The organism is Pseudomonas sp. Irchel 3E19, from assembly GCF_900187585.1.
GTDB lineage: Bacteria > Pseudomonadota > Gammaproteobacteria > Pseudomonadales > Pseudomonadaceae > Aquipseudomonas > Aquipseudomonas baetica.
Map to the genome: position 1 here is coordinate 1 of NZ_FYDT01000037.1, position 57119 is coordinate 57119.

The 57119-nt window shown below is 58.5% G+C and carries 51 protein-coding genes and 1 pseudogene (1 of these 52 running past the window's edge); 21 read left to right on the forward strand and 31 right to left on the reverse strand.

From position 1 onward, the window contains the following. The 5 genes from CKW18_RS30650 to CKW18_RS20925 form a co-directional block, all read left to right on the forward strand. A partial coding sequence (locus CKW18_RS30650) for a hypothetical protein (protein ID WP_218274340.1) occupies nt 1-222 on the forward strand: 222 nt, incomplete at its 5' end. Next, nucleotides 219-851 carry an amino acid ABC transporter permease gene (locus tag CKW18_RS20910; RefSeq protein WP_095190538.1) on the forward strand — a complete coding sequence of 211 codons (633 nt, stop codon included), beginning with the start codon at nt 219-221 and terminating at the stop codon, nt 849-851. The genes CKW18_RS30650 and CKW18_RS20910, both read left to right, overlap by 4 nt. Beyond that, nucleotides 832-1491: an amino acid ABC transporter permease gene (locus CKW18_RS20915; RefSeq protein ID WP_095190539.1), complete on the forward strand. Its 660-nt coding sequence runs from the start codon at nt 832-834 to the stop codon at nt 1489-1491. Before CKW18_RS20910 ends, CKW18_RS20915 begins: the two co-directional genes overlap by 20 nt. Next, nucleotides 1488-2270, forward strand: a complete 783-nt coding sequence (locus tag CKW18_RS20920; protein WP_095190540.1) for an amino acid ABC transporter ATP-binding protein — start codon at nt 1488-1490, stop codon at nt 2268-2270. The genes CKW18_RS20915 and CKW18_RS20920 overlap by 4 nt, the downstream gene beginning before the upstream one ends. Beyond that, entirely contained in the window at nt 2267-3139 is an 873-nt protein-coding gene (locus tag CKW18_RS20925; protein ID WP_095190541.1) for a transporter substrate-binding domain-containing protein, read from the forward strand. Before CKW18_RS20920 ends, CKW18_RS20925 begins: the two co-directional genes overlap by 4 nt. 116 nt (nt 3140-3255) lie before the next feature. Here CKW18_RS20925 and CKW18_RS20930 read toward each other — a convergent pair whose 3' ends face one another. Then, nucleotides 3256-4416 carry an AAA family ATPase gene (locus CKW18_RS20930; protein WP_095190542.1) on the reverse strand — a complete coding sequence of 387 codons (1161 nt, stop codon included), beginning with the start codon at nt 4414-4416 and terminating at the stop codon, nt 3256-3258. 225 nt (nt 4417-4641) lie between these two features. Here CKW18_RS20930 and CKW18_RS20935 point away from each other — a divergent pair, with 225 nt between their 5' ends. From CKW18_RS20935 to CKW18_RS20945, 3 genes are read left to right on the forward strand one after another with little or no spacing between them, the layout of a single operon-like run. Then, a complete protein-coding gene (locus CKW18_RS20935; protein ID WP_095190543.1) occupies nt 4642-5745 on the forward strand; it encodes an efflux RND transporter periplasmic adaptor subunit in 1104 nt (367 codons plus the stop codon). Beyond that, nucleotides 5742-6806 (forward strand): efflux RND transporter periplasmic adaptor subunit, encoded by a 1065-nt coding sequence (locus CKW18_RS20940; RefSeq protein ID WP_095190544.1) that lies wholly within the window; start codon nt 5742-5744, stop codon nt 6804-6806. The genes CKW18_RS20935 and CKW18_RS20940 overlap by 4 nt, the downstream gene beginning before the upstream one ends. After that, nucleotides 6803-9856, forward strand: a complete 3054-nt coding sequence (locus tag CKW18_RS20945) for an efflux RND transporter permease subunit (protein WP_095190545.1) — start codon at nt 6803-6805, stop codon at nt 9854-9856. The genes CKW18_RS20940 and CKW18_RS20945 overlap by 4 nt, the downstream gene beginning before the upstream one ends. Before the next feature lie 123 nt (nt 9857-9979). Here the strand turns inward: CKW18_RS20945 and CKW18_RS20950 are convergent, their stop codons facing one another. The 12 genes from CKW18_RS20950 to CKW18_RS21005 all read right to left on the reverse strand — a co-directional run bounded on the left by CKW18_RS20950 (nt 9980) and on the right by CKW18_RS21005 (nt 22266). Then, nucleotides 9980-10609 (reverse strand): bifunctional 2-polyprenyl-6-hydroxyphenol methylase/3-demethylubiquinol 3-O-methyltransferase UbiG, encoded by a 630-nt coding sequence (locus tag CKW18_RS20950; protein ID WP_095190546.1) that lies wholly within the window; start codon nt 10607-10609, stop codon nt 9980-9982. 172 nt (nt 10610-10781) lie between these two features. Beyond that, nucleotides 10782-11426, reverse strand: a complete 645-nt coding sequence (locus tag CKW18_RS20955; RefSeq protein ID WP_095190547.1) for a methionine ABC transporter permease — start codon at nt 11424-11426, stop codon at nt 10782-10784. Next, the gene (locus tag CKW18_RS20960; protein WP_095190548.1) at nt 11416-12537 is read right to left on the reverse strand and encodes a methionine ABC transporter ATP-binding protein; all 1122 of its coding nucleotides are present in this window, start codon (nt 12535-12537) and stop codon (nt 11416-11418) included. The genes CKW18_RS20955 and CKW18_RS20960 overlap by 11 nt, the downstream gene beginning before the upstream one ends. Next, the gene (locus tag CKW18_RS20965) at nt 12538-13347 is read right to left on the reverse strand and encodes a MetQ/NlpA family ABC transporter substrate-binding protein (RefSeq protein WP_095190549.1); all 810 of its coding nucleotides are present in this window, start codon (nt 13345-13347) and stop codon (nt 12538-12540) included. It lies immediately after the preceding gene. Between the two features lie 118 nt (nt 13348-13465). Then, nucleotides 13466-14818, reverse strand: coding sequence for an LLM class flavin-dependent oxidoreductase (locus CKW18_RS20970; RefSeq protein WP_095190550.1), 1353 nt, complete (start codon nt 14816-14818; stop codon nt 13466-13468). After that, nucleotides 14818-16011 (reverse strand): SfnB family sulfur acquisition oxidoreductase, encoded by a 1194-nt coding sequence (locus tag CKW18_RS20975; RefSeq protein WP_095190551.1) that lies wholly within the window; start codon nt 16009-16011, stop codon nt 14818-14820. The genes CKW18_RS20970 and CKW18_RS20975 overlap by 1 nt, the downstream gene beginning before the upstream one ends. Before the next feature lie 25 nt (nt 16012-16036). Next, nucleotides 16037-17278 (reverse strand): SfnB family sulfur acquisition oxidoreductase, encoded by a 1242-nt coding sequence (locus CKW18_RS20980; RefSeq protein ID WP_095190552.1) that lies wholly within the window; start codon nt 17276-17278, stop codon nt 16037-16039. A gap of 265 nt (nt 17279-17543) precedes the next feature. Continuing rightward, entirely contained in the window at nt 17544-18308 is a 765-nt protein-coding gene (locus CKW18_RS20985; protein WP_095190553.1) for a hypothetical protein, read from the reverse strand. A 462-nt stretch (nt 18309-18770) separates the two neighbouring features. Continuing rightward, nucleotides 18771-19520, reverse strand: a complete 750-nt coding sequence (gene tcyN, locus CKW18_RS20990; RefSeq protein ID WP_095190554.1) for an L-cystine ABC transporter ATP-binding protein TcyN — start codon at nt 19518-19520, stop codon at nt 18771-18773. A gap of 4 nt (nt 19521-19524) precedes the next feature. After that, on the reverse strand, nt 19525-20190 hold the full coding sequence (gene tcyL, locus CKW18_RS20995; protein ID WP_095190555.1) for a cystine ABC transporter permease: 666 nt from the start codon (nt 20188-20190) through the stop codon (nt 19525-19527). Beyond that, nucleotides 20190-20990: a cystine ABC transporter substrate-binding protein gene (tcyJ, locus tag CKW18_RS21000; protein ID WP_095190556.1), complete on the reverse strand. Its 801-nt coding sequence runs from the start codon at nt 20988-20990 to the stop codon at nt 20190-20192. Before tcyJ ends, tcyL begins: the two co-directional genes overlap by 1 nt. 283 nt (nt 20991-21273) lie before the next feature. Then, nucleotides 21274-22266 (reverse strand): D-cysteine desulfhydrase, encoded by a 993-nt coding sequence (locus CKW18_RS21005; RefSeq protein WP_095190557.1) that lies wholly within the window; start codon nt 22264-22266, stop codon nt 21274-21276. 190 nt (nt 22267-22456) lie between these two features. Here CKW18_RS21005 and epsC point away from each other — a divergent pair, with 190 nt between their 5' ends. Both epsC and betT read left to right on the forward strand, forming a co-directional pair. Next, nucleotides 22457-23383, forward strand: coding sequence for a serine O-acetyltransferase EpsC (gene epsC, locus CKW18_RS21010; protein ID WP_016983653.1), 927 nt, complete (start codon nt 22457-22459; stop codon nt 23381-23383). 399 nt (nt 23384-23782) lie between these two features. Then, the gene (gene betT, locus CKW18_RS21015; protein WP_167394911.1) at nt 23783-25744 is read left to right on the forward strand and encodes a choline transporter BetT; all 1962 of its coding nucleotides are present in this window, start codon (nt 23783-23785) and stop codon (nt 25742-25744) included. Between the two features lie 24 nt (nt 25745-25768). Here betT and CKW18_RS21020 read toward each other — a convergent pair whose 3' ends face one another. Beyond that, nucleotides 25769-26029: a hypothetical protein gene (locus CKW18_RS21020; RefSeq protein WP_095190559.1), complete on the reverse strand. Its 261-nt coding sequence runs from the start codon at nt 26027-26029 to the stop codon at nt 25769-25771. A gap of 244 nt (nt 26030-26273) precedes the next feature. Here CKW18_RS21020 and CKW18_RS21025 point away from each other — a divergent pair. Together CKW18_RS21025 and mgrA are read left to right on the forward strand one after the other, a co-directional pair. Further along, a pseudogene (locus tag CKW18_RS21025) lies at nt 26274-26861 on the forward strand (LLM class flavin-dependent oxidoreductase); the annotation flags it as partial. Between the two features lie 53 nt (nt 26862-26914). Further along, nucleotides 26915-27952: an L-glyceraldehyde 3-phosphate reductase gene (gene mgrA / locus CKW18_RS21030; RefSeq protein WP_095190560.1), complete on the forward strand. Its 1038-nt coding sequence runs from the start codon at nt 26915-26917 to the stop codon at nt 27950-27952. A 115-nt stretch (nt 27953-28067) separates the two neighbouring features. Here the strand turns inward: mgrA and tauD are convergent, their stop codons facing one another. The 7 genes from tauD to CKW18_RS21065 form a co-directional block, all read right to left on the reverse strand. Continuing rightward, on the reverse strand, nt 28068-28910 hold the full coding sequence (tauD, locus tag CKW18_RS21035) for a taurine dioxygenase (RefSeq protein WP_095190561.1): 843 nt from the start codon (nt 28908-28910) through the stop codon (nt 28068-28070). Between the two features lie 143 nt (nt 28911-29053). Beyond that, entirely contained in the window at nt 29054-29887 is an 834-nt protein-coding gene (tauC, locus tag CKW18_RS21040; RefSeq protein ID WP_095190562.1) for a taurine ABC transporter permease TauC, read from the reverse strand. Beyond that, on the reverse strand, nt 29884-30678 hold the full coding sequence (gene tauB, locus CKW18_RS21045; protein ID WP_095190563.1) for a taurine ABC transporter ATP-binding subunit: 795 nt from the start codon (nt 30676-30678) through the stop codon (nt 29884-29886). Before tauB ends, tauC begins: the two co-directional genes overlap by 4 nt. A 16-nt stretch (nt 30679-30694) precedes the next feature. Next, the gene (gene tauA / locus CKW18_RS21050) at nt 30695-31672 is read right to left on the reverse strand and encodes a taurine ABC transporter substrate-binding protein (protein ID WP_095190564.1); all 978 of its coding nucleotides are present in this window, start codon (nt 31670-31672) and stop codon (nt 30695-30697) included. 201 nt (nt 31673-31873) lie between these two features. After that, the gene (gshA, locus tag CKW18_RS21055) at nt 31874-33457 is read right to left on the reverse strand and encodes a glutamate--cysteine ligase (protein ID WP_095190565.1); all 1584 of its coding nucleotides are present in this window, start codon (nt 33455-33457) and stop codon (nt 31874-31876) included. A 317-nt stretch (nt 33458-33774) separates the two neighbouring features. Beyond that, nucleotides 33775-34158, reverse strand: a complete 384-nt coding sequence (locus CKW18_RS21060) for a PaaI family thioesterase (protein ID WP_095190566.1) — start codon at nt 34156-34158, stop codon at nt 33775-33777. Further along, complete coding sequence (locus CKW18_RS21065) at nt 34158-36482, reverse strand: Tex family protein (protein ID WP_095190567.1); 2325 nt, start codon at nt 36480-36482, stop codon at nt 34158-34160. The genes CKW18_RS21060 and CKW18_RS21065 overlap by 1 nt, the downstream gene beginning before the upstream one ends. 358 nt (nt 36483-36840) lie before the next feature. Here CKW18_RS21065 and ompR point away from each other — a divergent pair, with 358 nt between their 5' ends. Further along, nucleotides 36841-37581 (forward strand): two-component system response regulator OmpR, encoded by a 741-nt coding sequence (gene ompR / locus CKW18_RS21070; RefSeq protein WP_095190568.1) that lies wholly within the window; start codon nt 36841-36843, stop codon nt 37579-37581. Between the two features lie 114 nt (nt 37582-37695). Next, nucleotides 37696-39009, forward strand: a complete 1314-nt coding sequence (locus CKW18_RS21075; protein WP_095190569.1) for an ATP-binding protein — start codon at nt 37696-37698, stop codon at nt 39007-39009. A gap of 153 nt (nt 39010-39162) precedes the next feature. Here CKW18_RS21075 and rimK read toward each other — a convergent pair whose 3' ends face one another. Beyond that, nucleotides 39163-40068 (reverse strand): 30S ribosomal protein S6--L-glutamate ligase, encoded by a 906-nt coding sequence (rimK, locus tag CKW18_RS21080; RefSeq protein WP_007952690.1) that lies wholly within the window; start codon nt 40066-40068, stop codon nt 39163-39165. Next, nucleotides 40065-40511: an ATP-dependent zinc protease gene (locus tag CKW18_RS21085; RefSeq protein ID WP_170947297.1), complete on the reverse strand. Its 447-nt coding sequence runs from the start codon at nt 40509-40511 to the stop codon at nt 40065-40067. Before CKW18_RS21085 ends, rimK begins: the two co-directional genes overlap by 4 nt. Before the next feature lie 249 nt (nt 40512-40760). Between CKW18_RS21085 and CKW18_RS21090 the strand changes: the two genes are divergently transcribed. After that, nucleotides 40761-41168 (forward strand): RNA-binding S4 domain-containing protein, encoded by a 408-nt coding sequence (locus CKW18_RS21090; RefSeq protein ID WP_095190571.1) that lies wholly within the window; start codon nt 40761-40763, stop codon nt 41166-41168. 147 nt (nt 41169-41315) lie between these two features. On the opposite strand, the gene CKW18_RS21095 is transcribed toward CKW18_RS21090, so the two are convergent. Beyond that, on the reverse strand, nt 41316-42116 hold the full coding sequence (locus CKW18_RS21095) for a phosphatase PAP2 family protein (RefSeq protein WP_095190572.1): 801 nt from the start codon (nt 42114-42116) through the stop codon (nt 41316-41318). 105 nt (nt 42117-42221) lie between these two features. Here CKW18_RS21095 and hslO point away from each other — a divergent pair, with 105 nt between their 5' ends. Continuing rightward, nucleotides 42222-43124 (forward strand): Hsp33 family molecular chaperone HslO, encoded by a 903-nt coding sequence (gene hslO / locus CKW18_RS21100; RefSeq protein WP_095190573.1) that lies wholly within the window; start codon nt 42222-42224, stop codon nt 43122-43124. A gap of 181 nt (nt 43125-43305) precedes the next feature. Then, nucleotides 43306-44847, forward strand: coding sequence for a phosphoenolpyruvate carboxykinase (locus CKW18_RS21105; RefSeq protein ID WP_007917942.1), 1542 nt, complete (start codon nt 43306-43308; stop codon nt 44845-44847). A 58-nt stretch (nt 44848-44905) separates the two neighbouring features. Here CKW18_RS21105 and CKW18_RS21110 read toward each other — a convergent pair whose 3' ends face one another. From CKW18_RS21110 to CKW18_RS21140, 7 genes are all read right to left on the reverse strand, one after another. Then, nucleotides 44906-47650 (reverse strand): NACHT domain-containing NTPase, encoded by a 2745-nt coding sequence (locus CKW18_RS21110; RefSeq protein ID WP_095190574.1) that lies wholly within the window; start codon nt 47648-47650, stop codon nt 44906-44908. Nucleotides 47651-47874: 224 nt separating this feature from the next. Continuing rightward, complete coding sequence (locus CKW18_RS21115) at nt 47875-49146, reverse strand: type II toxin-antitoxin system HipA family toxin (RefSeq protein ID WP_095190575.1); 1272 nt, start codon at nt 49144-49146, stop codon at nt 47875-47877. Then, complete coding sequence (locus tag CKW18_RS21120; RefSeq protein WP_095190576.1) at nt 49143-49637, reverse strand: helix-turn-helix domain-containing protein; 495 nt, start codon at nt 49635-49637, stop codon at nt 49143-49145. The genes CKW18_RS21115 and CKW18_RS21120 overlap by 4 nt, the downstream gene beginning before the upstream one ends. Before the next feature lie 171 nt (nt 49638-49808). Next, a complete protein-coding gene (locus tag CKW18_RS21125) occupies nt 49809-49970 on the reverse strand; it encodes a YhfG family protein (protein WP_256587048.1) in 162 nt (53 codons plus the stop codon). Nucleotides 49971-50147: 177 nt separating this feature from the next. Continuing rightward, nucleotides 50148-50447, reverse strand: a complete 300-nt coding sequence (locus CKW18_RS21130; RefSeq protein WP_095190577.1) for a hypothetical protein — start codon at nt 50445-50447, stop codon at nt 50148-50150. A 362-nt stretch (nt 50448-50809) separates the two neighbouring features. After that, nucleotides 50810-51952, reverse strand: a complete 1143-nt coding sequence (locus tag CKW18_RS21135) for a hypothetical protein (RefSeq protein WP_095190578.1) — start codon at nt 51950-51952, stop codon at nt 50810-50812. Between the two features lie 97 nt (nt 51953-52049). Next, nucleotides 52050-52337, reverse strand: coding sequence for a hypothetical protein (locus CKW18_RS21140; protein ID WP_095190579.1), 288 nt, complete (start codon nt 52335-52337; stop codon nt 52050-52052). A gap of 291 nt (nt 52338-52628) precedes the next feature. Between CKW18_RS21140 and CKW18_RS21145 the strand changes: the two genes are divergently transcribed. From CKW18_RS21145 to CKW18_RS21160, 4 genes are all read left to right on the forward strand, one after another. Next, nucleotides 52629-53132: a polysaccharide deacetylase gene (locus CKW18_RS21145; RefSeq protein WP_095190580.1), complete on the forward strand. Its 504-nt coding sequence runs from the start codon at nt 52629-52631 to the stop codon at nt 53130-53132. 181 nt (nt 53133-53313) lie between these two features. Beyond that, nucleotides 53314-55242 carry an ATP-dependent DNA helicase RecQ gene (locus tag CKW18_RS21150; protein WP_095190581.1) on the forward strand — a complete coding sequence of 643 codons (1929 nt, stop codon included), beginning with the start codon at nt 53314-53316 and terminating at the stop codon, nt 55240-55242. A 141-nt stretch (nt 55243-55383) separates the two neighbouring features. Next, nucleotides 55384-56607, forward strand: a complete 1224-nt coding sequence (locus CKW18_RS21155; protein ID WP_095190582.1) for a 3-hydroxyacyl-CoA dehydrogenase — start codon at nt 55384-55386, stop codon at nt 56605-56607. Nucleotides 56608-56752: 145 nt separating this feature from the next. Then, on the forward strand, nt 56753-57119 hold the 5' portion of the coding sequence (locus tag CKW18_RS21160) for a thioesterase family protein (protein WP_095190583.1). It continues 65 nt past the right edge of the window; only the first 367 of its 432 coding nucleotides appear in the window; its start codon is at nt 56753-56755; its stop codon lies beyond the right edge, outside the window.

Genomic DNA, 57119 nt, shown 5'->3' on the forward strand with positions numbered 1-57119 from the left:
TTGGCACCCACCACAGGAAGGGAATCGGGTGGCGTGGGGCGTCAGATCGATCTGGAGGGCATCACCATCAGGCTTGATCGTGACGACAGAAAAGCCCTCCCAAAAAGGAAGGAAAGTATTAATATCGCGCATAAGAACGCCGGTTTGTTAGATGTGTTTGCTCGCACGAACATCATCAAGCAAATCGGCGTTCTTGTTTCTGTGTTTCCCGGGATTCCGTGAAGAACCTTTTAAAAGCCGTGGGCGTGACGCTGCAGGTCGGTTTGATTGCCATCGGCACCTCACTGCTGGTGGCGCTGCTCAATGCGACGATTCTGGTGTTTCGCACACCTTACTTGCAGCGCGCCGTCGGCCTCTACGTCGAGCTGGCGCGCAACACGCCGCTGTTGATCCAGTTGTTTTTCGTTTATTTCGCCTTGCCGGCGCTGGGGATCAAAGTCTCCGGCTTCAGCGCCGCGATCATCACCATGACCTTCCTCGGCGGCGCTTACCTCACCGAAGTGCTGCGTGCCGGCGTCGATGCGGTGCCGCAGGCGCAGCTGGAATCGGGGCGCTCCATCGGTCTGTCCCACGGTCAGTTGCTGCGCTACGTGATCCTGCCGCAAGCGGGCATCCTCAGCCTGCCGTCGCTGTTCGCCAATTTCATTTTCCTGCTCAAGGAAACCACCGTGGTCTCGGCGGTGGCGGTGCCGGAAATCCTCTACACGACCAAAAGCTACATCGCGCTCTACTACAAAACCTACGAAATGCTCGCCGTGCTGACGCTGATTTGCGTGCTGTTGTTCCTGCCGCTGTCGCTGCTGCTCAGCCGTCTGGAAAGGAGGCTCCAGCATGGCCAGTTCGGGTCTTGAACTGCTTTGGGTGTCGTTGCCGCAACTGGCCAAAGGCGCCGGGCAAACCCTGTCGATCTCCTTCCTGAGCATCGCCATCAGCACCATCGGCGGCGTGCTCTACGGCGTGTTGCGCACGCTCAACGTGACCTGGCTGAACGCGATTTTGCGTGTCTATCTGGAGCTGTTCCGGGCGATCCCGGTGCTGGTCTGGCTGTACCTGCTGTTTTTCGGCTTGCCGATTTTCTTTGGCGTGAGCCTGCCGAGCTTCTGGTGTGCGGTGCTGGTGCTGTCGTTGTGGGGCGCCAGTGAAGTGGGTGAAGTGGCGCGCGGCGCGTTGCATTCGTTGCCACGCGGGCAGCGTGAGGCGGGGCTGTCGATTGGCTTGAACGCTCCGCAGCTGTTCGGTTACGTGCTGCTGCCGCAAGCGCTGAAACGCATGACGCCGCCGACCATCAACGTCTACACGCGAATCATCAAAACCAGTTCGCTGGCAGTGCTGATCGGCGTGGTCGACGTGATCAAGGTCGGCCAACAGATCATCGAGCGCACCTACGAATCAGTGTTGATTTACGGCGCGCTGTTCCTGTTTTTCTTTTTCATCTGCTACCCGCTGTCGGCCGCCTCGCGAGTGCTGGAGCGCCGCTGGACGCAAGCATGAGAGCATTGATCGAGTTTCACGGTTTCAACAAATTCTACGGCGAGCAGCAGGTGCTCAACGGCATCGATCTGCAGGTGCAGAGCGGCGAAGTGATCGTCATCCTCGGCCCCAGCGGCTGCGGCAAAAGCACCCTGCTGCGTTGCCTCAATGGTCTGGAAGAGGACCACAGCGGCAGCCTGAAATTTGTCGGCCGCGAGCTGCTGGACAAGGCCACCGACTGGCGCGAAGTGCGTCAGCAGATCGGCATGGTGTTCCAGAGTTATCACCTGTTCCCGCACATGAGCGTGCTCGACAACCTGTTGCTGGGCCCGCTCAAAGTACAGAAACGCCAACGCCGCGAAGCGCAGCAGCAAGCCGAAGCCTTGCTCGAACGCGTCGGTCTGGCGGACAAGCGCGATGCGTATCCAAGGCAGCTTTCCGGCGGCCAGCAGCAACGCATCGCCATCGTCCGTTCGTTGTGCATGAACCCACGAGTGATGCTCTTTGACGAGGTCACCGCCGCCCTCGACCCGGAGATGGTCAAGGAAGTGCTGCAAGTGATTCAGGGGCTGGCCCGCGAAGGCATGACCCTGTTGATCGTTACCCATGAAATGGCCTTCGCCCGCGCGGTGGCCGACCGCATCGTGTTCATGGATGCCGGACGCATCCTCGAACAGACCCCGCCCGAGATTTTCTTTACGAACCCGCAAACCGCACGCGCGCAGCAGTTCCTGGAGAAGTTCTCCTTCGTGGCAACACTGCCAAAAACGAATCCGACAAAGGAACTGGAACTGCTATGAAAACTGCCGCTTTTCTACTGCCCCTGCTCAGCCTCGCCTTGCTCGCCGGCTGCAGCAAAACCGAAGAATCGCCAAAGCCGAAAGTCGCCAGCGAAAGTGCCGCGCCGGCCGGTTATCTGGACAAGATCAAGGCCCGCGACAAACTGATCGTTGGCGTCTTCACCGATAAGCCACCGTTCGGTTTCGTCGATGAGGCCGGACGTTACGTCGGTTTTGATACCGATATCGGCCGCCAATTCGCCAAGGATCTGCTCGGCGACGAGAACAAGGTCGAGTTCGTGGCCGTAGAGCCAGCGAGCCGCATTCCATTCCTGCAAAGCGACAAGGTCGACCTGATCCTCGCCAACATGACCGTGACCCCGGAGCGCAAGGAAGCGGTGGAATTCACCAACCCGAACCTCAAGGTAGCGGTGCAGGCACTGGTGCCGCAGAGCAGCTCGGTGAAAAGCCTTGATGACCTGGCAACTCGCACCACTATTGTCACCACGGGCACCACCGCTGATATCTGGCTGACCAAAAACCACCCGGGCTGGAAACTGCTGAAGTTCGAGAAGAACTCCGAATCGCTGCAAGCCCTGGCCAATGGCCGTGGCGACGCCTATGCGCAGGACAATCTGGTGCTGTTCAGTTGGGCCAAGCAGAACCCGGGCTATCGCGTGCTGGATGAAAAGCTCGGGGCTGAAGCGCCGATTGCGCCGGCGGTGAAGAAGGGCAACATCGAGTTGCGTGACTGGGTGAATAGCGAATTGGCCAAGCTGGGTGAAGAGAAGTATCTGCTCAAGCTATACGACCAATATGTGCGTAAAGAGCTGAGCGATGACACCAAGCCTGAGAGCGTGATTGTCGAAGGCGGCAAGTGGCAGGGGTGATCCCTTGATTCAGATGCGACTCTGATACTGCCTTCGCGAGCAGGCTCGCTCCCACATTGAAATGCGATCAACTGTGGGAGCGAGCCTGCTCGCGAAAGCGCTCGTTCAGGCGCCGCTCAATCCGGCCAGTTCCACGCCGGCTCATCCAGCACCCGCTGCCCGACAATCCCGGTCTGGCCCAGCGTCTTCTCCAGCACGATGCAATTGCACTCAGGGTCTTCCTGCAGCGCTGAAATCAACCGCCGCGCATGGGACACCACCCACACCTGACATTCTTCTGAGGCGCGAATGATCAACCGTGCCAGGGCCGGCAACAGGTCCGGGTGCAGACTGGTTTCCGGTTCGTTCAGCACCATCAGCGACGGCGGACGTGGCGTCAGCAATGCGGCAATCAGCAGCAGATAACGCAAGGTGCCGTCCGACAGCTCCGCCGCCGACAACGGCCGCAACAAGCCTTCCTGATAAAACTCGATGGCAAAGCGTCCACCGGGCAGCGGCTCGATGTTTAGTCGCGCGCCGGGAAACGCATCGCTGATTGCGGTCTGCAACGCCTCGGGATCACCGATTTCAATGATGGTCTGCAACGCCGCCGCCAGATCACGCCCATCGTGATGCAAAACCGGCGTGCGCGTGCCGAGTTGTGGCTGGCGCACGGGAGCGTCGGCGTCGCTGCGAAAGTGATCGTAGAAGCGCCAGCGGCGGATGAACTCGCGCATCTGGAACACTTCCGGCGAGCTGCGCAGGCTGCCGACCTGATCGAACAGACTGTCGAAGTTCGGCGTGTGCTGCGCCAGCACGTCCCATTGACGCTCGGCGCGAGCACGGATCATCGGCCCGTCGCGATCCACCAGCAGGCTCGCCGGACGATAGAGCGGCCCGGCCCAGATGCATTCCTTTTTGATTTGCGGATCAAGCGAGAAGTACGAGAGCGTCGGCTCCGGCAACCCGAGAGAAATCGAATAACTGAAATCTTCCCCGGCAAAGCCCAGACGCAAGCGCTTCACGCCTTGGCGCACTGTCGGTTCAATCGCCACCTCGCCATTGCGCATCCTCCGGCTGATGGTTTCCGGCCCGGCCCAGAATGTCGAGTCCAGTCCGCCCTCACGGGCCAGCGCATTGACCACACCGCCCTGCGCCGTCTCCGCCAACAGGCGCAACGCGCGGTAGAGGTTGGACTTGCCGCTGCCGTTGGGGCCGGTGATCAGGTTCAGTCGGCCCAGCGGGATCACCAATTTATTGATCGAGCGGTAATTGGCCACCGCGAGGGTCTTGAGCATGAAAATCCTTCTCCGGCTCGCTCCCACGCGGGGCATGGGAGCGGTCGCATTGTAGGCGCTGCTGCAGGCTGCGATCCTTTGATCGTGGTCTTTACCAGCAAAAAATCGCTGCCTGCGGCAGCTCCTACGGGGGTAAATGCATCATCGCGCGAGCGAACGTTGAACCCTGTTCTAAGCTCACAGTCGTATCGTCACTTGCACGTTCGTACACAGGAAGGAGTCTGCATGGCGAGTCCCGGTTTGAAAACAGCGGTCATGCTGAGTCTGTTCACATTGCTGAGCGCCTGCGGCGAGAAAAAGGCCCCTCAGGAGTACCTGCCACGGGTCTTCGTGCAAGAGGTCAAACCCGCGGACTACGCGGCTGCCGTGACCCTCACCGGTGATGTGCAGGCGCGCGTCGAGACGGAATTGTCGTTTCGCGTTGGCGGCAAGATCATCCAGCGCATGGTCGATGTCGGTGACCGCGTGACCGCCAGACAAGTGTTGGCCAAACTCGATCCCAAGGATTTGCAGACCAACGTCGACTCGGCTCAAGCCCAGGTTGTCGCCGAACAGGCGCGGGTCAAGCAGACCGCTGCGGCATTCGTGCGCCAACAAAAACTGTTACCCAAAGGTTACACCAGCCAGAGCGAATACGATTCCGCCCAGGCGGCGTTGCGCAGTAGCCAAAGCGCATTGAGCGCCGCGCAGGCGCAACTGGCCAACGCCAAGGATCAGCTCAGTTACACCTCGCTGATTGCCGATGCCCCCGGAATCATCACCGAGCGTCAGGCCGAGGTCGGCCAGGTGGTGCAGGCCACGGCGCCGATGTTCAAACTGGCCCGTGACGGCGATCGCGACGCGGTGTTCAACGTCTACGAGTCGCTGCTCGCCGAGCGGCCGTCGGATCGCTCGATTGTGGTCAGCCTGCTCGACAACCCCAACATCAAAACCACCGGCACCGTGCGCGAAATCACCCCGGCGGTGTCCGCGCAGTCCGGCACCGTGCAAGTCAAAGTCACCCTCGACAAACTGCCGCCGGGCATGCAGCTCGGTTCGGTGGTCAGCGCCACGGCCAAAGGCAGCGGCAAATCGGCGGTCGAGCTGCCGTGGTCGGCGCTGACCAAAAACGTCAGCGATCCGGCAGTCTGGATGGTCGACGACAAAGGTGAAGCGCAATTGCACACGGTCACGGTCGGTCGTTATCTGACCGGCAAGGTCATCATCAGCGAAGGCCTCAAGGGCGGTGAGAAAGTCATCGTCGCCGGCGGGCAGTTATTGCACCCGGGCATGAAAGTCGAGATCGCCGAAAACACCTATAAAGATCTGCAACCGGGAGCCCAGCCATGAAGCACTTGGGGCTGTTGTCCATGGCAATGTTGTTGGCTGCCTGCTCGAAAAGCGAGCCTCCGCCGGAGCCGGTGCGGCCGGTGCTGTCGATCAAGGTTCAGGCACTGAACGAGGAAACCCTTGGGCGTTTCGCCGGCAGCATTCAGGCGCGCTATGAGAGCAACACCGGTTTTCGTGTCGGCGGGCGCATCGCCAGCCGCAACGTCGATGTCGGTGCCGAAGTCGACAAGGGCACGCTGCTCGCCACCCTCGATCCGTCCGACCAGCAGAACCAGTTGCGCTCAGCCCAAGGCGATCTGGCCAAGGTCCGGGCGCAACTGATCAACGCTCAGGCCAATGCTCGGCGTCAGCAAGCGCTGTTTGATCGCGGGGTCGGTGCGCAAGCGCAATTGGACATCGCCACTACGGATTTGAAAACCACTCAGGCTTCGCTGGAGCAGGCGCAGGCGGCGGTCAATCAGAGCAAGGATCAACTCAGCTACACCGAACTGCGCTCCGACCACAAAGCCGTGGTCACCGCGTGGAACGCCGAAGCCGGGCAAGTGGTCACCGCCGGCCAGCAAGTGGTGACCCTGGCGCAACCGGACATCAAGGAAGCGGTGATCGATCTGCCGGACACCCTGGTTGATCAGATCCCGAGCGATGTGGTGTTCCTGGTGGCCGGGCAACTCGACCCAAGCATCAACACCACGGCAACCATCCGCGAAATCGAACCGCAGGCGCAAAGCGCTACGCGCACCCGTCGCGCTCGTTTGACGCTGGCGGATACACCGCCCGGATTTCGTCTCGGCACAGCGATCAGCGTTACCCTCAGTTCGGCGATCAAGCCACGCATCGAATTGCCCGCGACAGCGCTGCAAGAGGTCGACGGCAAAACGCGGATCTGGGTGGTCGACACCCAAAGCAAAACTGTCAACCCGCGCGATGTCAGCGTGATCAGCCGCACCGACAACAGCGTGGTGCTGGCCGGCGGTGTGAAGAATGGTGAGCAGGTGGTCAGTGCCGGCGTCAACAGCCTCAAACCCGGACAATCCGTGAAACTTGACGAGGACAGTCAATGAAAGGCTCTTTCAACCTCTCCGAATGGGCCCTCAAGCATCAGTCGTTCGTCTGGTACCTGATGTTCGTTGCACTGCTGATGGGGGTGTTTTCGTACTTCAATCTGGGTCGCGAAGAAGACCCGTCGTTCACCATCAAAACCATGGTGATCCAGACCAAATGGCCGGGTGCGACCCAAGAAGAGACGCTCAAGCAGGTTACCGACCGCATCGAGAAAAAACTCGAAGAACTGGATTCGCTCGACTACGTGAAAAGCTACACGCGCCCCGGCGAATCGACAGTGTATGTGTACCTGCGCGACACCACCAGCGCCAAGGACATCCCGCAGATCTGGTACCAGGTGCGCAAGAAGATCGACGACATCCGCGGGCAGTTTCCCCAAGGCATTCAGGGGCCGGGATTCAACGATGAGTTCGGTGATGTATTCGGTTCGGTGTATGCGTTTACGGCTGACGGACTGACCATGCGCCAGCTGCGCGACTATGTCGAACAGGCGCGCGCCGAGATCCGCAATGTGCCGGGGCTGGGCAAGATCGAGATGGTCGGCCAGCAGGACGAAGTGATTTACCTGAACTTCTCCACGCGCAAACTGGCGGCGCTGGGCATCGATCAGCGCCAGGTGGTGCAGAGCCTGCAATCGCAGAACGCGGTGACGCCGGCAGGGGTGATCGAGGCCGGGCCGGAGCGCATTTCCGTGCGCACTTCCGGACAGTTCGCCTCGGAGAAGGATCTGGCCGAGGTCAATCTCAAGCTCAATGATCGCTTCTATCGTCTGGCCGACATCGCCGACATCAGCCGTGGTTACGTCGACCCGGCGACTCCGGAGTTCCGCTTCGACGGCAAACCGGCAATCGGTCTGGCGATTGCCATGCAGAAGGGCGGCAACGTTCAGGAGTTCGGTAAGGCCCTGCACGAGCGCATCGATCAACTCACCGCCGACCTGCCGGTGGGCGTCGGTGTGCACACCGTGTCCGATCAGGCGGTGGTGGTGGAAGAGGCCGTCGGCGGCTTCACCAGCGCCTTGTTCGAAGCGGTGATCATCGTCTTGGTGGTGAGCTTTATCAGCCTCGGTGTACGCGCCGGGCTAGTGGTGGCGTGCTCGATTCCGCTGGTGCTGGCGATGGTGTTTGTGTTCATGGAATACAGCGGCATCACCATGCAGCGGATCTCCCTTGGCGCATTGATTATCGCCCTCGGCCTGTTGGTCGACGACGCGATGATCACCGTGGAGATGATGGTCACACGCCTGGAAATGGGCGAGACCCGGGAGCAGGCGGCGACCTTCGCCTACACCTCGACGGCGTTCCCGATGCTCACCGGTACGCTGGTGACGGTGGCCGGTTTTGTGCCCATCGGCCTCAACGCCAGCTCGGCGGGTGAATACACGTTCACGCTGTTTGCGGTCATCGCCGTGGCGATGCTGGTGTCGTGGGTGGTGGCGGTGTTCTTTGCGCCGGTGATCGGCGTGCACATCCTCAGCGCCAACGTGAAACCCCATGCGGCCGAGCCCGGTCGCGTCGGGCGTGCGTTCAACCACGGCTTGTTGTGGTCGATGCGCAACCGCTGGTGGGCCATCGGCATCACGGTTCTGCTCTTTGTACTGGCGGTGTTCTGCATGCGCTTCGTGCAAAACCAGTTCTTCCCGTCGTCGGATCGCCCGGAAATTCTGGTCGACCTGAACCTGCCGCAAAACGCTTCGATCAACGAAACCCGCAAAGCCGTGGACAAGCTGGAAGAAACCCTCAAGGGTGATCCGGACATCGTGCGCTGGAGTACCTACATCGGTCAGGGGGCGATCCGTTTCTACCTGCCGCTGGATCAGCAATTGCAAAACCCCTACTACGCGCAACTGGTGATTGTCAGCAAGGATTTTGAGGCGCGCGAAGCCTTGAGCGAACGCCTGCGCGAACGGCTGCGCAAAGACTTCGTCGGCATCGGCAGTTACGTGCAGGCGCTGGAAATGGGCCCACCGGTGGGCCGGCCGATCCAGTACCGAATCAGTGGCAAGGACATCGATCAGGTGCGTAAGCATGCGATCGAACTGGCCACCGAGCTGGACAAGAACTCGCACATCGGCGAGATCATTTATGACTGGAACGAACCGGGCAAAGTCCTGCGCATCGACATCGCTCAGGACAAGGCGCGTCAGCTCGGACTGTCGTCCGAAGACGTGGCAAACCTGATGAACAGCATCGTCAGCGGCTCGCCGTTGACTCAGGTCGATGACGATATCTACCTGATCAACGTCGTTGGTCGGGCGGTGGATTCTGAACGCGGTACGCCGGAAACCCTGCAAAACCTGCAAATCGTCACGCCCGGCGGCACGTCGATTCCGCTGCTGGCGTTCGCCACCGTGCGTTATGAACTGGAGCAGCCGCTGGTGTGGCGTCGCGACCGCTTGCCGACCATCACCATCAAGGCGTCGGTGCGCGACGAGATTCAGCCGACCGATCTGGTGAAACTGCTCAAACCGTCCATCGATGCCTTCGCCGACAAACTGCCGGTGGGCTACAAAGTCGCCACCGGCGGTACCGTCGAGGAAAGCGGCAAGGCTCAAGGGCCTATCGCCAAGGTCTTACCGTTGATGCTGTTTTTGATGGCGACCTTCCTGATGATCCAGTTGCACAGCGTGCAGAAGATGTTCCTGGTGGCGAGTGTCGCGCCACTGGGGCTGATCGGCGTGGTGCTGGCGCTGGTGCCGACCGGTACGCCAATGGGCTTCGTGGCGATCCTCGGGATTCTGGCGCTGATCGGCATCATCATCCGTAACTCGGTAATCCTGGTGACGCAGATCGATGAGTTCGAGAAGAAGGGCCTGGCCCCGTGGGACGCGGTGGTGGAAGCGACCGAGCATCGCCGCCGGCCGATTCTGCTGACGGCGGCGGCAGCCAGCATGGGCATGATCCCGATTGCCCGGGAAGTGTTCTGGGGGCCGATGGCTTACGCGATGATTGGCGGGATTGTCATTGCGACGTTGCTGACGCTGCTGTTTTTACCGGCGTTGTATGTCGCCTGGTACAAGATTCGCGAGCCGAAAAAAGACGCGGCTTAAAAGCGAGTGCTGCGCACTCATCGCGGGCAAGTCCGCTCTCACAGGGTTTTCAGTGGACACAGATTTTGTGAACACCCGCAACACCTGTGGGAGCGGGCTTGCCCGCGAAGGCGTCTGGTCTGACTACACCGGTTTACGCCAGACACTCGCCAACCAAGGCTGCTGCTCTCGCGGCAGCCCCGCCGGGCGGAAGTAGTGCTCCAGCTCGACAAATCCGGCAGCGGTCAGCAAATCGCGCCACGCTTGCAGGTCGTGGTATGAGCCATAACGCGGCCCGTTCCAACCCTCCTGGTTATCCCCGCGCGGATTTGAGCTGAACAGCACGCCACCGGGCTTCAGGGTGTCGCGCAGTTGCCGCAGAACCCGTGGCAACTCCTGCCGTGGTACATGAAACAACACGGCATTGGCGAAGATCCCGTCGAAGCGTTCGGCCGGTAAATCCAGCTTCAGGAAGTCCTCGCACCAGACCTCGCAGCCGCTGTCTTCGCGGGCCATCTGCGCAAATTTTTCCGAGCCGTCGAGGCCGACCGCGACATGCCCCATGCGCGTAAACGTCTGCAAATCCCGCCCGGGGCCGCAGCCGAAATCCAGAATCGTGAATGGCGCCGTGCCCTGGATATGCCGCAACAGCGCATCGATGTTCTGGCTGACATCGTGATCGCGGGTGCCTTCGCGGAAGTCTTCGGCCACTGAGTTGTAATGGCCGAGGGTGGTGGCGGTGATCTGTTCGAGGTCGGCGGAGGTTTGCTTCATGGTCGAGGGCTGCACGGGCAAAGGAGATGTGCCGAATATACGCCATCGGGTTCGGGGCTGCTGCGCAGCCATTCGCGAGCAAGCTCGCTCCCACAGGGGAACGCCTTTCAAATGTGGGAGCGAGCCTGCTCGCGAAAGCGGTTTCAGAGGCGTGGCATGAATCCAGATGAGCTCAACGCTTGTTCAACCCCCGCGCCAACCGATCACCCCCCAACTGAATCACCGCCACCAACGCCACCAGCAACACAATCACCGTCAGCATGATCTGGCTATCGAACCGCTGATAGCCGTAGCGATAAGCAATGTCGCCCAACCCGCCGGCACCAATCGCCCCGGCCATGGCCGAGGAGTTGATCATCGTCACCAGCGTAATGGTGAAACCGCCGACTATCCCCGGCAGCGCCTCCGGCAGAAGCACATGCCAGACGATGTGCCAGCGCCGGCAACCCATGGCCTGCGCGGCTTCGATCAGGCCGTGATCGACTTCACGCAGACTCACTTCGGCAATCCGCGCAAAGAACGGCGTCGCCGCGATGGTCAACGGCACCACCGCGGCCCACACGCCATAGGTGGTGCCGACGATCAACCGGGTGAACGGAATCAGCGCGACCATCAGGATCAGAAACGGGATCGAACGAAACAGGTTCACGAAGGCGCCCAGCGCCCGGTTCAGCACCGGTGCCTGGTAGATCCCGCCCCTGTCGCTGGTGACCAGAACCACTGCCATGGGAATGCCCACCAGCAACGCGATCAGCGATGAGACGCCGACCATCAAAAACGTGTCGATGAAACCTTGCAGCAAGCGATCAAACCACATAACCCAATACCTCCACCCGTTGCGCCCACTGCCCGGCGCGTTCACGCAATTGCTCGGCGGCCAACGGCGAACCGCTCACGGCCAACAGCAGTTGCCCGAGGGCATGCCCCTGAATTCGCTCGACGCCACCCTGAAGCAATTTCACCCGCCCGCCGAGGGCTGCAAACAACGCCGCCAGATCCGGCTCATCACGGGCATTGCCGGTGAACTGCAAACGCAGTACCACTGCGGCATCGGAGGAGGGCGGTTGCGCGTGCAGGCGGCTCTGCAGTTCCTCCGGCAAGGCGTGTTGCAACGGCGCGAGCAACGTCTGGCTGACCTCGTGTTGAGGGTTGCCGAACACTTCCCACACCGGGCCTTGCTCGACGATGCGCCCGTGTTCCAGCACCACCACGCGGTCGCAGATTTCGCGGATCACCGCCATCTCGTGAGTAATCAGGACGATGGTCAGACCCAAGCGTTTATTGATCTCGCGCAGCAGGCTGAGGATCGACTGGGTGGTCTCCGGGTCGAGGGCCGAAGTGGCCTCATCGCACAGCAGAATGTCCGGGTCATGCACCAGCGACCGGGCGATGCCGACACGCTGTTTCTGCCCGCCGGAAAGCTGCGCCGGATAGGCCTTGTGCTTGGCTTGCAGGCCGACCAGTTCAAGCAGTTCGCGAACCTTTTTCTCGCGTTGCTCTTTCGGCACGCCGGCTACTTTCAGTGGCAGTTCGACGTTTTGCCAGACGGTTTTTGCCGACATCAGATTGAAGTGCTGAAAGATCATGCCGATCCGTCGGCGCAGGGCGACCAAGCGATCCTCGTCGAACTCACCGATGTCCACTTGATCGATCAGCACCCGCCCCGAAGTCGGTTGCTCCAAGCGGTTGATCGTGCGGATCAGCGACGACTTGCCGGCGCCGCTACGGCCGATGATGCCGAACACTTCGCCGCGCTGGATCGCCAAATCGATACCTTGCAGGGCAGCGACCGGGCCTTGCCGGCCTTCGTAGGTTTTACCCAGACCGATGAAACGCACGTGGGCGCGGTTCAGCTCGGGATGCAGTTCTGTACGCTCAGCTTCATGTGGCTCCGGAGTTTCCGGTCGCCGCTGGATGGCAGCGCTCATTCAGCTTTCCCAACCAGCCTGGTACAGCTTGCCGTGGGCCTTGTCGAGAGCGGCGCGAACGGCTGGCGAATGCTGGTAGATGTCGACGAACTTGATCAGGCGCGGATCGGTTTTGCTCTTCGGCTGGATCACGAACTGGATTACGTATTCTTTGTGGTCGAGGCCGTCGAACAGCAACGCCGAGCCGGCATCGAAGGTCTTGGCCAGTCGAATGTAGGCCGGGTAGCCCTGCACCAGATCGGCATCATCATAGGCGCGCACCAGTTGTACGGCTTCGACCTGGAGGATCTTGATCTTCTTCGGGTTGGCGACGATATCGTCTTCGGTGGCTTTGTAGCCGACGCCCGGTTTCAGCGTGATCAGACCGGCTTTGGCCAGCAGTTGCAGACCGCGACCGCTGTTGATCGGGTCGTTGGCGATGGCCACGCTGGCGCCTTCAGGCAGCTCGCCGAAGCTTTTGTATTTCTTCGAGTAGAGGCCGACGTTGTTGATGATCCCCGGGGCGAAGGGCACCAGATCAAAACCGGCAGCGGCTTTGGCGTTTTCCAGGAACGGGATGTGCTGGAAGTAGTTCACGTCGATGTCGCCGGCAGAGAGGCTGACGTTGGGCGCGATCCAGTCGGTGAACTCGACCAGTTCGACTTTCAGGCCTTGATTGTTGGCCTCTTCGACGGCGGCTTCGAGCGGAATGGCGAAGGCCGCGGTGGTGCCGATTTTTAACGGGGCGTCGGCGGCGAAGACTGCCGAGCTGAACAAGCCGAGGGCCAGGGCCAGTGCTTTGACTGGGTGGGACAGGCGTTTCTTGGTCATGGTGGTTTTTCCAGTCAGTGCATAAATAGGTGGTGTCCGGTCGGGCCTCTTCGCGAGCAAGCCCGCTCCCACAGGGAAATGCATTCCAAATGTGGGAGCGAGCCTGCTCGCGAAGCTTTTAGCGGCGGTACGAAGATCCAGTGTGTTGCTCGGGCAACTGCGCCGCGCCGTGAAACAGCTTTTCGCGCAAGCTGCCGCTGTCATACGCGATCTTGTACGACCCCCGCCGCTGCAGCTCCGGGATCACCAGCTCAATGAAATCCACATAGCTTTCCGGGGTGATGATGCGGGTCAGGTTGAAGCCGTCCAGCCCGGTTTCGGCGATCCACGATTCCAGCTCATCCGCTACTTGCTCAGGCGAACCGACCACGGTGATGTAGCGACCACCGAGGGCGTGCTGGTCGAGCAATTTGCGTCGGGTCCAGTCGTTGTTTTGCAGGTTTTTGGTTGCGGACTGGATGGCGTTGCTCTTCACATACTGGATCGGTTCGTCGATCTCGTACTGGGAAAAGTCGATGCCGGTGGACGCGGAAAAATGCGCCACGCCAGCCTCGGCGCTGGCGTAGCTCAGGTACTCGGCATGCTTGGCCCACGCCGCTTGCTCGGTCGCGCCGACGATCACGTTAAGGCCCATGAACACCTTGATGTCCTCGGGATTGCGCCCGGCCTCGACGGCGCTGGCGCGCACCTTGTCCACTTGCACCTTGGTCGACGGTTTGTTCTGGCCGCTGATGAACACGCACTCGGCGTGGCGTCCGGCGAACAGCAAGCCGCGATCAGAGCTGCCGGCCTGAAACAGCACAGGCGTGCGCTGCGGCGACGGCTCGCAGAGGTGGTAACCCTCGACCTGATAGAACTCGCCCTTGTGCTCAACCTTGTGGACTTTTTCCGGTTGGGCATAAACCCGCTGCTCGCGGTCATTGAGCACTGCACCGTTTTCCCAACTGCCTTCCCAGAGTTTGTAGAGCACTTCCAGGTATTCATCGGCCTGATCGTAACGACGGTCATGTTCAACTTGTTCGCTGAGGCCCATGGCCTTGGCGGCGCTGTCCAGATAACCGGTAACGATGTTCCAGCCGACACGACCACGGCTCAAATGATCGAGGGTCGACATGCGCCGGGCGAACAGATACGGCGGCTCGTAAGTGAGGTTGGCGGTCAGGCCGAAACCGAGGTTTTTGGTCACCGCGGCCATCGCCGAAACCAGCAACAAAGGATCGTTTACCGGCAACTGGATCGACTCTTTCAGGGTGACGTCCACCGAGTTTTGATAGACGTCGTACACGCCGACGATGTCGGCGATGAACAATCCGTCGAACAGCCCGCGCTCCAGCAACTGTGCCAGTTCGGTCCAGTATTCAATGGAGTTGTAGCGCGTGGAGGTGTCGCGAGGATGCGTCCACAGACCATGGTTGATGTGTCCGATGCAGTTCATGTTGAACGCATTGAGCAGGATTTTTTTCTTCGCCATCAGATGGTCCCCCGCAGCGGCGGGTTTTCATCGTTGAGGTAGTAATTGCCCACCGCGTGATACTTCCAACGCACCGGGTCGTGCAGGGTATGCACGCGGGCGTTGCACCAGTGGCGGTCGAGGCCGTGCTCGATCAGGGTGGCCTGGCTGCCGGCGAGTTCGAACAAGGTGCTACCAGCAGCAAGGGAGATTTCCGTGCTGATCGCCCGTGCTTCGGCGACGGCAATCGAGGCGGCAGCGACCGTTTCGGCGTTGGTCTCGGCCTGAGCCTTGTCGAGGAACTCACCGGAGCGTTCGAGCAGCGCCTCGGTGGCGTGCAGGCGGATGCTCAGGTGGCCGAAGCTTTTCAGTGTCAGTGGATCTTCGGTGGCTTTGTCGTTGCCGGAATCGATCCATGGCCGGGTTTTGCTACGGACGAAGTGCAAGGCATCTTCGTAAGCGGCGCGAGCGATGCCGGTGTCGATGGCGGCGTGAAGGATCTGCGCGAGCGGGCCGACGGTGGTCGGGCGTTCGAAGGCGCTCTGGAACGGGATCACGTCTTCGGCGGCGACGTACACGTCTTCGAACACCACCGAACCGCTGCCGGTGGTGCGCTGGCCAAAGCCGCTCCAGTCGTCGATCACGCTCAAGCCTTTGCTGTCGCGAGGGACGAAGGCCAGTTGCTGCACGCCGTTTTCATCGACGACTGACGTTGGAATGCGCTGCGCGTAAATCGCGCCGGTCGCATAAAACTTGCGGCCATTGATGCGATAGCCATCGCCTTCACGCTTGAGGCTGGTGACACGGTCGTGGGCGGTTTTGGTGCCGAGTTCCGCCAGCGCATTGCCGAAACGCTGACCGGCCAGAACCTCGGCGTACAACCGTCGTTTCTGCTCATGGCTGCCGTTCACCCGCAGCACTTCCAGCGCATAGAAATGGTTCTGCGGAATCTGCCCGAGAGAGCCGTCGGCCTGAGCGATCAGGGCGATGACTTTGGCCAGGGTCACGTTGGACACGCCGGCGCCACCGTACTCCTTGGGTACGCTGATGCCCCACAGGCCCGAGCGGGAAAACACGTCGAGTTCTGGCAGCGGCAGGCGACGTTCACGGTCGCGCAGGGCGCTGTCGCGTTTGAAATCTTCGGCCAGGTCGCTGGCGACGATCAGGGCTTGCTCATCGCTGGTGATGACCGCGACGGGATGGGAAAACGGCATAGGGGTTTCTCCAGATGTCTGGTCGTCAGATCCAGGAATGGCGGGCCGGCAAAGTGCCGTTGAGGCGATAGGCGCCGACCGCGTGATACTTCCAGCGCACCGGGTCGTGCAGGGTATGCACCCGGGCGTTGCGCCAGTGGCGGTCGAGGTTGAATTCGGCGAGGGTCGCGCGGCTGCCGGCCAGTTCGAAAAGCTTTTCACTGGCCAGCAGCGAGATCTCGGTGGTCAGCACTTTGGCTTCGGCCACGGCAATCGAAGCGCGGGCGGCAGAGTCGGCGGTGAGCGGCGCGGCGTGCACCTGATCGAGCACTTGCCCGGCCTTGCGCAGCAGCGCTTCGGCGGCGTGCAGTTCGATTTTCAGTTTGCCGATGTCGGCGATCACGTAGAGGTCATCGCTGGCGCGTTCAACCTTGGCATCGATCCACGGCCGCGCGCGGGTTTTGACGAACTCGATGGCGTCGTCGATGGCGCCACGGGCGATACCGGCGTCGATGGCAGCCTGGATCAGTTGCGATACGGCGCCTTGGGTATTGGGCGTCTCGTTGATCTTCCAGTTATCGACCACCAGACCCGCTTCGACGCGCACGTTGTTCAACAAAATCGTGCCGCTGGCGGTAGTGCGCTGTCCAAAGCCTGACCAGTCATCAACGATGCGCAGCCCCGGCGTGCCGCGACGGACGAACGCCAGCACTTGCTTGCCGTCATCGTTGAGCGCTTTGACCGCGACCCAATGCGCGAAGAGCGCACCGGTGGAGTAGAACTTCTGGCCGTTGATCACGTAGTCATCGCCATCGGCGGTGATCCGCGCCTTCAGTTCCAGGGTGTTTTTGGTGCCGCGCTCAGGGCCGGCATTACCGATGCGCCAGCCTTCCAACACACTCTGGAACAGCTGTTTTTTCTGTTCTTGCGTGGCGCTGCCGAGCACCAGATTGATGATGCCGAACTGGTTCTGCGGGATCTGCCCCAACGCCGGATCGGCCGCGGAAATGATCGCGAACACCTCGGCCAGGGTGACGAATGAAACCTGCGGGCCACCGTACTCGCGCGGGATGGCAATGCTGCCCAGGCCGCTACGGGTGAACTGTTCGATTTCCGACCATGGCAGCTTGCGCTGGCGGTCGCGTTTGGCGGCCTGAACACGAGCAACTTGCGCCAGCTCATGGGCAGCCTTGATGGCTTGGGCGTCGTTGTGCAAGACCTGCGCGGGCAACAACAACGGGGCGATGTCCAGATCCGACTGGACGTTTGCATCGGCCAGACTGGACATCAGTGCCGCTCCTTGGCTGCACGCAATGCCCTGGCGATCTGCACTGGGGTGATTGTGTTCCGGACCATACTACCTACCTCACATCTCATGAAAAACGCCGCAAAAGTGCGGCGAACGAAAGAATGTCCGGTGGTCCGGTTCATATACCCTAAGCGTGTATAAATATTAAATAAACTAACTTTTAGGAATATGCATAGAAGGGGTGATGGTCGGGTTGGTTAAGAATCCCCTCACCACAGAAGCCCTCCTGCCACAGATGCGGTGCTCACTCTTTGCGCGGTTCTGCGGCCTTGACGTCCTGCCTCAATGGCACCTTCAGGTAAGGGTTCACACAACCGATCTTCAGCGTTCGCGGTGGCGCCCAACGCGAGTTGTTGCCGACCCGGTCAAGGATGCAATAGGTCACGTCCAGGCGTAGATCTTCACCGGCTTCGACGATGACCGCTGGCGGTACCCAGACTTGAATCGGCAGCCCGACATCCGCCGCCGTGATCGGCGCCAGATCCATGCGTACATCACCCCAACGCAAGGTGATAGCGTCGTCCTCGGCCATGTTCGGGTAGGGCTCGATGGTCAGTGGTACACCGCGTTTGATCTGATTGGGATTCACGCCCTGGCGGCGAATGGTGTCAGGAATCGTCACGGGCACCAGTTGCTGGTTCTCGTCACCGCACACGGCCGAGGGTTGCCCGCCGGGGCAGTCGAGTTTGACCTGCACGCGGGTCGATATCGACACCACCGGGCCCTGGCCGACCTGCCTCACCCGATAGTGGATGCGCGCGGTGCCGTTGGCCATGAAGCTCTCCGGCACTCGCAGGCTCACCGACGCGCCGACGTCTTCGGCGGTCAACACCTTTGAGGCGACATAGCATTTGTCCCAGAACAGCTCGATCAGGTCGCCGCAATCCATAGCGGGGTAGGGCGGCACGTCGACCATCAGGTGGGCGGCTGCGGCCAGGTTGATGCCGTTTTTTTGTGCTGGCGCCAGGGTTGGCGCTGCCAGTTCGGGGGTATGCGAAGTGCGGGTCATCGATTTCTCTCCTTGAAGCCTTGCAGCGAAGTCCGTTTCTGGAAGAACAAAAGGCGTGCATCAACTGGCAATAAAGCTTTGAACTTTTGTTCAAGTTGAATGCGCATTGATTGAACTAAGTGACGCCGGTTGGCGACTAGATAAGAGTGTGCAGGAAGGGGTGTCAATAGTCGGTGTTAGTTAATGATTGAATTACGGGTTAATCAGAAGTTTCCTACGCTGCCGAGGCCTTATGCCTAGGTGGTAAGGGGAATAAAGCCACAGGGCTCAAGGTATTTTATCGATTTCTACGCAAGCTGTTTGGGTCGGTTTTTTAAGTTGCTGCGAGTTTCAGGCTGTTTTTATCTGTTGCAGAACATATGTGTGTAGCGCATCGGTTATGTTTTATTTGTATATATTTGGGAGGGGGTGGAACAGAGTAACTTCCATCCGTGGAAGTTTCGATTGGTGCGGAGAAGTTTCTCAGGCGTGATTCAGGAACTTGTTGAGAAACTGTTTAGTGCGTTCTTCTTTCGGGTTGGCAAACAGCGCCTTGGCTTCGCCTTGCTCAACGATCACGCCCTTGTCGAAAAACACCACACGGTTGGCCACGTCGCGGGCAAAGCCCATTTCGTGGGTAACGATGACCATGGTGCGTTTCTCTTCGGCAAGACCGCGGATGGTCGCCAGCACTTCGCCCACCAGTTCCGGATCGAGGGCCGAGGTCGGCTCGTCGAACAGGATCACTTCCGGCTCCATCGCCAGCGCCCGGGCAATCGCCACGCGCTGTTGCTGACCACCGGACAGTCGACGCGGATAGGCGTCCTCTTTACCGGCGAGACCGACCTTGGCCAGCAGCTTCATGCCCAGGGCAATGGCTTGCTCGCGCGGCATCTTCTTGACCACGATGGGGCCTTCGATGACGTTTTCCAGGGCGGTGCGATGGGGGAACAGGTTGAAGTTCTGGAACACGAAACCCACGTGCTGGCGCAGGTTGCGCACCAGGCTTTGCTGCTGGTTCAGCGGGCGACGGGTATCGATTTCGATATCGCCGACCTTGATCCGGCCGCTGGTGGGCTCCTCAAGGAAGTTCAGGCAGCGCAGGAACGTCGTTTTCCCCGAGCCACTGGGGCCGATGATTGCGACAACTTCGCCTTCCTTCACCTCGAGGTCGATGCCGTTGAGCACGACCTGACCCTTGAATTGCTTGGTCAGTTTTTCCACGACGATCATGGGGTCAGGACTCCTGGTCGTGCCGATTGACCCGCTCTTCCAACTTGTTCTGGAAGTGCGAAAGCACCGTGGCCAGAATCCAGTAAAGCAGCGCGGCGGACAGATACATGGTAAAAATTTCGAAGTTGCGGGCGCTGATCAACTGCGCCTGACGTAGCAACTCGGGTACTTGGATGGTGGCGGCCTGTGCGGTGTCCTTGACCAGTGAAATGAAGCTGTTGCCCAGCGCCGGCAACGCTGTGCGCATCGCTTGCGGCAGGATGGCCCGACGCAGAGTCTGCGCGCGGGTCATGCCGATGCTCGCAGCGGCTTCCCACTGACCGCGTTCAATCGAACTGATCGAAGAGCGCAGGATTTCACAGATATAAGCAGCCATGTTCAGCGAAAGGCCGATCAGGGCTGCGGGTATCGGATCGAGCTCAAGGCCCACCTGAGGCAAGCCGTAATAGATGACGAACAGTTGTACCAGCAACGGCGTGCCGCGAAAGAACGACACGTAGATGCGGGCAATCAAGCTCAACATCTTGAAGCGCGACAGGCGCATCAACGCCAGACTGAAGCCGAGCAGGAAGCCGAAGAACATGCCACCCAGGCTGAGGATGACGGTGAAGTACATGCCCTTGAGCAAAAAGGGCATGGCCTCCCGTACAATTTGGAATGTTGCTTCCATTATTTAGTGACGTCAGCGCTGAAGTATTTTTCCGAAAGCTTGGCCAGCGTGCCGTCGGCACGCAGCTTGTCGATGGCCTTGTTTACGGCAGCCAACAGTTCAGGCTCGCCTTTGCGCAAGGTAACGCCGGCCTCTTGACGGGAGAACGCTTCGCCGGCGGCTGTGGTGTCCTTGGCTTTCCTGGCATATTCCAGCGCGGCCAGACGGTCGATCAGGATGGCGTCGATGCGGCCTACACGCAGGTCCTGGAACTTGGTCGGATCATCTTCATAGGTGCGCACGTCAGCGGTCGGCACGTTGGCTTTGACCCACTGCTCGTAGTTGGTGCCCAGGCCCACGCCGACTTTCTTGCCTCCCAGATCGGCAGCGGATTTGATGTTCAGGTCGGCGGCTTTCTTGGTCAGCACCAGCGCCTGAATCCCGGAAACGGTGTACGGCTCGGAGAAGTCATACTTCTTCTTGCGTTCTTCGGAAATGGTCACCTGGTTGATCACTGCGTCCAGACGCTTGGATTCCAGCGCCGCGAGGATGCCGTCCCATTTGGTCGTCTGCAGCTTGACCTTCACGCCCAGTTCTTTGGCCAGGGCTTCGGAGAATTCGACTTCGAAACCGGACAGCTTGCCGTCGGCATCGACGAAACTGAACGGTGGATAAGTGCCTTCCAGGCCGACGTTGATAACGCCCTTGTCCTTGATCTGTTGCAGCTGCTCACCGGCCACTGCCTGGCCAATCAGACCGGCGCTCAGCGCCAGGCCCAGCGAACCGACCAGCAGATTGCGACGTAGTGCGGAAAAATTCATGACAAGCCCCTGTGTTTTCTTATGGAAGACGCTTAAGGAAAGTTGGCGAATACGGGAGTTGGACGACAGCGCTATCCTGCCTTAAAGCAGCTTAAGCGTCTCCCGCCAAATTCGCCTGCGGCGAGACTATAAGGTGCCCGCTTTAGACTTGAAAATACTTAATATATGAAATGTTATTCTTTATTAGAATATGCATTGTCTGTGGAAAAAGATCGCAGCCCTCCGCAGCTCCTACATGGTGATCTCTTGGAGCTGCGGAAGGCTGCGATCTTTTGATCTTCTGTTACAGGAAATCCTTGTAGGCAAACAACGCTGGCGCCCCGCCGGTATGCAGGAAGATGATCGGGCCTTCATTGAAGCGCTGCCGGCCGATGCCATCGAGCAGCCCGGCCATGGCCTTGCCGGTATAAACCGGATCGAGCAACACCGCGTCCTGACTCGCCAGCAATTTCACCGCCGACAATGTCCCGGCATTTGGTTCGCCGTAACGCGGGCCGAAGTATTCGTCCCACAATTGGACCTTGAAGCTTGCCGGCAACGCCACGCCGAGCAGATCGGCCGTGCGTTCTGCGAGGCCCTGCACTTTCGGGCGCTGATCTTCTTCGCTACGCGAAACGGTCACGCCGATCACCGGCAGCTCTGGCAACACTTCGCTCAGGGCCAGCGCCAGACCGCTGTGCGTCCCGGCACTGCCTGAAGCCAACACCACGGCGGCGAAGTCGAGACCGGTGTCCTTGATCTGCTCGGCCAGTTCCAGGCCTGCGCGCACATAACCCAAAGCACCGAGGGCGTTGGAGCCACCGATCGGCACCAGATACGGCTTCTTGCCGTTGCTGCGCAAACGCGCGGCGAGTGCGGCCAGTTGTTCGTCGGCGTTGTCGAGGTTTTCGACCAACTCGACTTTGGTGTCGAACAGGTCCAGCAGTAGCCGATTGCCGTTGCCGGTGTAATTGCTGTCATCGGTGCCCAGCGGATTTTCCAGCAGCGCCACACAGCCGAGACCGAGTTTGGCGGCCAGTGCGGCGGTCTGGCGCACGTGGTTCGATTGCAGCGCGCCGGCGGTGATCAGGGTGTCGGCACCTTGCGCCAGCGCGTCGGCGGCGAGGTATTCGAGTTTGCGCAGCTTGTTGCCGCCCATGGCCAGCGGCGTCAGGTCGTCGCGTTTGATGTACACGTCGCGGCCGAGCCAGGTGGACAGGCGCTCGAGTTTTTCCAGTGGGGTAGGGTGGCCGAGCAGGTCGAGGCGGCTAAAGCGGTCAAGCTGTTGTTTGATCATGAGTCCGTACTGGCGGAGAAAGATGAAAGGACTATAGGCAGTCGATTTTGCATGGGCAACCGTGGATCGCTTATAGCCAAATGGACTGAGTCCAGCACTATCGGTTCTTAATTCGCCCTCGCGAGCATGTCGTAAAGTGGTCGCCGTTGACGCGGCCAGACAGTCCGGCCGCCCGAGAGGAGTCTTTACCGTGAGCGAGCGTTCCAGCCATTGGCAATTGCAGACCATCGTCAGCCAACTGCGCAGCGCGCGGGATCAGTGGCGGGCACAGAACGGCCGGGCGTCCGGCGAGCAGGGCGGTCGCGAGTTGCCGTCGCGGGCGGCGATGGCGGAAATTCTCGAGGCGTTGTGTGGCGCGCTGTTCCCGATGCGTTTGGGGCCGGTCGATCTGCGTGAAGAAAGTGAAGATTTTTACGTCGGCCACACCCTCGACGTGGCGTTGAATGCATTGCTGGCGCAGACACGCCTGGAATTGCGTTATGTCGCCCGACACAGTGCTCAGGCGGACACCGAAGTCGAAGCCCGGGCGATCCAGATCGTTCAGGATTTCGCCTTGGCATTGCCGGGGCTGCGCACGCTGCTCGACACCGACGTACTGGCGGCCTATCACGGCGATCCGGCGGCGCGCAGTGTCGATGAAGTGCTGCTGTGCTACCCGGGGATTTTGGCGGTGATTCACCATCGGCTGGCCCACCACTTGTATCGTGCCGGGCTGCCATTGCTGGCGCGGATCAGCGCGGAAATTGCGCACTCGGCCACTGGTATTGATATCCACCCGGGCGCGCAGATCGGCCGCAGTTTCTTTATCGATCACGGCACGGGTGTGGTGATCGGCGAGACGGCGATCATTGGTGAGCGCGTGCGGATTTATCAGGCGGTGACATTGGGCGCCAAGCGCTTCCCGGCCGATGAAGACGGGCAGTTGCAGAAGGGCCATCCACGCCATCCGATTGTCGAGGATGATGTGGTCATTTACGCCGGGGCGACGATTCTTGGGCGGATCACGATTGGCAAGGGCTCGACCATTGGTGGCAACGTGTGGCTGACCCGCAGTGTGCCGGCAGGGTGCAATTTGACTCAGGCCAATCTGCAGCATGATGACGGGACGCAGAAGTAGGTTTCTGAATCTGCGTTGCTGCATCAGGCCTCTTCGCGAGCAGGCTCGCTCCCACAGTGGAACGCATTCCAAAGTGGGAGCGAGCCTGCTCGCGAATGTTTTAAGGTTGTATCAAGATAATGGCCTTCCGCCAATTCTCCAGTGAACGAATCGCCCCAAACCCACGTCATACCCCTCCTTGAGCTAGCGTAGGAAAGCTACCGCTTAGCCGTGCGATTAGTCCTTAGCGCCCTATCCATGTTTAACTTGAACGTTCATTCAAGTTAAACCGGTGGTTCGCTGCCCGCTCACAACAGGAGGCTTGCCTTTGCTGAGTCCGATCATTTCAGCCACGTTTCAACCCCTCGAGGTGCATGCTTCATGAGTGCATCGTCTACCCCCGCCAGCGGTCTGGTGCGCATGAATCCGCCGGTGTTCTACTTCGCCGCGACGGTCATTCTGCTGTTTGGTCTCGTGGTCATCGCCATGCCCGAACAGGCCGGTGCCTGGCTGCTGGAAGCGCAAAACTGGGCGGCCAACACGGTCGGCTGGTACTACATGCTCGCGATGACGCTGTATCTGGTCTTCGTGGTGGTCACCGCGTTATCCGGCTACGGCAAGATAAAACTCGGTGCCGACCACGACGAGCCCGAATTCAGTTACCTGTCCTGGGCCGGCATGCTCTTCGCCGCCGGGATCAGCATCACGCTGTTCTTCTTCTGCGTGTCCGAACCGCTGACCCACATGCTCCAGCCGCCGCAAGGCGAGGCCGGTACAGCGGAGGCTGCGCGTCAGGCGATGCAGGTTCTGTTTCTGCACTGGGGCCTGCACGGCTGGGGCGTTTTTGCCTTTGTCGGCATGGCGCTGGCGTACTTCGCGTATCGGCATAACCTGCCACTGGCCCTGCGTTCGGCGCTGTATCCACTGATCGGCAAACGCATCAACGGCCCCATCGGTTATGCAGTGGATGGCTTCGGCATCATCGCCACGGTGTTTGGTCTTGGCGCTGACATGGGCTTCGGCGTGTTGCACCTCAACTCGGGCCTCGACTACCTGTTTGGCATCGCTCATACCCAGTGGATTCAGGTCGGCCTGATCACGCTGATGATGGGCGCGGCGATCATCGTTGCCGTCTCCGGTGTGGATAAAGGCGTGCGGGTGATGTCTGACATCAACATGCTGCTGGCCTGTGCGCTGCTGCTGTTCGTGTTGTTCGCAGGTCCCACCCAGCACCTGCTCAACACCCTGATCCAGAACGTCGGCGACTACCTCGGTGCCTTGCCGATGAAGAGTTTCGACCTCTATGCCTACGACAAACCGAGCGACTGGCTCGGTGGCTGGACCGTGTTTTACTGGGCTTGGTGGATCGCATGGTCGCCGTTCGTGGGCCTGTTCATCGCCCGGATTTCCCGTGGCCGCACAATCCGTGAGTTCGTCTTCGGTGTGCTGCTGATCCCGCTCGGTTTCACCCTGGCGTGGATGTCGATTTTCGGCAACAGCGCCCTTGATCAAGTGCTCAACCACGGCATGAGCGCACTTGGCATGTCGGCCATCGACAACCCGTCGATGAGCATTTATCTGTTGCTGGAAACCTACCCGTGGAGCAAAACCGTCATCGCCGTGACGGTGTTCATCAGCTTCGTGTTCTTCGTCACCTCTGCCGACTCCGGCACCGTGGTGCTTTCGACGCTGTCGGCCAAGGGCGGCAACCCGGATGAAGACGGGCCGAAATGGCTGCGGGTATTCTGGGGCGCGATGACCGCGCTGATCACCAGCGCGCTGTTGTTCTCCGGCAGTATCGATGCGCTGAAATCAGCGGTAGTGCTGACCTCGTTGCCGTTCTCGCTGATTCTGCTGCTGATGATGTGGGGCCTGCACAAGGCGTTCTATCTCGAATCGCAGAAGCAGATCGCGCAACTGCATTCGCTGGCGCCGGTGTCGGGTGCGCGACGTGGCACGGGGGGCTGGCGCCAGCGCTTGAGTCAGGCCGTGCACTTCCCGTCGCGTGATGAGGTGTACCGCTTCATGGACACCACCGTGCGCCCGGCGATTGAAGAAGTGACCGCGGTGTTCGTCGAGAAAGGCCTGAACGTGGTCACCCAGCCGGATCCGGCGCATGACAACGTCAGCCTGGAAATCGGCCACGGCGAGCAGCATCCGTTCATTTATCAGGTGCAGATGCGCGGCTACTTCACGCCATCATTTGCGCGTGGCGGTATGGGCTCCAAACAGCTCAACAACCGCCGCTATTACCGCGCCGAAGTGCATCTGAGCGAGGGCAGTCAGGACTACGATCTGGTCGGCTACACCAAGGAGCAGATCATCAACGACATCCTCGACCAGTACGAGCGCCACATGCAGTTCCTGCACCTGGTGCGTTGATCATGAGCTGAGCGTCGGGACGTTTTACGACTCGGCGCTCAGCACCATGAACAACACCATCGCCGCCAGCGGCACGCCATATACCGCACTGCCGATCACCAGTTCCGATCCCACGGACTGGCCGGCATGCACCACCCCCACCGCGCCATTAATCACCGTCAATGCCAGCCACAGCGCGGCGAAGCCGTAGGCCATGGTCTGACGGCTGAAGCCGATGCGCTCACCGATGTAGAGCATCAGGGCGAGCAGAACCAGGCCGAAGAAAATGATGATGGCGGTGTGCATAGACTTGCCTTCGGGATATGTGGTGCTTGATCCGCCGCCTTCGCGGGCAAGCCCGCTCCCACAGGGATTGGCGTCGTTCACAGATTTTGTGTTCAACGCAGAAACCTGTGGGAGCGGGCTTGCCCGCGAATGGGCCGCCTCGGTGTCCTTTAGAGCATAGCCAATTCAGTCCCCGCCCTATTCGTCAGGTGCTTTCGCGTTCGATAACGGGCTTTGGGACAGTTGGGAGGACAACGGGACCGGCGCCCAAGCGTTTTATGCCGCCCTCAAAGGACGTTTGCCCCAGTACGGGCGCAGTGCCGATTCGCTGAAGATCATGCCCGGGGTTTTCGTCGTGGTCGGGCAAACAGAGGCCCAGGCGCAGGAAAAATGTGAAACGTTTCAGCAATTGGTCGAACCCGAGGTTGGCGTCGCCTTGCTTGGGCGTATGCTGGGCAACTTCGACTTGTCGAAGTATCCGCTGGACGGGCCGTTGCCTGAGCTACCGCTGACGGAAAGCGGCCAGCAGAGCCGGCAGAAACTGCTGACAGAATTGGCGGGCCGGGAGAACCTGAGCCTTGCCGAACTCGGTCGCAAGATTGCCGGTGGGCGAGGGCATTACAGCCTGGTCGGTACCCCCGAGCAGATCGCTGATCGCTTGCAGGAATGGTTCGAACAGGGCGCGGCCGACGGTTTCAATGTGCTGGTGCCGCATTTGCCGGGCGGGCTCGAAGACTTCGCCACTGGCGTGGTCCCGGAACTGCAACGGCGCGGGTTGTTCAGAACTGAGTATGAAGGTCGGACGTTGCGCCAGAACGTTGGGCTTGCCCGACCCGGCAATAGATTTGTGTAACACCCTTCGCGAGCAGGTCGACACCCATTTCAAGACAGACAAGAGAGGATTCGATGACTTACACCGCTGCCGAAAACCGCTACGACTCCATCCCTTACCGCCGCGTCGGGCGCAGCGGTCTGGTGCTGCCGGCGCTGTCGCTGGGCCTGTGGCACAACTTCGGTGACAGCACGCCGATCGACACCCAGCGCGCCTTGCTGCGCACCGCGTTCGATCTGGGCATCAACCACTTCGACCTGGCCAACAACTACGGCCCGCCGTACGGCAGCGCCGAGACCAATTTCGGTCGCCTGCTGCGCGAAGACTTCCAGCAATACCGCGACGAACTGATCATCTCCAGCAAGGCTGGTTGGGACATGTGGCCCGGCCCTTACGGTCAGGGCGGCGGCTCGCGCAAATACGTGTTGGCCAGCCTCGACCAGAGCCTGCAACGCCTGGGGCTCGACTATGTGGATATCTTCTATTCGCACCGCTTCGACCCGGACACCCCACTGGAAGAAACCGCCAGCGCCCTCGCCACTGCCGTGCAGCAGGGCAAGGCGTTGTACATCGGTATCTCGTCGTACTCCGGGGTGAAAACCCGTGAGATCGCTGCACTGCTCAAAGAGTGGAAAGTGCCGCTGCTGATTCACCAACCGGCGTACAACCTGCTCAATCGCTGGGTGGAAAAGGATCTGCTCGATACCACCGATGAACTCGGCACCGGCGTCATCGCCTTCACGCCGTTGGCGCAAGGTCTGCTGACCGACAAATACCTCAACGGCGTGCCGGCGGATGCGCGGGTCAATCGTCCGGGCGGTGGGTCGTTTCAGGCTTCGCACTTGTCCGAAGCCAACATTGCCCACGTGCGTGCGTTGAACGAGATCGCCAAACGTCGCGGTCAGAGCCTGGCGCAACTGGCACTGGCCTGGACGCTGCGTGACCCACGAGTGACCTCGGCATTGATCGGCGCAAGCCGGCCGGAGCAGATTATCGAGAACGTCGGGGCGTTGAAGAATTTGAGCTTTAGCGCTGAGGAACTGGCGGAGATTGACCGGTTTGCCCAAGAGGGCGGGATCAATCTTTGGGAGAAGCCGTCGACGGCGGAATAAGTTTCAAGCTCAAAAAGCTTTCGCGAGCAGGCTCGCTCCCACAGGGAAATGCGTTCCAATGTGGGAGCGAGCCTGCTCGCGAAGGAGCCGGTTCAGGTAATGAAGATGTCGGTAATTACCGAAAAAACGGCACATCCCCCAACACCGTAGCCCGCTGCATCACCCGCCGCGCAGGGCGGTAGTCATCCACCGCGTAATGCTGGGTCACGCGGTTATCCCAGAACGCAATATCGTCCTTCTGCCAGCGCCAGCGAATGGTGAACTCTGGCCGCGTCGCATGGGCGAACAGAAACTTCAGAATCGCCTCGCTTTCGGTTTCCGACAGCTCATTGATCTTCGACGTAAAGCCTTCGTTGACGAACAACGAACGCCGTCCGCTGACCGGATGCGTGCGAATCACCGGGTGTGACAACGGCGGATTTTTGCGCCGTGCCTCTTCCCACTGCGCCAGCGCTTCGGGCGTATTGCCGTAACGCTCCAATGGGAACGAGCGAGTGAAATCGTGGGTGGCGGTCAGGCCTTCAAGCAAAGCCTTCAGCGGCGCCGACAGCGCCTCATACGCAGCAATCCCGCTGGCCCACAAGGTGTCGCCGCCAAACTCCGGCAACAACTTGGCGCTGAGCACCGCGCCCATCGCCGGCGTCGGCAGGAAGGTCACGTCGGTGTGCCAGATCGCGTTGTCGCGCACGTCGGTGACGGCGGTGTCGAGAATCAGCACTTCCGGCTGTTCCGGCACGTTCGGGTAGATCGGGTGAATGTGCAGGTCGCCAAAGTAATTAGCGAAGCGCGCCTGTTGCGAAGGCTCGATCGGCTGATTGCGGAAGAACAGCACCTGGAACTTGAGCAGCGCCTGCTCGATGGCGTCGCGGTACTCCAGGCTCAACGGCTGGCTGATGTCGACGCCGCTGATCTGTGCGCCGAGGGCCGAGCTTAACGGGGTGATATTGAGGCTGCTCATGGTGGTTCTCTAGAATTCGGGATTTAGCTTTTGTGGGAGCGAGCCTGCTCGCGAAAGCGGAGTGTCAGGCAGCAAAGATGTCGACAGAAAGTCAGCATTCGCGAGCAGGCTCGCTCCCACAGGGTTCTTTACATAGCAATTATTCAGTGCGCCTGGCCGTGCCATGGCACCAGTTTGCGTTGCAGAGCGCGCAGGCCCATTTCCATGGCGAAGGCGATCAGGGCGATGACCAGAATCCCCAGCACCACCACGTCGGTGACCAGAAATTGCGCGGCCGATTGCACCATGAAGCCCAAACCACTGGTGGCGGCAATCAGTTCAGCGGCGACCAGTGTCGACCAGCCAACCCCCAGACCAATGCGCACACCAGTGAGAATGTCCGGTAACGCGCTCGGCAGAATCACATGGCGAATCAGTTGTGCGCGGGTCGCACCCAGTGACTGTGCGGCGCGCAATTTCGCCGGGTCGACGGTGCGCACGCCGGTCGCAGTGGCAATCGCGATCGGGGCGAAAATCGCCAGGTAGATCAGCAGCACTTTCGACAACTCGCCAATGCCGCACCAGATCACAATCAGCGGCAGGTAGGCGAGCGGTGGGATAGGGCGGTAGAACTCGATCAACGGATCCAGTACGCCGCGAGCGATGCGGTTGGCGCCAATGGCGATGCCCACTGGCACAGCGGTCAGAATCGCAAAGCCAAGGCCCAGTCCGATGCGGCTCAGGCTCGCGCCCAAATGCTGCCAAAGGGTCGAGTCCATGTAACCGGTAGTCGCCAGCAACCAGCCTTTTTGCAACACGGCGGACGGCGGCGGCAGGAACAGCGGCTCGATCAATCCAGTGGCGGTCACCGCCCACCAGACCGCCAGCAAGGCGAACAAGGTCAACAGGCTGATCCAGCGTGTGCTGAGACTGCGGCGCAGCGGAACCGCCACTGATGGGGTTTTCACTGCCGGGGCGGAAACGTCGTAACTGCTCATGCGCGCTCCTGCCGTTGCACTGCGCTGCGTTGCGAGAACACTTTGCTCAGCACGTGCTCGCGGGTTTCGATAAACCGCGGGTCGGACTTGATCGCGCGGGCGGACTCACCAGCGGCGTAGCGCTGACCGAAATCCAGATGCAGACGCTCGACGATCTGCCCCGGATTCGGCGCGAGCAGAATCAGGTCAGTGGCGAGGAACACCGCTTCTTCAATGTCGTGGGTAATCAGGAACACCGGTTTGGCGGTGCGCTGCCAGACTTGCAGCAACAGCTCCTGCATTTGTTCGCGAGTGAAGGCATCAAGCGCGCCGAAGGGTTCGTCCATCAGCAACACGCGCGGGTCGGCAGCGAGTGCGCGGGCGAGGCCGACGCGTTGTTTCTGGCCGCCGGACAGTTGCCAGATACGGCGGTTTTCGAAACCGGCAAGATCGACCAGCGCGAGCATCTCGCGAGCGCGCTGTTCGCGTTTGTTCCTGGCCACACCGGCCAGTTCCAGACCGAAAGCCACGTTGGCCAACACGTCCTGCCAAGGCAGCAGAGCGTCGTCCTGGAACACCACGCCGCGCTCTGCGCTTGGGCCTTTGACCGGCACGCCATCGAGGGTGATGCGCCCGGCGCTCGGTTCGACGAAACCGGCAATCAGGTTCAACAGAGAAGTCTTGCCACTGCCGGACGGGCCGAGGGCCACCAGCAATTGCTGAGGCCCCAGGGTCAGAGAAATATCCGCCAGCACCGGTGTCGGGCTGCCCGGGTACTGTGCGCTGATGCGCTCCAGCTGTAGCAAGGCCATCGCGGTTACCTCCCGATCAGTTGGTGATGTATTTGGCGCTGACGTACGGCGCGTAGTCGGGCAGAACCGCTTCGACCTTGCCTTGCTCCTTGAGGAACGCGGCGGTGTCGGTGATGGCTTTGGTGGTCGGTGCGCCGAGGTCGCTGACCTGATCCGCTGCCAGCGGGTAGACGTTGCCCTGCAGCAGCAACGGAATGTCGCTGGCCTTGGCGCCGGAGAGCTTCACCAGTTTGTCGACGTTGGCTTGATCGGCGAGCCAGGCTTTCGGGTCTTTGCGGTAATCGGCGTAGGCGTCGAGGGTGACTTTGGCGAATGCCCGGACGATTTCCGGGTGCTTCTCGGCGAAGTCTTTGCGCACGATCCACGCATCGAAGGTCGGCGCGCCGAACTTGGCGAGTTCACCGGAAGTGATCAGCACTTTGCCGTTTTCCTTGGCCACGCCGAGGGCCGGATCCCACACGTAAGTGGCGTCGATATCACCGCGTTTCCACGCCGCGATGATCGCTGGCGGCGCGAGGTTGAGCACGGTGACTTTCGACGGATCGATGTTCCAGTGCTTCAGCGCGGCGAGCAGGCTGTAGTGACCGGTGGACACGAACGGCACGGCGATTTTCTTGCCGACCAGATCCTGTGGCGTCTTGATCCCGGAGCCGTCGCGGGCGACCAGCGCTTCAGCGGCGCCGATCTGGGTGGCGATGAGGAAGGTTTCCACCGGGACTTTGCGGGTGATCGCCGCGGTCAGCGGGCTCGAACCGAGGTAGCCGATCTGCACGTCACCGGAGGCAATGGCCGCGATGATGTCCGCGCCATTGTCGAACTTGCGCCAGCTGATGTCGGCCTTGGTGGCTTTTTCATAAGCGCCGTCGGCCTGAGCGACTTTCGCCGGGTCAACGGTGGTTTGGTAGGCGACGGTGAGGTCGGCAGCCTGCGCCAGAAAGCTCGCGGCAGCCAACGAGGCCACGGCCAGCAGGCGAAGCGGGAAATTCAGTTTCATGGGAGTGCTCCAGATCAGGCGACCGAGGATCGGCGTGAAAGGAGACTAAATGATCTAAGAATCTAAAAATAAATAACTTTTTAGAATGAGCTTATGAGCGGAAAAATTTAAGGCGCGGGGGATATTGATCGGCGTGGGAATGCAGCCGATGACGCTCCGCGTCACCTGGACGCGGAGCGTGGGAACGATGCAAGGCAACGCTTAGTTACTGATCGCCAAAATGCTCGCCTGATATGACCCGACAAACACATCGAAATCGCCCACTTCGTTCTGCTCCAGCTCAGCCTGCGCTGCCAGAGAAGTGCGCGCCAACTCCTCAAACTTCGCCTGCTCCGCAGCCGCCAATGGCTCACTACGGAAAAACTCGGCATGCGCCTGGCTCTGACGCAGCGAGAACTGCGCAAAGCTTTCCTTGTGCTCAGCCATCGCCGCCAACACCTGCGCCGAAGGCGTCAGCGACGGATCGCTGACCTTGGCCAGTTGTGCATCCAGCGCCTTGCTGTGTGCATCGCCGCCATGGCTTTGATCCAGCAGTGCTGCCAGTGGCGCGATTTGCTCCAGCAGTTCTGCTGCCCACGTTTTCATCTCGACCGATTCCCCGTCACGCTGCAATTGCAGGCCCGGACGGCGACCTTCCTTGACCACACTGAGGAAGTTCGCGGTCGCGTTGCCGCAACTGGTGTTGGTCAGCAGCGGGCTGTCGTTGAGTGCGCAATACAGCAGGAACGCATCGAGGAAGCGCGACTCGGTCAGATCGATGCCCATCGGCAGGAACGGGTTGATGTCCAGGCAACGCACTTCGACGTACTGAATGCCACGGGCCACCAGCGCCTGGATCGGCCGCTCGCCGGTGTAGGTCACACGTTTCGGGCGGATGTTGGAGTAGTACTCGTTTTCGATTTGCAGGATGTTGGTGTTCAACTGAACCCACTCGCCATCCTTGTGCGTGCCGACTTCAACGTAAGGCGCGTAAGGCGTGGCCACGGCTTTGCGCAGGCTGTCGGTGTAGCTGGCCAGATCGTTGTAGCACGGCGTCAGGCCAGCCTGGGCGTTGCTCTGGTAACCGAGGTCGCTCATGCGCAGGCTGGTCGCGTACGGCAGGTAGAGGGTGTCCGGGTCCAGTTGTTCCAGTTGATGCGAACGACCGCGCAGGAAACCTGCATCCAGTGCAGGCGAGGCACCGAACAGGTACATCAGCAGCCAGCTGTAACGACGGAAGTTGCGGATCAGCGCGATGTAGGAAAACGACTGGAAATCGCGGTCGGTGCCGACGAAACCTTCGGCTTCCTTCAGCAGCGGCCAGAGTTTTTCCGGCAGGGAGAAGTTGTAGTGAATCCCGGCGATGCACTGCATGGTCTTGCCGTAACGCAGGGCCAGGCCCTTGCGGTAGACATACTTGAGCTGACCGATGTTGGAGGTGCCGTAATAGGCGATCGGGATATCTTCCTCGGCCGGCAACGGGCACGGCATCGATGGACTCCACAGGTACTCGCTGCCGAGTTTGCTGTAGGCAAAACGATGAATCTTGTCCAGGCTCGCCAGCGTATCCGCCGGGTCGGGCAGGGCAGGCGTGATGAATTCCAGCAGCGACTCGGAATAGTCGGTGGTGATTTGTTCATTGGTCAGCGCGGAACCCAAGGCTTCCGGGTGCGGCGTTTGCGCCAGACGACCTTCGCTGGTCACGCGCAGGCATTCACGTTCGATACCGTGAAGGCACTGTTCGAGCAGAGAGAGGTTGGCGCGCTCACCGAGCAGAGCCAGGCGGCGGTTGAGAAGTTCGCTCAATTTGGATTCCTTCACGCGTCAGTCGCCCCAATATGGGGGTGGGCAGGACGGTCTACAAGGGTGAAGTTGAAACTGGCGTTTTCGCCTGGTTTTTCGGGCCTGAAAGCCCCCGTTGAAACGCCAACTTCATTCCCTGAATCTGGCTGATGCGCGCGAAGATTATGCGATCCCTGTGGGAGCGGGCTTGCTCGCGAAGAGGGCGTGTCAGTCAACATCAATTCGCCTGACACACCGCCTTCGCGAGCAAGCCCGCTCCCACAGAAAAGCTCGACGCTGCGATCACAGCGCCGAAATTAACTCAAAATGATGAACAACATCTACAGGACAGCGAACGTGCCTTGCGCTTTTGCGACCAGTTTGTCGCCCTGCATCACGTCGGCTTCGACCACCAACGTGCGGCGGCCCGGGTGGATGACCCGTGCCGTGCACAGCACCTCACCGTCAGAAACGGCGCGGATGTAGTTGATCTTGCACTCGATGGTCGCGCTCTGCTGATCGAAGCCATGAACGCTGGAACAGGCCAGCCCCATGGCGATGTCGACCAGACTGAACAGCGCGCCGCCGTGCAACTTGCCGCCGCGATTGCGCAGTTCCGGTTCCAGCCCCAGGGCGACTTGCGCCACCCCGGTTTCCAGGCTGTGCAGGCGGCAGCCCAACAGCTTGAAAAACGCGCTCTCGACGAGCCCGGCCGGAATCTCCATCAGCGTTTTTTCAACTGCTTGGCGTTGGCGAACAGCGAAGCCATCGCATTGTTCACCGGCGCGGCGGTGGCGGTTTCCTTGCGTGGCGCGTTGTTCGAAGGCTGGCGTTGCGCCGAGCCCGGGCGCGAGCCACGGGCGCCATCGATCTTCTCGCCCGGGGTGTCACCCATGCGCATCGACAAGCCCACGCGTTTGCGCGGAATGTCGACTTCCATGACCTTCACTTTCACCACGTCACCGGCCTTCACCGCTTCACGTGGATCCTTGATGAACTTCTCCGACAGCGCCGAGATGTGTACCAGACCGTCCTGATGCACGCCGATGTCGACGAACGCGCCGAACGCGGTCACGTTGGTCACGACGCCTTCGAGGATCATCCCCAGTTGCAGGTCCTTGAGGTCTTCGACGCCTTCCTGGAACTCGGCAGTCTTGAACTCCGGACGCGGGTCGCGGCCCGGTTTTTCCAGTTCCTGGAGGATGTCGGTTACGGTCGGCAGACCGAAGGTCTCGTCGGTGAACTTCTTCGGATCCAGACGCTTGAGGAACCCGGCATCGCCGATCAGCGAGCGGATGTCGCGGTCGGTTTCAGCGGCAATGCGCTGCACCAGCGGATAGGCTTCCGGGTGAACCGCCGAGGAATCCAGCGGGTTGTCGCCGTTCATCACGCGCAAGAAACCGGCGGCCTGTTCGAAGGTTTTTTCGCCCAGACGCGCGACTTTCTTCAGCGCTGCGCGGGTTTTGAACGCGCCGTGCTCGTCGCGGTGCGCCACGATGTTCTGCGCCAGTGTTGCGTTTAGGCCGGAGATCCGTGCCAGTAGCGCCACGGAAGCCGTGTTCACGTCGACGCCGACGGCGTTCACGCAGTCCTCGACCACAGCGTCCAGACCGCGCGCCAGTTTCAGTTGCGACACGTCGTGCTGATACTGGCCGACACCGATGGATTTCGGATCGATCTTCACCAGTTCAGCGAGCGGATCCTGCAAGCGACGGGCAATCGATACCGCGCCACGGATCGACACGTCCAGATCCGGGAATTCCTTGGCTGCCAGTTCCGATGCCGAGTACACCGATGCGCCCGCCTCGGAGACCATGACCTTGGTCATCTTCATCGCTGGATATTTTTTGATCAGCTCGATCGCCAGTTTGTCGGTTTCGCGGCTGGCGGTGCCGTTGCCGATAGCGATCAGGTCAACCGAGTGCTTGGCGCACAGGGCCGCCAGAATGGCGATGGTCTGATCCCATTTGTTGTGCGGCACGTGCGGGTAAACCGTGGCGTGATCGAGCAGTTTGCCGGTCGAATCGACCACCGCCACCTTGCAACCGGTGCGCAGGCCCGGGTCGAGGCCCAAGGTTGCGCGCGGACCGGCCGGAGCAGCCAGCAGCAGGTCGTGCAGGTTGTGCGCGAAGACGTTGATCGCCTCGGTTTCGGCGCCGTCGCGCAACTCGCCCAGCAGGTCGGTTTCGAGATGCGTGTAGAGCTTGACCTTCCAGGTCCAGCGCACCACCTCACCGAGCCATTTGTCGGCCGGGCGGTTCTGGTTCTGGATGCCGAATTGCTGGCCGATCATGCCTTCGCATGGGTGCATGGTGCCCGGCAGTTCGTCGCCGACTTTCAACGCGGAGCTGAGAATGCCTTCGTTGCGGCCACGGAAGATCGCCAGGGCGCGGTGCGACGGCATGCTTTTCAGCGGTTCGTCGTGTTCGAAGTAATCGCGGAACTTGGCGCCTTCTTCTTCCTTGCCGGCGATCACGCGGGCACTGAGGGTCGCTTCCTGCTTGAGGTAGGTACGCAGTTTTTCCAGCAGGCTGGCGTCTTCGGCGAAACGCTCCATCAGGATGTATTTGGCGCCTTCGAGCGCTGCCTTCACATCGGCCACGCCTTTTTCGGCGTCGACGAAGCGCGCGGCTTCGGCTTCCGGGGCCAGGTTCGGGTCGTTGAACAGGCCGTCGGCCAGGTCGCCGAGGCCGGCTTCCAGGGCGATCTGGCCCTTGGTGCGGCGCTTCTGCTTGTACGGCAGGTACAAGTCTTCGAGGCGGGTCTTGGTGTCGGCGAGTTTGATGTCGCGCTCGAGGGCAGGGGTGAGTTTGCCTTGCTCTTCGATGCTGGCGAGGATGCTGATGCGCCGTTCGTCGAGTTCTCGCAGGTAGCGCAGACGCTCTTCCAGATGACGCAACTGGGTGTCATCGAGGCTGCCGGTGACTTCTTTCCGGTAACGGGCGATGAAGGGAACGGTAGAGCCTTCATCGAGTAGCGCGACGGCCGCTTCGACCTGTTGTGGGCGTACGCCGAGTTCCTCGGCGATGCGGCTGTTGATGCTGTCCATAAAACCACCTGACATATTGTGAAAGCAGGCTCGCAGGCACGGAAATAAAGGCCCGGAGTCTGGTTGAGCGGCTGGAAAATTGCCGCTGCCTGGGTCAAAAGGCAGTCCATTGACCCGTGAAATCGAACAATTACTGCGGTCGCCAGGAAAAAAGCCCGGCCACCTGCGGTAACGATTCAGACGTTGCCTGGCACAAAACGCCGCGCATTATAACCAGCGTTCTGTCATTCGGGGGTGTCACAGTCTGTAGGCTTAAACCCCTGTTTTCTGGCAGTGAAGGAAAAATCTGCTAACAATGCACACGGTGCGTATAACGACAGCTACGCCATAATGCGCGCCGAGCTAAAAGGAGCATCTAATGAGCAGCACTGCACAAACTGCTGAAGGCGAAAAAATTCTCATCGTTGACGACGATCCGGGGCTGAGCAGCCTGCTGGAACGGTTTTTCGTCAGCAAGGGCTACCGTGCCCGTACCGTACCGAACACCGAGCAAATGGATCGTCTGCTCTCGCGTGAGGTCTTCAATCTGGTCGTCCTCGACCTGATGCTGCCCGGCGAAGACGGTCTGACCGCTTGCCGTCGTCTGCGGGCGGCGAACAACCAGATCCCGATCATCATGCTCACCGCCAAGGGCGATGAGATGAGCCGCATCAAGGGCCTGGAGCTGGGCGCCGACGATTATCTGGCCAAACCGTTCAACCCGGACGAGCTGATGGCCCGGGTCAAAGCGGTACTGCGTCGCCAGGCTGCCCCGGTACCGGGCGCGCCGGGCAGCGAAGACGAAAACGTCACCTTTGGTGATTACGTGCTGTCGCTGGCCACCCGTGAACTGAAACGTGGCGACGAAGTACACATGCTCACCACCGGTGAGTTTGCGGTACTCAAGGCCCTGGTCATGAACGCGCGCCAGCCACTGACCCGCGACAAACTGATGAACCTGGCCCGTGGCCGCGAATGGGATGCTCTGGAGCGTTCCATCGACGTGCAGATTTCCCGTCTGCGCCGGATGATCGAACCCGATCCGTCGAAACCGCGCTACATCCAGACTGTCTGGGGCGTGGGCTACGTGTTTGTTCCGGATGGCACTGCCACCAAGTGATCGGTGATTTGTAGGAGCGAGTCTGCCGGGTGCTGGTCGAACGGCCATCCCCGCAGACTCGCAATCCGCAATATGCGAGCATTGCTCGCTCCTGCAAGTGTGTAGCGGTTATTGATGAAAACCCCCGTCTGGTTCCCCCAAAGTTTTTTCTCTCGCACCCTTTGGCTGGTGCTCATTGTCGTGCTGTTTTCCAAGGCGCTGACCCTGGTTTATCTGTTGATGAACGAGGACGTGCTGGTGGACCGCCAATACAGCCACGGCGTCGCCCTGACGCTGCGCGCCTATTGGGCCGCCGACGAAGAAAATCGCGCGAAGATCGCTGACGCTGCAACCCTGATCCGGGTGGTGGGCGCCGGTGTGCCGGAAGGCGAACAGCACTGGCCGTACAGCGAAATCTACCAGCGGCAAATGCAGGCGGAGCTGGGCGCGGACACCGAAGTGCGCTTACGCATGCACTCGCCGCCGGCGCTGTGGGTTCGCGCGCCGAGCCTGGGTGATGGCTGGCTGAAAGTCCCGCTGTACCCGCACCCGTTGCGCGGCCAGAAAATCTGGAACGTGCTCGGTTGGTTCCTGGCCATCGGTTTGCTGTCGACGGCGTCGGCGTGGATTTTCGTCAGCCAGCTCAACCAGCCCTTGAAGCGGCTGGTCTATGCCGCCCGGCAACTCGGTCAGGGCCGCAGCGTGCGCCTGCCGATCAGCGACACGCCGAGCGAAATGACCGAGGTGTATCGCGCCTTCAATCAGATGGCCGAAGACGTCGAACAGGCCGGACGCGAGCGTGAACTGATGCTCGCCGGGGTTTCACATGATTTACGCACACCTTTGACCCGTTTGCGCCTGTCACTGGAATTGATGGGCGACCGCAACGACCTGACCGATGACATGGTGCGTGACATCGAAGACATGGACGCGATTCTCGACCAGTTCCTCGCGTTCATTCGCGATGGTCGCGATGAGTCGGTGGAAGAGGTCGATCTCAGCGACCTGGTGCGCGAAGTCGCGGCACCGTACAACCAGACCGAAGAGAAAGTTCGCTTGCGTCTGGAGCCGATCCAGCCGTTTCCGTTACGTCGGGTTTCGATGAAACGCTTGTTGAATAACCTGATCGGCAACGCCTTGAATCATGCCGGCAGTGGCGTTGAAGTCGCGGCTTATGTGTCCGGTGACACCAGCGCCCCCTATGTGGTGCTGAGTGTGATGGACCGTGGCGCAGGGATTGATCCGTCGGAGCTTGAGGCGATTTTCAACCCGTTCACCCGTGGCGACCGTGCGCGCGGCGGCAAGGGTACTGGATTGGGATTGGCGATCGTGAAGCGGATTGCTTCGATGCATGGCGGCAATGTTGAGTTGCGTAATCGGTCCGGTGGTGGACTGGAGGCGCGGGTAAGGTTGCCGTTGGGGTTGATGTTGCCTCGGGATGCTGTTTAAACACTGACATCTATGGTGAGGCTGATGGCCCCTTCGCGGGCAAGCCCGCTCCCACAGGGTCCGCGATGTTCACATGATTTGTGTACGACACGGGCATGGTGGGAGCGGGCTTGCCCGCGAAGGCGGCCTCTCAGCCGCCACATATTTCCGGGCTTAACCTTTACCCTTGGTCCGGGTCATGTTCGGCCCGCCATTCTTCTCAAGATGCTCAATGATGATCCCCGCCACGTTCTTGCCGGTGGTGGTCTCGATCCCCTCCAATCCCGGCGACGAGTTCACCTCCATCACCAACGGCCCGTGATTGGATCGCAGGATATCCACGCCCGCAACCGACAGGCCCATGACTTTCGCCGCCCGCAACGCAGTCATGCGTTCTTCCGGGGTGATCTTGATCAGGCTGGCGCTGCCGCCGCGATGCAGGTTGGAGCGGAACTCCCCCGGTTTGGCCTGACGCTTCATCGCCGCGATCACCTTGTCGCCGACCACGAAGCAGCGAATGTCCGCACCGCCAGCCTCCTTGATGTACTCCTGAACCATGATGTTCTGCTTCAGGCCCATGAACGCTTCGATCACCGACTCGGCGGCGGTCGCGGTTTCACACAGCACCACACCGATACCCTGGGTGCCTTCCAGCACTTTGATCACCAGCGGCGCGCCGTTGACCATGTCGATGAGGTCGGGAATATCATCCGGCGAGTGGGCAAATCCGGTCACCGGCAAACCGATGCCGCGGCGCGACAACAACTGCAACGAACGCAATTTGTCGCGCGAGCGGGCGATGGCCACCGATTCATTCAGCGGAAACACCCCCATCATTTCGAACTGGCGCAAGACCGCGCAGCCATAGAACGTCACCGACGCCCCGATCCGCGGAATCACGGCGTCGAAGCCTTCCAGCGGTTTGCCGCGATAGTGGATCTGCGGCTTGTGGCTGGCGATGTTCATGTAGGCGCGCAAGGTGTCGATCACGACCATTTCATGCCCGCGTTCGGTGCCGGCTTCAACCAGACGACGGGTGGAATACAGACGCGGGTTCCGCGACAGCACAGCGATCTTCATGCAACACCTGTGGAGGAGGTAGATACCGGGAACACCGGCTTGTCTTGTACATATTTGATGCCCGGATTGACCACCAGGTGGCCGTCGATCAAGGCTTTGGAACCGAGCAACAGGCGATAGCGCATGGACTTGCGGCAGGCGAGGGTGAACTCGATCGGCCAGACCCGATCACCCAGGGCCAGTGTCGTGCTGATCACGTAGCGTTCCTGGGTATGACCGTTGGAGCTTTTAATGGTTTTACGCGTCACCAGCGGCGCTTCACAGCGACGGTGACGCAACTGCACCACCGTGCCCAGATGCGCGGTGAAGCGCACCCACTTCTTGCCGTCGCGTTCGAACGGTTCGATGTCGGTGGCATGCAGGCTGGAGGTGCTGGCGCCGGTGTCGATTTTTGCCCGCAGGCCCGCGACTCCCAAATCCGGGAGCGCCACCCACTCGCGCAGACCGACAACGGTCAAATGGTCAAATGTCTTCAAAAAAATGCTCAACCGTGACAACCGCTCAGCCCGCAGGGGCCGGATTCGCGGTATTCACGCAGAATAAGGGTTAAAAGGCGACAGATTTCTACAGCCCGCAATACCAGCCCCTGAAGCAGGTACCGGAATGGGTGCATTGTAATCCGGGATGCTGCAATTCATGGCACGACAGAAACGGTAGTACAGTTCACCCATATTTCAGAATGAGGACATTCCATGGCACAAAAAAGCGAAGAGGACGACAAGGTCCGTCTCGATAAGTGGCTATGGGCAGCGCGTTTTTATAAAACCCGTGCCTTGGCCAAAGCGGCGATCGAGAGTGGCAAGGTGCATTGTCGAGGCGAGCGCTGCAAGCCTGGCAAAGAGCCACGCATTGGCGATGAATTCGAGATTCGCACCGGTTTCGAAGTGCGCACGGTGAGGGTCGAGGCGTTGTCCATCGTGCGTCGTGGCGCGCCTGAGGCACAGACGTTGTATGCCGAGACCGAAGTGAGTGTTGAAAAGCGTGAGGCGGCTGCGGCGATGCGCAAGGCCGGGGCGCTGGGCGTGAGCACCGATGGCAAACCGAGCAAGAAGCAGCGGCGGGACTTGTTCAAATTTCGTGGGAACAGCAATGCCGAGTAGGGCGATGTTCAATGTTGTCTGTGCCGTCCCTTTCGCGAGCAAGCTCGCTCTCACAGTTGACCGAGTTGCTTGAACGCTACGCGGTCATTGTGGGAGCGAGCTTGCTCGCGAATCGAGTCCGCAGCACTCGCCCTGAACAACTCGATATCAGACGCTACGCACCACACTCATCCGCGAAACAACCGGCAGTTTGCCGAGCAGATTGAAAATCGGCGCTGTCACCTTCAGCCAGAAATTTGCTGCGTGATACGCAAACGGCGTGTAGTAGCCCCAGCCTAACGCCCACACCGCCAGCAATACACCACCGATGTAATCGTCCTGACCCCAATGCGCGCCGGCCACCAGCCGCGGCAGCATGAACAGCAAGGTCAGACCCCAGATCGTCAGGAACTGCCCGGTCGTGCGGCTGAACATGCCCATGAACAGCGCCCAGATCAACAGCACCGAAGCATGGTCACCGGGAAAGCTCTGGCTCGAGCGATCCTTCAGCTCCCAGGTCTTTTCCAGATGCGGGAAGTAGTCGCTCATGTGAACGGCGCCTTGCAGCATCATCGACGGGCTGCTGTGCTGCCAGTCCATGTAATCGGCGAACTTGGAAAACAGCGCGCGGATCACCACCATCAACAACAGGATCGACAGGAAACCGAAAAACGCCCGGCGTACATCAATGGCCTTGAATAACCAGTCGCCCTTGATCAGCAGCGTCAGCAGAATCAGCCCGACCACGATGTCGAACGGGCGCAGACTTGCAATTGCCCAGATGTGGAGCCATATCGGGTTGCTGGCCAGCGGTGCATTGAGCGAGCGGAACAGCCACTCGTCGAAAATCACACACAGCGAGTTGCCCGTAGGCCATAACCAGAAAGTCAGTAGCGCTAATGGCACTACGTTGCACAGAACCAGCCGGCCGAGGTTCCACCTTGATTGGAACAAACCCGGATTGTTCATAAAATGCCTCCCGTGGCTAAGCAGCAGGCACCAAAAAGGGTGCCAAGGCGCGCAAATTTTCATGTTTTGTAACCATTTTGTCATCACTTTCAGATACCCAGACCTATGACCGACCTAACGGATACCGATTTCACCCAACGCTTCATCTTCGATGACAGCGACACCCGCGGCGAACTGGTCGCGCTTGAGCGCAGCTACGCTGAAGTCCTCGCCAAGCACCCGTACCCGGAGCCGGTTGCGCAATTGCTGGGCGAATTGATGGCGGCCGCCTCCTTGCTGGTGGGCACGCTGAAGTTCGACGGCTTGCTGATTCTGCAGGCGCGTTCCGAAGGCCCGATCCCGATGTTGATGATCGAATGCTCCAGCGAGCGTGAAATCCGTGGCCTGGCGCGTTACAACGCCGATCAGATTGCGGCAGATGCGACCCTCAGCGACTTGATGCCAAACGGCGTCCTGGCTCTTACCGTCGACCCGACTGTCGGCCAGCGCTATCAAGGCATCGTCGATCTTGATGGCGAAACCCTGTCCGATTGCTTCACCAACTACTTCGTCATGTCGCAACAGGTCGGTACCCGCTTCAAGTTGTTCGCTGACGGTCGTCGTGCCCGTGGCCTGCTGCTGCAACAACTGCCGGCCGATCGCCTGAAAGACGAAGAAGACCGCGCCGCCAGTTGGCAGCACATCACCGCATTGGCCAGCACCCTGACCGCCGATGAATTGTTGAGCCTGGACAACGAAACCGTGCTGCACCGCCTCTACCATGAAGAGCAAGTGCGCCTGTTCGATGTGCAGCGTCTGCACTTTCATTGCAGTTGCTCGCGGGAACGCTCGGGCACTGCGTTGGTCAGTCTGGGTCTGGAAGATGCGCAGGCGCTGGTGGCCGAACAGGGCGGCAAAATCGAGATCGATTGCCAGTTCTGCAACGAGCGTTACGTCTACGATGCGGCCGATATCGCTCAATTGTTCGCTGGTGCGGGCGTCGACACGCCGTCAGATACCCGGCACTAAAACGGTTCAGCGCAGGTAAATTCACTGCGTAACGACGGAATTTCGCCGTTACGACGGGAGGACCCTACTCTTTTTGGGCTTTTCTGGCATAATCCGGCCCACTTTTTTCGCGGTAGTAGTGCACGACTTTCTACTACAAAACGTTTGGAGCACACTCGGCCACTGGCCGACGGGGAACCTCATGACGCAAGCCAATAACGCCGTGTACACCGATCTGAGTGTTGATGATCTGGTAAAAGAAGCCCTGAACCGCGGTGAAGGCGAGCTTGCCGATACCGGCGCTCTGGTAGTTCGCACCGGTCATCGCACCGGCCGTTCGCCAGTCGACCGTTTCATCGTTGAAGAGCCTTCCACCCAGGCCGCTATCGCCTGGGGCCCGATCAACCGCAAGTTCCCGGCCGACAAGTTCGACGCGCTGTGGGCTCGTGTCGAGGCGTTCAACAACGCGCAAGAGCACTTTGTTTCCCACGTGCATGTAGGCGCGGCCGAAGATCACTACCTGGCCGTGAAAATGACTACACAGACTGCCTGGCAGAACCTGTTCGGTCGTTGCCTGTTCATCAACCCGGCTCAGTACAACCCGGCTGGCCGTGAAGAATGGCAAGTGCTCAACGTGGCCAACTTCGAGTGCGTGCCTGAGCGTGACGGCACCAACTCCGACGGTTGCGTGATCCTCAACTTCGCCCAGAAGAAAGTCCTGATCGCTGGCATGCGTTACGCCGGTGAAATGAAGAAAGCCATGTTCTCCGTGCAGAACTTCCTGCTGCCGGCTGCTGACGTGCTGCCAATGCACTGCGCTGCCAACATCGGCGAAGAAGGCGACGTGACCCTGTTCTTCGGTCTGTCGGGCACTGGTAAAACCACCCTGTCGGCTGACGAAAGCCGTTACCTGATCGGTGACGACGAACACGGCTGGGGCGAAGGCGTTGTCTTCAACATCGAAGGCGGTTGCTACGCCAAGTGCATCGACTTGTCCGAGAAGAACGAGCCGGTCATCTGGAAAGCCATCAAGCACGGCGCCGTGCTGGAAAACGTTGTCATCGACGACGCCAAGCACGCCGACTACGCGGATGTCAGCCTGACCCAGAACAGCCGCGCCGCGTACCCGCTGGAGCACGTTGCCAAGCGTTCCGAGCACAACCTGGGCGGCGAACCAAACGCTGTGATCTTCCTGACCTGCGACCTGACCGGCGTACTGCCGCCAGTGTCGATCCTCAACGAAGAACAAGCGGCCTACCACTTCCTGTCCGGCTACACCGCTCTGGTGGGCTCGACTGAAATGGGTTCGGGCAGCGGCATCAAGTCGACCTTCTCCACCTGCTTCGGCGCACCGTTCTTTCCGCGTCCGGCTGGCGAATACGCAGAGCTGCTGATCAAGCGCATCCGCGGCTTTGGCTCCAAGGTCTACCTGGTCAACACCGGCTGGACCGGCGGCGGCTACGGCGTTGGCAAACGCTTCAACATCCCGACCACCCGCGCAGTGATCGCAGCGATCCAGAGCGGCGCGCTGATCGGTGCCGCCACTGAGCACCTCGACACCATCAACCTCGACGTGCCACTGGCCGTACCGGGCGTTGAAACCAACCTGCTCAACCCACGCAACACCTGGGCTGACAAGGCTGCGTACGACGAGGCCGCGAAAGCACTGGCCGGTCTGTTCATCGAGAACTTCAAGAAGTTCGAAGTGAGCGACGCGATCAAGGCTGCTGGGCCGAAGTTGTAAGACTTAGTTTCTGGTGAATGAAAAAGCCGCCCTTTAGGGGCGGCTTTTTTTTGAGGGACTAATACCCAATAATATTTTTTAAATCAGCGTCGAGTAAATCTTCATAGTCTGCATCGCTAACACCGAATTCATTAAATCCTTCCTTTATGTCGCTGTGCTCATGCTTGGACAACAGTTCGCGAAGCCCACGTTGAATGTTTTTTGGTTGACTGTTTATCATTATATGTAGCGTTGCTTTATGTCGCGTAAAATTGCTATGCCTATCGTAAATTTGATCGATAAGAGGCTGGATATTATTATTAAATGAGTATAGATAAAGTGCGCCTCTCCACCAACTTTGGGTCATGAGATCAATAATGTCTATTGATCTGTTTCTTTCGAGTTCCTCTGCCGCGAGTGACTCTTGAATCCTGAGGTGCCCAAAACTATAAGTATTTCCGTCGGAGGACTTTATTAAAATGTTGCAAGCGTCAATCAAGTCGTTCAGAGCACTCTGAACTACATCTGAGCCAACTCTTGATTCCAGCCCTCTTGCTAAAAAGCTTTTTAATTCATCAGTAGTTGCTTCTCTTCGTGATCTTACATGCATTTGGAAGGCGATTTTCTGGCAACACTTCTCTAAAAAAGACTTTTCGTTTGTCGCTCTTTTTATTCCTTTGCTTTGGTCGTATAGTCCGCAAAGAAGTTCAATTTTTCGCCGGTAGACGTCTGGTTCATTTTCTGGGACTGGAATTCCATTTTCGTGAAGTGTGCATATAATTGTTGCCAGAAGTGGATTTCGTGCTACTTCGAAGAGTTCATTGTTTTCTATGCATGACCACAATTCATTGCATTGACTTTCATCGGAGAGCCAACCAAATATAAATTTCTTTAGCTGGTCCCTGTTGAATGGAAGTAGTGTGATTCCAAGGAACTCTATCTCGTTTATATAGCTAACGCAGTTTCGTGAGGAAGTAATTACTTGGGCTTGTGGTATGTGTTTTGGAAGTTCGGACAGAGCAGGGATTATCCAGTCTGAGTTATTTGCTGATTCGTCCAATGCATCGATTATTATTGTTACTTTCGTTTTTTTGGAAAGCGTTTCAACTAATAAATTTCTGTTTTCTGGTGTGACATCAACGTCTCTATAGAGCAGGAACGAATTTATAAGAGAGTTGAAGTGGCTTTTTTCATCAATGACTTGCGCTTTAAGATCAATACCTGCTTTTCCCAGTTTGCTCGTAACTCGGTTGAGGGGGATAAATAAAACTTCCTCAGAAGAGCTTTTGTTCTTATATAGTTTTTCAGCATAAACATACAGTGTAGTAGATTTACCCGCTCCAGCGTCGCCGTACAGTGCAATGTTGCAACCCGAGTCAAAGATAGTGTGCGCTGATATGTCTAGCTCATTGGCAAATGACGTGTCTTTTCTTAGTGTGACTTTGAGAGAGGCACTTTTTAAATTTTTCGTCAAATGGTCGATGCATCGAAGAACTATGTTGGTAGTGTCGAGAATTGTTCGAGCTTCAATATTTGTAAGTGTTCTTTTATTTAGTTGTGTCAGTTGCAATGATAAATTTTTTATTTTTGAGTTTATGTCGGACTCAACGGTTTTTTCGCAGATGTCCGCTTCATAATTAGGAATGGGTAATACAGATGAATTTAAGGTTATGATGGCTAGGTTGGCTTTTTGTAAATCTTTTGCCAAGCTACCTATATTCAATAAAGACGATTTTACTCTTTTGTCTTTAATATCTTTTATAGGTAGTGCTCGAATTTGTACCTCTATCTCTGAAAAAGATTCGCTCCAGGATAACTCTTCGATGGTTTCGATTGCTTTCTTCAGGGGAGAAAGAAACTCAGTCGGTACAGATTCTTTGCTTACTTTTGATTTGGATGTCGTAATGACAGCAGCAATTAAGTTTTTTGCTATGGGTATTTCGGATGTTATTAAGGGCCTTAGGGTTAGAATATTTTCTTTGTTTTTAGTTAGTTGAGCTATTATTTCTTGGTTTTCTTTTTTGTTATATTCAGATAGTTTTCTATTGTAGTTGGACTCTATAGTCTGAATGCTTCCCTGAATGAGATTTTGATCGATGCATTCTTTTATCCATTTGTTAGCTTTCTTTAGCTCTTGCCACTCAAGTTCGTCATATGAGCCCTGATAGGATTTAGAGAAGTGGATATGGCTGGAAAAGACTTCTCGGCTTTCAGTTTGGCCAACAAAAAAATTCAAGTCTGAATAATAATTTGAGTAAGTTGTTTTGGATTCAATGTGTAATGCTCTGTAGAGCTCAATATTTGAAATATCGTAGTTCTGTAGTTTGAGCGCTTGCGATAGATTGTTGTGATCTGGTTCGTAGATATCTGGCCAATATTTGTCGAGGAGGTTAGTGAGCTTCGTTTGGTCGAATATTCCAATGTTATGAAGTTTTATTTTTTCAAACTGCTCGCTTAAATGTCTAGTGTCAACAGTAAATGGCGTGATCAAAAGAATTTTCGATGGCGATCTTTCGACTCCATCAGCGCAGGGGATTTTCTTTGAAGAGCACAAGCTTAGCTGATGAACGATTGTTCCGAATATTCGGCTACTTGCTGATGTCCTGCTAGGTTTAAACATTTTTGATTGAATGACTGTTACTTCAATGTCATCAAACTCATTTAATTTGTAGGCGATAATATCCTTGCCCAGTTCGTATGGGCCACCATTAAAGTCTACAAATTGATATCCGATTTTTCTGAGTAAAGGGATTATTATTGTTTTGCTAAAATCGTCTTCATGTAGGTTCTGTATATTTTTAAAAAACAGCTCCTTGTTATTCATAAATAAATGCGCCGTAGAAGAATGAATGCTTTTTTACAGTCGTTTGGCGATTCATTTTAGATTTTCCCTTCGTGCATATGGTCATTAAGTACGTGTTTTTAGCCTTTGTGTCAGCGTAAACCCGAAGGCATTATTTTGCCAGTACTTAGGAGCTTTAAGTTTGGTTTTAGGAACCGACCTGCTTGCTGAATGGTAGAAAAGAAAGTTTCAGTTTTAAAACATGCCTATCTGTTAAAGCAGTCAAAAACTGGTGACATCCGATCCTGCTCTTGTCTAGAAATTTTCAGCGCTCCAGCCAATGTAGGCCATTGGCCGATGGCATCTTGAAAATGCTTAATGATTTTATTCACCTGTGAGTCGGAAACTCGAAAATAATCCGCCACTTCCCTCGCCAACTCCAAATCCAAGGCGTTGTCAGAATCCGTGATGTTCAGCTTCAACCCATCCGCATTCGCCACCGGATTCATGTCATACGCTGCCGACAAGCGCCATCCCCGACCAGGATCCAGAATAAAACCGTGGTTTCGCAGGTGGTCGTCGGTGTTTGAGACTAGGATGTTGAAGACGATTCGTGACCAGAGTTCACGGAGGTCGGTATTGGGTTCCGAGCCGTGTTCCATGATGACTTCCGCTAACTCAAGGTAGCTGGCGCCGGTTGAGGCGTCGTCGCCGTCGACGCGGTTGGTCATGGTCATGGCTGATGCGAAGTGATGTCGGCCGCCGCGCGCGGTTCGGTCAAAACGCTTCACCAGGAAGCAGTGGTGATCGCTTGCGTAGCGTCGGGCCATGCCGGTCGCAACACGTAGACCACAGTTGACCGCCAAAGCGTTTACTACAAATTCCCAACCACCAACATCGTAGTCATCCCTCGTACTTGGGAATTTGGCGATCCACAGTTGACCGAACTCGTCGACGACGCTGGCTTTCGGTCTGGCGCCGCCCAGCGAGCCGCCAGGTGCGATGAGCATTCTTAGCCATTCGCGGCCCTCGGTGGCTGTGTTGTCCCTATCGTTTTCCAGGGCGAGACTTGCCTGCTCTAACGCGCGTAGCTCGACAAAGGGTGGGGCGGCAACGCCGTCGCGGTCGTCGAGGAAGTTGCCTTCGTCATTGAGTTTGTAGCGAAGGGCGCCGACACGGAACAGGTCGTGGACGCCAAGCAGGTAATCGGATTCAAACAACTTGCTGTTGCTGGGAAGCAAGCCGTCGCGAATGTCCCTTTCCAAGCGGCGTTTCATCAGCAGTTGGCCCCAACGATCGGGGCTTGAGTCTGCAAAGACGCCAAAGCGGCTCTGATGTTCGCCGGGGAATTGGCGGCCTTCGAAGGGGCCGATGCGCGGGTCTAGAGTTATGGAACTCAACTCGGGATCGGCCAACGCCTTAGGGTCGTACTCAAATTCGAACACGTTGGTGTTGCGTGTTTTCCTTGCGTGTAGAAATCCGAGGCGTCTGGCGCCTTTCAAGGATTCCCAGTCTGCATAAACAGCAATCAGCGTCATTCTTCACCTGTTGGGGGGCCGGCCTTTTTCTTCTTGTTCAAAAGGCTGGAGAGTGAGTGTGTGTTGAATGGGAAGTCAGCCGGAATTTTCGTGGTAGTGGCGGCATCGATAACGTTTGAAGTCTCGACGTGTTCGGATGCGCCCTTTTTTGCCGCACTGACTGCTCGTACTCGCTGGGGCTTTTTCGCTGCGGATCGTGTTGCAGGCATTAACTGCGCATCCTGCAATTGGCGACCCATTTCATCGGCTGCAGCCATTTTGTTCAGGTCCTTTTCCAGCCCCAGCACTTGCATGACCGACAAGTAGGCCCCGATGGTTACGCCTGAGCCTCCGGACTCCAGATGGCGCAAGGTTGTCAGCGACATGCCTGATCTTTCGGCGACCTGCTTGGCCGTCAATTTGCGGCGTAGGCGAGCCAGCTTCAGTCGTTCACCAAGGTCGACCAAAAGTCGAGCAGTAGAGGGCAAGAGCGGCGCTGTTTTCTTGGCCATGTGGCAGTATTCCTTCATTTTTTAACCTTAACTGCCAGAATAATAGCACTTAAGATGAAGGATGCTGTTTGCCGTAAGACCCGTGAAAAACGAAGTTAAGTGGAATTATTCCATCTCTTTTCGGTTCATATAGCTAGAATACTGCCACTTGAACGTTAGCGCTTCCTCTAGTCAGCCCGGTTCTTGCCGGTACTTTTCGAGAACCTGCATACGTGAGGAAAGTGGCTTTTCAGCATCGGCAGGGGTGGTTTCAAAACCTTCAATGCGTAGGCTGGCCAAATAGTTTGATCGGCGAACCTTGTCGTAATGGGCCTGCTTTTGCTGAAACGTCAAAACGCTCGTATCAGCATTCGAGTCTGAATCGCGATACTTTTTGCGTAAGATCTCGTCCATCTCGATAACGCTTTCCATCAGCTCATCAAAGAATTTGCTCATGGTTGCTCCCATGTTTGATTACCGTTTTTTTGATCGCTCTCACAGAGTGCATAAGAGCGATACGATCATTCAAATTCAGGCTGGTGCTTTCCAGTTGAGCATCTGCTGCTGTGCGACTTGCAGCAGGTCACAGCCATCCTGCGTCAGCAGATAGAGGGCGTGGGTGATGTGGGGGATGTCTTCGACGTCGGCTTGTTTGAAGCTGAGGCAGTAGAGGGTTTTTAGCAGGTCGCTTGAAGCGCGCAGGCGCTGGACCGCGCATTCGAGGATGTCTTGTGGATTGGCCGTTGTGTCGATGATCAGGGGCTTGGTGTCGGTGAGGTTGGATTCGAGTGGGCGGTAGCGATCGGAGGTGAATTGATTCCAAGTTGTCATTTTTTAATCCTCAATTGCTTCGAAAGAAGCCACCGCATCGTGACCAAGCGACAGGAGGCGACTGTGTTCGGGTTGGTCAACCGGTGAGGATCGCGCACATACCCGGCACACCCGAAGGTGTCCCAAACACAGTCACCATAAACCGCAGGCAAGTGAGTGCCGGCAGCATACAGCGCGTGCGTATACACGATCCAATCGGGTGACCAAGCCCGAGTCGCTGATTTGGCAGCGACAATCACGACTATAGATTTGGCTTACCAAGCCGCGATAGACGGCAAGGGAGTCTGGGTTTGTAGGAATGGGACGAATACCAGATAGGCCATTGCTGTAGGTTTTTTCGTCCGTTCACGCGCCCACGGCCTTCAGCCAATAACCCGATACGCCGCCACATCCAGCACGCTGGTTGTCAGCCCAGTCGCCGGGGCGTAGATCGGGCCTTTCACCGCCGAGAACGGCACGCCTTTGCTGCCCAGCGACACGTAGCGTTCGCCTTTATCCAGTTCGGTGAAGTAGGTGTAGGAGATGTTGTGCATCCGTTTGTACCGGGCTTCATCGCGGACGATGCCGTTGGTGAGGTTTTGCAGGTCGGTCGGGGTCAGGTTGAGGGTTTTGTTCAGTTGTACACCCCAGCGCTTGAGGCAGGTTTCGGCGTAGTGGCGGACCACACGGCCAGGTTCCACCAGGGTTTTCAGGTCGCTTGCGCTGGCAGGCACGCCACCGTCGGCGGTGGCGTTGCCCGCCATGGTCGCGTGGCGCCCGGCCATGGGGTAGACGCTGGTTTTGGTGCCGGTGGCGGTTTGCGGGATTACGCAGCTGAAGCCTTTGGAGCGTTCATCGCGGGCGTAGAAGGCGACGTACTCTTTGACGTTGCTGCCAAGTTTGACCCGCTCTTCCTGGAAGTTACCGATGCCCGGTACGGGGTCCAGCGCAAAGATATTCACTGGAATATTTTTCAGTTGGCTGTCCTTTAACATCGCATTGGCCAGCATGTGGCAACTTATACCGCCTCGGCTCCAACCCACCAGATTGACGCGGGTGGGAATAATTCCATCTTTGCGGAAAGTCTTGATAATCCCTTCCTGTAACTTCTGTTGCGTAATGCTACGGTCGCCGTAGTTGTACTTTCGCCACATCCACGAGCCTTCGACTTTGACATCGTCAATGGGAATGCCAGCGGCTTTGAGGCGGTTGTATTCGACTTCGGTCAGTTGCTCGCGTTGCCAGTCACATTTGCCCTTGATGATATTCAGTGCGTGCTGCACGTTTTCTTCCCAACCCTTGCCGAACAACGTGCCGCTTAGCCCGTATTCCTTGGTTTTGGTGAACAGGTCATCGGCTTGCAGGTTACCGCTGCCAGGGCCGTCGACGACGATCCATTCGGCAAACTCGCGACCGGAATGGTTTGCAGCGAGTGTGGAAATCAGTTCGCCGTTCCAGAAGTTTTCATGGGTGACATCAAATTTGTTGGAGCCGGTGCCGCAAAAGAAAATAGTTAATACAGTCATGCTTGTTGCTCTTGTTTAATGGAAGAGCAATTAACCTAGTGCGAATTTTTAGAATGGTATATGCGTTGGTTGTTTCCGGGTTTGTTGTTTGTTGGTTTTAATTGTTGTGTATGGCTTTGAATTTTGCAACTTCCAGCAGTTCGCAGCCGTCTTGAGTCAATAAATAAAGTGCGGTGATGATGTTTGGGATGTCTTTGATGTCTGCCTGTTGGAAACACATGCAGTAAAGAGTTTCCAGCAAGTTGTTGGCAGCGCACAGACGTTGTTGGGCGGCATCCAGCAGATCTTCATGGCTGGCGTCCGTGTCGATGACCAATACCGGCTTTTCGCTGTAGCTGGATTTCAAACGGCGATAGCGGGGGCTGGGCGGGTGCAGTGAGTTCATGGAAGAGGGCTGTCCTTTGATAAGTCGCACGGCGCAATTCAAATGCGCCGGCCACTATAGGAGGGCGCTGCGCGCAGGAACAAGACCGCCGGAATGGACAGCGTTCGTAGGGGTTTTTACTGGGTTCGGGTATTTGCCCTACGCATTTTCATGGGGCTTTTCGGGCAAAACCCTTAGATGGGAAATTTCCTACGGGTTTGTCAGGCACTTCTGAGCAAACCGCTGTATGGTGCGCGCCAGAATCTGTGGGACGTTTCCAGGCGTCCGATACACGCTTAAAGGGAATTAGGTATGCAGTGGCTACGAATGGCCTCGATTGTGGTGCTTTGGGTCAGTGGTTGCCGTTGGGCAATGGCCGCCGACGTTGGCAACGCGCTGGTGCTTGATCATCTGAATCGCACCGGTTGGCCGGATGCGCTCACCAACCAGACGAATGTCGACACCGCTTCGCGCGCCGAGGTGCTGATGTTCGGCAAAGCCTTGCTTGCCAGCGAGGCGCTGGACGAGTCGGGGCTCAAGCAGCGGTTGGGTGTGCCGCAAGTGCAGCTCAAGTCCATCAGGCAAGTGCGCGAGGGCTTGTGGGATCACTTGCTGAGCACTTATCGCAACGCCAGTCAGGACTGTGCCGACCAGCCTTTCTGCCCACAGGCGCGCAGTATCGCCGACTTGCGTCAGTTGGCGGCGGCGTTCACTGGCGACATCAGCCCGGCCCATGCATTGTGGGCGAGCAAGAGCCTGGGTGTGCATGAGCAGATGTTGAATGAGCAGTTGCGGGTGGCGGTGTTGCGGCCCTGAGTTGCAGGATTTTGTATTGTGCTGGCGGGCCTTTTCGCGAGCCGGCTCGCCATCACAGGGACCGTGGCGTTGAAGTAAATCGCTGTATCATTGCGAATCGATTTGGCCCCGACCTTTTCTCGACTCGCTGCGTTCGCCCGCTAGGCTGTTGGCATGGCAGCGGTCAAAGGAGTGACAGCGAATGCACAACACCCTGGAACAGGTTTTTGGTTATCCACAGTTTCGTCCCGGACAGGAAACCGCGATCAGCGCGGTCCTCGCCGGGCGCTCGGCAGCAGCGATATTTCCCACAGGTTCCGGCAAGTCCCTTTGCTATCAATTGCCGGCGCTGATGCTGCCGCATCTGACGCTGGTGGTCTCACCGTTGCTGGCGTTGATGCAGGATCAACTGGCATTTCTGCAGCGCCACGGCATTTCGGCGGGCAGCATCGATTCGGCGCAGAGCCGCGATGACGCCAATGACGTGATGGCCCGCGCCCGTTCGGGCGAATTGAAGATCCTGATGATCTCCGTGGAGCGCTTGAAGAACGAGCGCTTCCGCAACTTTTTGCAGCAGGTGCCGATCTCGTTGCTGGTGGTGGACGAGGCGCACTGCATCTCGGAGTGGGGGCACAATTTCCGTCCCGATTACCTCAAACTGCCGGACTATCAAAAACAGTTCAACATCCCGCAAACACTGCTGCTGACGGCCACCGCAACGCCGAAAGTCATCGCCGACATGCAGGCCAAATTTGCCATCGCTGCCGCAGACGTGGTGACCACCGGTTTCTATCGGCCCAATCTCAATCTGCTGGTGGAGCCGGTGCGCGGCCAGGACAAGCGCCGGCGCCTGGTGGAATGGATGGCCGAGCGGCCAGGCCAGCCAAGCATCGTCTACGTGACCTTGCAGAAAACCGCCGAACATATCGCCGAACATCTGGAACGCAACGGCATTCAAGCCGAGGCTTATCACGCCGGGCTGCCCCATGATAAGCGCGAGGGCATCCAGAAACGCTTCATGGCCGGGCAGTCCAATTGCATTGTCGCGACCATCGCCTTCGGCATGGGCATCGACAAGAGTGACATCCGCAATGTGGTGCACTTCGACCTGCCCAAATCCATCGAAAACTACAGTCAGGAAATCGGCCGTGCCGGGCGTGACGGGCAGCCGTCGGACTGTCTGGTGCAGGCCAATCGCGACAGCCTCAACGTGCTGGAAAACTTCGTCTACGGCGATACGCCGGAGCGCGCCGGCATCCGTTATGTACTCGATGAACTGAAGGCCTCGGCGCCGCAAGGGCAGTGGGAGTTTCTGCTCGGTCCGCTGGCGGATCACAGCAACATCCGCGCGTTGCCGCTAAAGACTTTGCTGGTGCAATTGGAGCTGCGTGGTTTGATCGCCCCGCGCTATGCGTATTACGCCGACTATCGCTTCAAATACTTGCTGGAGCCTGAAGCGCTGCTTGAGCGTTTCGACGGTGAGCGCAGAGATTTTGTCGCGGCGATCATCCAGACGTCGCCCCGCGCGCGTACCTGGGCCACGGTGAATTTCGAGGCGATATACACGCAATATTCGGCTGCGCGTGATCGTGTGGTGAAGGCGCTGGATTACTTTCAGGAAAAGGGCTGGGTCGAGCTTGAGAGCAAGCAGATGACCGAGGTCTATAGCTTGCTGCACAGTGATTTTGACAGCGATGTGTTGAGTGGTGAGTTGCACGACTACTTCACCCGGCACGAGCAGACTGAAGTGGCGCGAATTCACGCCATGCTTGAGGTTTTTGCGACTGAACGCTGCCTGGGTTATCGACTGGCCGAATACTTCGGTGATCACGATGCGCCTGAGCGCTGCGGGCATTGTTCGGTGTGTCATGGGCATGTCGCCCGCTTGCCGGCGCCGCCGCAGTTGCCGGCGCTTGTGGATAAAAACTTTGCCGCGTTGTGTGATGATTTTATCCACAAGCATGAGCAGCTCACGGGCAATGTGCCGACGGCGGAGCGGCTGACGCGGTTTCTGTGCGGGATCAGTGTGCCGCTGTTCACCAAGCTCAAGGCGCGGACGCTTTCCGGGTATGCGGCGCTGGAAGAGTACCCCTACGCCGAAGTCCGCCAGTGGGCCCAGCTACACCTCTGACCCCCTGTGTAGGAGCTGCCGCAGGGATAAGGCGTGTTAAATCCATCCGCTGAATGTCGATCATCACGGTAATAAACTTCAAAAACCGTCGATGGCTGACTATGGTGAGACCTGTCTTTGGATCGCCAACAAGAGAACAACATGAGCCAGACATACGATATCAAGACGGCGGCGGTGATCGGTGCGGGCACCATGGGCCGTGGCATTGTCATGTGCCTGGCCAATGCCGGTGTGACGGTGCAATGGGTGGATAACAATCCACAGATGCTTGAACAGGCGCTCGCTGCTGTGGCCGACACTTATGCACACAACGTTCGTCAGGGCCGGATCGATCAGGCCGAGGCTGATGCGCGCCTCGCCCGGGTCAGCGCGGCGGCGGATTATGCGGCGATCCGCAATGTCGATCTGGTGATCGAGGCGGTGTACGAAAACCTTGAGCTCAAGCAGAAGATCTTTCGCGAACTGGATGGCTTGCTCAAGCCTGAGGCACTTTTGGCGAGTAACACGTCGGCGCTGGATATCGATGCGATTGCTGCGGCCACCAAGCGACCTGAGCAAGTGCTGGGCCTGCATTTCTTCAGCCCGGCGCACATCATGAAACTGCTGGAAATCGTCCGTGGCGCGCAGACGTCCCCGGCAGCATTGCAAGCCGCGCTGGCGTTGGGCAAGCGCATGGGCAAGGTCAGTGTGGTGTCGGGCAACTGCCACGGTTTTATCGGCAACCGCATGCTCCATCCGTATGTGCTGGAGGCGCGCAAGATGCTGCTCGAAGGCGCTTATCCACAGCAGGTCGATGCAGCGTTGCAGGGCTTCGGTTTTGCGATGGGGCCGTTCCGCATGTACGACGTGGTCGGCATTGATCTGGAATGGCGTGCGCGTGAGCTGGCCGGTAAAGGTCAGGATGCGCCGCAGGTTCAGGTGGATAACCGCTTGTGCGAGATGGGCCGGTTTGGCCAGAAGTCCGGCAATGGTTACTACCATTACGAGCCGGGCAGTCGTCAGGCTGAGCATGATCCAGAGGTCGATGCACTTGTGTTGCAGGTCAGCGAGGGGCTGGGTTTTCAGCGTCGTGAGATTGGCCCGGAAGAAATTCTGGAGCGCTGCCTGCTGGCGCTGGTCAACGAGGGTGCGAAGATTCTGCAGGAAGGCATCGCCGAGTCGGCCCGTGACATTGATCTGGTGTATCTGAACGGCTATGGCTTCCCGGCGGACAAGGGTGGGCCGATGGCCTGGGCAGATCAGCAGGGGCTGGCGGATATTCATCAGCGCTTGTTGGCGCTGCAGACGCGGCAGGGCGATCAGTGGAAGCCGGCGCGGTTGATTGGTGAGTTGGCGGCGCAGGGGAAGGGGTTTGCTGACCGTTGATTGATGTGGCGCCTGTGCTGGCGCCTTCGCGGGCAAGCCCGCTCCCACAGGGGAGCGCATTCCGAAGTGGGAGCGAGCCTGCTCGCGAAGGCCACGCCTCGGTTTAAATTAGACTCGCCAAAATACCTTCAGGAATCGCTGATCTATGTCCAGCCCAATGCCTCAACGCAGCGACTACCCGCACTTCCAGCCCATCACCACCCGCTGGCATGACAACGACGCCTACGGCCACGTCAACAACGTCACCTATTACAGCTTCTTCGACACCGCCGTGAACACCTACCTGATTCAGGTCGGCGGGCTGGATATCCATGACGGTGAGGTGGTGGGTTTTGTGGTCAGTTCTGCGTGCGATTACTTCGCCTCGATTGCTTTCCCTGATCTGATCGAGATCGGTTTGCGGGTCGGCAAGTTGGGCAACAGCTCGGTGCAGTATGAACTGGCGGTATTCAAGGTCGGCGAAAGCGAAGCGTGTGCCGCCGGGCGTTTCGTGCACGTGTTTGTCGATCGGG

Excerpts from the sequence above, each read along its gene's own strand:
- CKW18_RS20915 (WP_095190539.1), top strand. The coding sequence starts at position 832 with ATGGCCAGTTCGGGTCTTGAACTGCTTTGGGTGTCGTTGCCGCAACTG.
- CKW18_RS20920 (WP_095190540.1), top strand. The coding sequence starts at position 1,488 with ATGAGAGCATTGATCGAGTTTCACGGTTTCAACAAATTCTACGGCGAG.
- CKW18_RS20925 (WP_095190541.1), top strand. The coding sequence starts at position 2,267 with ATGAAAACTGCCGCTTTTCTACTGCCCCTGCTCAGCCTCGCCTTGCTC.
- CKW18_RS20930 (WP_095190542.1), bottom strand. The coding sequence starts at position 4,416 with ATGCTCAAGACCCTCGCGGTGGCCAATTACCGCTCGATCAATAAATTG.
- CKW18_RS20935 (WP_095190543.1), top strand. The coding sequence starts at position 4,642 with ATGGCGAGTCCCGGTTTGAAAACAGCGGTCATGCTGAGTCTGTTCACA.
- CKW18_RS20940 (WP_095190544.1), top strand. The coding sequence starts at position 5,742 with ATGAAGCACTTGGGGCTGTTGTCCATGGCAATGTTGTTGGCTGCCTGC.
- CKW18_RS20945 (WP_095190545.1), top strand. The coding sequence starts at position 6,803 with ATGAAAGGCTCTTTCAACCTCTCCGAATGGGCCCTCAAGCATCAGTCG.
- CKW18_RS20950 (WP_095190546.1), bottom strand. The coding sequence starts at position 10,609 with ATGAAGCAAACCTCCGCCGACCTCGAACAGATCACCGCCACCACCCTC.
- CKW18_RS20955 (WP_095190547.1), bottom strand. The coding sequence starts at position 11,426 with ATGTGGTTTGATCGCTTGCTGCAAGGTTTCATCGACACGTTTTTGATG.
- CKW18_RS20960 (WP_095190548.1), bottom strand. The coding sequence starts at position 12,537 with ATGAGCGCTGCCATCCAGCGGCGACCGGAAACTCCGGAGCCACATGAA.
- CKW18_RS20965 (WP_095190549.1), bottom strand. The coding sequence starts at position 13,347 with ATGACCAAGAAACGCCTGTCCCACCCAGTCAAAGCACTGGCCCTGGCC.
- CKW18_RS20970 (WP_095190550.1), bottom strand. The coding sequence starts at position 14,818 with ATGGCGAAGAAAAAAATCCTGCTCAATGCGTTCAACATGAACTGCATC.
- CKW18_RS20975 (WP_095190551.1), bottom strand. The coding sequence starts at position 16,011 with ATGCCGTTTTCCCATCCCGTCGCGGTCATCACCAGCGATGAGCAAGCC.
- CKW18_RS20980 (WP_095190552.1), bottom strand. The coding sequence starts at position 17,278 with ATGTCCAGTCTGGCCGATGCAAACGTCCAGTCGGATCTGGACATCGCC.
- CKW18_RS20985 (WP_095190553.1), bottom strand. The coding sequence starts at position 18,308 with ATGACCCGCACTTCGCATACCCCCGAACTGGCAGCGCCAACCCTGGCG.
- tcyN (WP_095190554.1), bottom strand. The coding sequence starts at position 19,520 with ATGATCGTCGTGGAAAAACTGACCAAGCAATTCAAGGGTCAGGTCGTG.
- tcyL (WP_095190555.1), bottom strand. The coding sequence starts at position 20,190 with ATGGAAGCAACATTCCAAATTGTACGGGAGGCCATGCCCTTTTTGCTC.
- tcyJ (WP_095190556.1), bottom strand. The coding sequence starts at position 20,990 with ATGAATTTTTCCGCACTACGTCGCAATCTGCTGGTCGGTTCGCTGGGC.
- CKW18_RS21005 (WP_095190557.1), bottom strand. The coding sequence starts at position 22,266 with ATGATCAAACAACAGCTTGACCGCTTTAGCCGCCTCGACCTGCTCGGC.
- betT (WP_167394911.1), top strand. The coding sequence starts at position 23,783 with ATGAATCCGCCGGTGTTCTACTTCGCCGCGACGGTCATTCTGCTGTTT.
- CKW18_RS21020 (WP_095190559.1), bottom strand. The coding sequence starts at position 26,029 with ATGCACACCGCCATCATCATTTTCTTCGGCCTGGTTCTGCTCGCCCTG.
- mgrA (WP_095190560.1), top strand. The coding sequence starts at position 26,915 with ATGACTTACACCGCTGCCGAAAACCGCTACGACTCCATCCCTTACCGC.
- tauD (WP_095190561.1), bottom strand. The coding sequence starts at position 28,910 with ATGAGCAGCCTCAATATCACCCCGTTAAGCTCGGCCCTCGGCGCACAG.
- tauC (WP_095190562.1), bottom strand. The coding sequence starts at position 29,887 with ATGAGCAGTTACGACGTTTCCGCCCCGGCAGTGAAAACCCCATCAGTG.
- tauB (WP_095190563.1), bottom strand. The coding sequence starts at position 30,678 with ATGGCCTTGCTACAGCTGGAGCGCATCAGCGCACAGTACCCGGGCAGC.
- tauA (WP_095190564.1), bottom strand. The coding sequence starts at position 31,672 with ATGAAACTGAATTTCCCGCTTCGCCTGCTGGCCGTGGCCTCGTTGGCT.
- CKW18_RS21060 (WP_095190566.1), bottom strand. The coding sequence starts at position 34,158 with ATGGAGATTCCGGCCGGGCTCGTCGAGAGCGCGTTTTTCAAGCTGTTG.
- CKW18_RS21065 (WP_095190567.1), bottom strand. The coding sequence starts at position 36,482 with ATGGACAGCATCAACAGCCGCATCGCCGAGGAACTCGGCGTACGCCCA.
- ompR (WP_095190568.1), top strand. The coding sequence starts at position 36,841 with ATGAGCAGCACTGCACAAACTGCTGAAGGCGAAAAAATTCTCATCGTT.
- CKW18_RS21075 (WP_095190569.1), top strand. The coding sequence starts at position 37,696 with ATGAAAACCCCCGTCTGGTTCCCCCAAAGTTTTTTCTCTCGCACCCTT.
- rimK (WP_007952690.1), bottom strand. The coding sequence starts at position 40,068 with ATGAAGATCGCTGTGCTGTCGCGGAACCCGCGTCTGTATTCCACCCGT.
- CKW18_RS21090 (WP_095190571.1), top strand. The coding sequence starts at position 40,761 with ATGGCACAAAAAAGCGAAGAGGACGACAAGGTCCGTCTCGATAAGTGG.
- CKW18_RS21095 (WP_095190572.1), bottom strand. The coding sequence starts at position 42,116 with ATGAACAATCCGGGTTTGTTCCAATCAAGGTGGAACCTCGGCCGGCTG.
- hslO (WP_095190573.1), top strand. The coding sequence starts at position 42,222 with ATGACCGACCTAACGGATACCGATTTCACCCAACGCTTCATCTTCGAT.
- CKW18_RS21105 (WP_007917942.1), top strand. The coding sequence starts at position 43,306 with ATGACGCAAGCCAATAACGCCGTGTACACCGATCTGAGTGTTGATGAT.
- CKW18_RS21110 (WP_095190574.1), bottom strand. The coding sequence starts at position 47,650 with ATGAATAACAAGGAGCTGTTTTTTAAAAATATACAGAACCTACATGAA.
- CKW18_RS21115 (WP_095190575.1), bottom strand. The coding sequence starts at position 49,146 with ATGACGCTGATTGCTGTTTATGCAGACTGGGAATCCTTGAAAGGCGCC.
- CKW18_RS21120 (WP_095190576.1), bottom strand. The coding sequence starts at position 49,637 with ATGGCCAAGAAAACAGCGCCGCTCTTGCCCTCTACTGCTCGACTTTTG.
- CKW18_RS21130 (WP_095190577.1), bottom strand. The coding sequence starts at position 50,447 with ATGACAACTTGGAATCAATTCACCTCCGATCGCTACCGCCCACTCGAA.
- CKW18_RS21135 (WP_095190578.1), bottom strand. The coding sequence starts at position 51,952 with ATGACTGTATTAACTATTTTCTTTTGCGGCACCGGCTCCAACAAATTT.
- CKW18_RS21140 (WP_095190579.1), bottom strand. The coding sequence starts at position 52,337 with ATGAACTCACTGCACCCGCCCAGCCCCCGCTATCGCCGTTTGAAATCC.
- CKW18_RS21145 (WP_095190580.1), top strand. The coding sequence starts at position 52,629 with ATGCAGTGGCTACGAATGGCCTCGATTGTGGTGCTTTGGGTCAGTGGT.
- CKW18_RS21150 (WP_095190581.1), top strand. The coding sequence starts at position 53,314 with ATGCACAACACCCTGGAACAGGTTTTTGGTTATCCACAGTTTCGTCCC.
- CKW18_RS21155 (WP_095190582.1), top strand. The coding sequence starts at position 55,384 with ATGAGCCAGACATACGATATCAAGACGGCGGCGGTGATCGGTGCGGGC.